Source organism: Vibrio sp. TRT 2004 (assembly GCF_050113735.1).
In the GTDB taxonomy this organism is placed as follows: domain Bacteria; phylum Pseudomonadota; class Gammaproteobacteria; order Enterobacterales; family Vibrionaceae; genus Vibrio.
Map to the genome: position 1 here is coordinate 57,672 of NZ_JBNJOH010000001.1, position 57,671 is coordinate 115,342.

The following is a 57,671-nucleotide window of genomic DNA, read 5'->3' on the forward strand; positions in this document are numbered from 1 at the left end:
CCGCGCCGCGTCTACACCAACGATCATATGGATTACATTGCGGATGCGATTATCGAGTTAAAAGAGCGTGCACATGAGCTAAAAGGGCTTACTTTTGAATATGAGCCGCCCGTTCTGCGTCATTTCACGGCGCGGTTTAAGTCGAAATAATCCGTAAATTCTTGCAAATTTTGCTACTAAATAACTGCCGTACTCGTTGAGTGCGGCAGTTTTATGTATCTCTTTGTTGTTGATAAATAGATTTATAGTCTGAAAATTATCTAATAGATCTATCACTATAATACTTAATGCTAACTGTTGGTTTTTGGGACAATGTCTTCTTTGTGATGCAACAACCTGATAACAAATTGTTAATTTCTGACTTTCACTCGAAAGTCGTAGTTATCGTCATACCTAAATAACGGAAGTTTCTTAAATACTTGTCGGGATGTTCTCTGTTTTGTGGGGAGCAGATTGAACTCTAATTTTAGAGTCGACAAACAAGGAATGAGAGAAATAGGTATGAATCGTATAACTTTGTGTGCCGCGAGTATCGTATTGGCGATGTCGGGCATAGCAGTGGCGGCGCCTGCAGTGCCGATAGTGGATAAAAATGGTTCGAATGATCTTCAGTTTTCGAAAATTCAATTAGCAATGGAAACCACTTCTGGCTATGACCAGATGGTCCAATATAGCGAACTGGTCGACATCGCTATTCAGTTTAACCAGTGGAGTAGCAGTGTTACTGGTGACACGTATAAGATCTACTTTGATGGTCAGCAAGTCGCGACTGGCCCGATTAATGGCGCACAAACCGTTGCTAGCTTCACCTATAGCCAAGCTGGTCGTTACCAGCTTACCGTTGAAGCATGTGACGCTACAGTCTGTAGCACCAGTGACCCCGCAGAGATCGTTATTGCTGATACTGATGGCGCTCATTTAGCGCCGTTGCAGATGAACATTGATGCCAATAACAAGTCTTATAATACCGACCCTAATACCGTCGTCGGTACTTACTTTGTAGAGTGGGGTATTTATGGTCGAGACTTCACCGTAGATAATATTCCAGCGGATAACCTTACTCACATTCTTTACGGATTTATCCCAATTTGTGGCCCGAATGAGTCACTTAAAGCGGTAGGCGGAAATAGTTTCCAAGCGCTTACCACCGCTTGTCAGGGAATGTCTGACTATGAAGTTGTCATTCACGACCCATGGGCTGCTTATCAGAAAAGCTTCACTCAGGCAGGCCATGAGTACAGTACGCCAATCAAGGGCAACTACGGTATGTTAATGGCGCTTAAACAGCGTAATCCAGATCTTAAAATCATACCTTCAATTGGTGGTTGGACACTTTCCGACCCATTTTTCGACTTTACCACCAAAGCCAATCGAGACACTTTTGTCGCCTCCGTAAAACGATTCCTGAAAACATGGAAGTTCTATGATGGCGTTGATATTGACTGGGAATTCCCAGGTGGTGGCGGTGCCGCTGCGGATTTAGGGGACCCAGTTAATGATGGCCCTGCTTACATCGCTTTGATGCAGGAACTGCGCGTTATGCTTGATGATCTGGAAGCGGAGACTGGACGCACTTATGAACTGACGTCTGCGATTGGTGTTGGCTACGATAAGATTGAAGATGTCGATTATGGCAATGCAATTCAATACATGGATTACATCTTTGCCATGACCTATGACTTCTATGGTGGTTGGAACAATGTTCCAGGACATCAGACGGCGCTTTACTGTGGCACATTTATGCGCCCGGGCCAGTGTGATGGTAGCGGTGTTGATGAGAATGGTGAAGCATACAAAGGTCCGGCATACACGGCAGACAATGGTATTCAGGCTCTGTTGGCGCAAGGTGTTCCAGCGAACAAACTTGTGCTGGGTGCGGCGATGTATGGCCGTGGCTGGGACGGTGTGACTCCGGATACCTTGTCCGATCCAACTGACCCAATGACAGGTACAGGTAGTGGTCCTCTAACAGGCACTACTGCTCAAGGTGTCTGGGAAGCGGGTGTGATTGATTACAAAGGCATTAAGTCTTACATGCTGGGTGCGGATAATACAGGCATTAATGGCTTCCAGTATGGTTATGATGATCAAGCACAAGCACCGTGGGTATGGAACCCAAGTACTGGCAAATTAATTACTTTTGATGATTCGCGTTCTGTGATTGCTAAAGGTAACTATGTACGTCAACTTGGTCTTGCTGGTCTTTTCTCTTGGGAACTGGATGCAGATAATGGTGATATCTTAAACGCAATGCATGAGGGTCTGGCTGACGGTAGTGTAACGCCTGATAATCGCAATCCAATTGCTCGCGCCGGAGCGGATGTTACGGTTGTTGGCCCTGCAAGTGTGACACTTGATGGCAGTGCTTCTAGTGATAGTGATGGCAGCATCGTTAGTTACCAGTGGACACAGACGGCGGGTACGTCTGTCAGCCTGAGCGGAGCGGCCTCAGCTTTAGCAAGCTTCGATGTTGTTGAAGTCACTCAAGCGGAAACACTTTCATTCCAATTGAGCGTTACTGACAACGAGGGTGCGGTCGCCACTGATACCGTCAATGTCACTGTTAATCCAGCCGATCAGCCAGTTGAAAACCACGCTCCTGTAGTAGAAGTTTCGGCACCTGCTAATGCAAGTCAGGGTGATGTGGTGCAAATCACCGCCTCAGCAACAGATGCAGATAACGATCCTCTTACTTACAGCTGGCAAATCCCGGCGGGTCTCGAGGCGACGATCAACGGAGCGTCAGTGAGTTTTGTTGCGCCAGAGTATAGTCAGGATACTTCATTGATATTCACTGTGTCGGTTAGTGATGGTCAGGCTACGACGGCGGCATCAAGTACGGTTGTTGTCGCTGCCTCAACGGGCACTGGTGGTCAGTGTGACAACTTGTGGGATGCCACCATTCCTTATCCAAACTCAGGTACTCAGGTAGTATGGGAAGGTTATGTATGGGAAAACAAATGGTATGCAAACATTGGAGAGAACCCATTGAACTCCGGACAATGGGGAGTGTGGAAACAAGTCGGTATCGCTGACTGCTCTGCACAATAACTTAGATCAATAGTTATTTAAATGAAAAGCCATTCGGTTCCGAATGGCTTTTAATGTTGTAAATTTAGCCAAAACAACTAACTAGTTGACGGCTCTCACTTTACCTTGCTTCAGATTGTTAAGAACTTCCGATTTCGGACCGTCTGCAATGATACAGCCTTTTTCCATCACAATGACGCGGTCAACCACATCAAGCATCGACGTCTTGTGGGTAATTAGAATCAAGGTTTCACTCGCCTTAAGTTGGGCTAGTTGCTGCTTAATGTGCATTTCTGAGCGGTTATCCATCGCACTGGTAGGCTCATCCATCAGCAATACTGGAGGACGACCGAGCAGTGAACGGGCAATGGCGACTGCCTGACGTTGACCGCCAGATAGCAACATACCCCCTTCACCGACTTGTCTCTCTAAACCGGCAGGGTCCTGCTGAGTAAACACGGTAACACCAGCACGGTTCGCTGCATCGAGAACATCACGGTCATCGGCGAGTGGACGGCCAAGCGTAATGTTGTCGCGGATACTGCCATAGAACAATTGACTGTCTTGCGGCACGCAGCCAATGTTACGGCGAATATCAATATGGTGCAGCTGATCAATATCGGTGTCATCGATACGCACATGACCTTCGGTCGGCTTGTAAAGCCCCATTATCAATCGCTCTAGCGTGGTCTTACCGGAACCTATTCGACCAATAACGGCGACTTTTTCACCTGGGTTGATGGTCAAACTTAAATCACGGATAGAGGCTATCGGTGAATCTGGATAGTGGAACGTCACCTTATCCAGTTCAATCTTGCCATGCACAATCGGGCGGTGGATGTAGCGTTTGCCTTCTTCCTGCTCATCTGGCATCGACATCACCTGCTCAATGATGGTCATTGACGATTTTGCTTGGTTGTAGCGGGTCGATAGCAGAGACAGTTGAACCATAGGACCAATTGCTCGGCCACTGAGCATGGTCGCCGCGATTAGGCCACCCATTGTAAGGTCTCCTTCTGCGATCAAGTAAACACCCAGTATAATCATCCCGACGTTAGAAGCTTGCTGAACGAAGCCTGCGGTATTTTGAATCCCATCTGTGATTCTGCGGCTCTTAATGTTCCAGTTCGCCATGTGAGCCACTGCTTCTTCCCAGCGGAACTGGAACTGGCTTTGTGCACCAAACAGTTTGACCGTTTCTAGGCCAGACAAGCTCTCAATCAGGTTGGCATACTTCTGCGACGCCAAGCGTGAACCCTCTTCGATGGTGTGTCGAAGCGGACCTTGGATCAGTAGTGAGTAAATAACCAGAATTAATACACCGACGATAGGCACGATCACCAAGTTACCTGCCATCAGCCAGATCAAGATCAGGAACAGAATCGCGAAAGGCAGGTCAATCAAAGAGCCTATAGTCGCCGAAGTAAAGAACTCACGAATCGATTCAAACTCCTGCAAATGTCGGGCGAAGGCACCGACAGAAGCCGGACGAGCTTCCATTCGAATTCCCATTACCTTGCTGAACAGTTTCGAGGAGATCAGTATGTCGGATTTCTTACCGGCTACATCAATAAAGTAGCTGCGCAGTAACTTGAGGGTTAAGTCAAACAAGAAGATGACAAAGATACCGCTGGCCAAAACCCACAGGGTTTCAAACGCTAGGTTAGGCACGACTTTGTCGTAGACCAAACGAGTAAACATTGGCGCGGCGATGGCGAATAAGTTGATCAGAATCGAGGCGATAAGTACATCGCGATAGATCTTTTTCGATTGCCAGATCGTTCCCCAAAACCAGTGCCCTTCACGCGTCTTGAGTACTTCAGGGGAGCGTTCGTCATAGCGGAACTGCTTTTTGACCAGAAAGTAGCGTCCTATGTAGAGCTCTTCCAATTCCTTGAGTGGAATCGAAATGGGTACCAAGCCTGACGCTCCGGTTACGATTTCGGCTTCACTCCTATCGTCATTGATGCTGTTCAATACACAAGCATCGCCACTTTTGAGTATCAACACCACCGGAAGGACTAATTGAGATATGTCGGTCAATGCCGATCGGTTTTCTTTCGCCACTAAGCCTGCGCGTTCAGCGGAACGCGGGAAAAGAAAAGGGGTTAGCTTACCGTCTGAAAGCGGTAAGCCATTGATGAGTGCCTCTGGAGAGTTTGCTAAACCGTAGTATCGACTGACGTAGATAAGCGAGTTTAATAGCGGATCCTGCATGCTATACCTTTATATTGTTATTTATCTACGATAAAGCCTTGGAAGACTTCAATAAAGTGTTCTGATAAGAAATCCAGCTGCGTCTGAGTTTCGACACGCGATGCAATCGTCTTAATGCCCAAGTTATGGGCGGTTCTAGAGATCGAAGTCAGAGTGAACTTCTGTTTCTCATCATCAAGGTGATGCGTGTACAAGTAATCAAGCTTCACATAAGCTGGACGGAATTCATTGATGTAATCCAATGATTGGAAATTACGTCCATAGTTGTCAACACCAAAATCTGCGCCAGCAGCACGGACGGCATTACAGAATAGCGCCGTATGGTGCGGAGAGTTGATAAAGCAGTTTTCTGGAATCTCAAAGTGCAGTAATGACGCGATTGAATTGTGCTTGTTAAGCAGTTGCGTTACCCAACGAATAAAGCTTGGTTGTGAAATGCTGCTCTGTGCAATGTTGATGGCAATCGGCTCTTCAAACTCTCCAGATTCAAGTCTTTTGACAATAGATTCGATAACGTACTCATCGAACAGATGACTGGCGTTAAGCTGTTCAAGAGCGAAAAGGTATTGGTTTGCACTGTATCGCTCGCCATCTTTCTCAATCGCAGAGAACACTTCTCGGTGGTAAGCCTTACCCCAGCTGTCATTAGCGGCCTGGAAGCGGAAACTGAACCAATCGTTGCTGATGGCCTCTTCCACCAAGTTTTTCCACTGCTGTTTACCCATCAGCCCTTCACTGCGTTCGCCTGTGACGTAACCATAGCTCAGCTCTGGATTTGATTTTGCATTGGCCAGAGCGTTGTCGAGCATGGTTAACAATTCAGACGAGCTGGTGGAGGCTTTGTTGTAAACAACACCTAACGCCAAGTTAGACGTAGCCATACCAGTTGGGTCGGCATTAATATCTTGGACATAAGTAACGATACTTTCTGCGATGAGTTTGAGATCGGGTTCTTCGGTATTCGGTAAGATGAAACCAAACTCTTCCGTAGAGATACGCGCGAGTGTCACGTTTGGTGAAGAGAGAGAAACTTTAAGATGATCGGCTAACTCACGAACCATGCCATCACCTGCTTCGTAGCCTTTGTCATCATACAATTCGCGGATAAAACTCGCTTCTAAAATCGCCACACCACCAATACCGCCTTCACCAATCCAAGAGTTAAGTTGGCTCATGTAGTATGCGCGGTTACCCAGTTGTGAAACAGGGTCGATATAGGCGCGTTCACGCAGTTGTTGTGCTTCTTTTGCTTGAGCTTGGAACGACTTTTCAAGTTGTGCCGACATGCTGTTGATACCATCGACAACATAGATGAGATCTTGGGTTGCAGGTCTTGGTAGCGGCTCGCCAAACTGGTTTTTAGCAACCTGTTCCATCTTATTGACGATAAGTTGAAGAGGGCGCAGCGCACGCTTGAGGATGAATGAGATAGAGAACAAGCCAATGAGCATGATGATACAGAATGCAATCACTAGACGCTCAAATGCAAGCCATAGCTGGGTGTAGGCTTCCCCAGGGTGACTCACAATCTCAACTTCGGCAAGTTGCATCCAACCACTGGTCACGACCCGACGATCATGGATCTTCTCAAACAAGTTAAGGTTAGTGAACCACTTAGGCACATTGTTTGGTTTGATCGGATATGAACGGAGTATTTCATCGCCAGTGTCTAGGAAGATCAGGCGCACAATCGAATAGCTACTGCCATCGAAAAGCGCATTGATTACTGATTCAACGGCCACTTGGTCCTTGTCTTCCAAATAGGGCGCTAAAGCCAACCCCACGGTATTGATGGTGTTGTTCACCTCAGAGCGTTGTTGTTGAATGAGGTTACTTCGTGTTGTGTTGAATTCGATGATAAACACCGAAATCAATAACATCAAAATCACCGCAATCATGCCCGCGACAAGTTGTTTATATAACGTCATATTGCCTACTCATCATAGTTAACTATGGGTTTATTAAGTTTGAGCGATTTCTCGCGAGCACGTAGGTCATTCCATAGGCTTAACCTCGATGATTCCCCCGCGAGTTGTCCGTTTTTCGACTTCATTAACCACAAGTTCTTACCGTTAAAACTGTAGATAGGTAACAGATCTCGTCGCGTTGAAGCTGGTTTTATTTCTGGGTTGATATTGTCTAACAGTATGGGCTCTGCACTTGGCTTTGAGTAGTAGGCGAGCACCATATGGAATTGATTCAGTTCGATAGCTTTTACGTACACTAAGCGTAATTTTTTGTCGGAAACGCCAAGCTCTAGCAGGGAGAAATATTTAGCGATGGTAAAGTCTTCACAATCCCCCGCATTACTGCCAAGAAATTCGAGGGGTGTTGCCCAATAATCATTTTGTCCCCACAAGTTAATGTCATTGACAAAATTGAGTTGGTTGAAGAAATTGTTGACCTTAGTCAGTTTCTGACGCTCAGACAGCGATTTGTATTGAGACATCTCTTTGCGCCATGTCTCAACGCGTCTCCCTGCGCGCTCGCCGTAAGTTTTACGCACAGCATCAATCCAACGTTGCTCTTGAGTGTTAAGAGCAAACGAGGTGGTTGATGCCAGCAAAAGTAGTGTGACTACTAATGCTGACTTCAATATGAAGCGAGCTTTCAAGCGTGCATCCCTACGTAATTGACCATACATCTATTCCTTTAGCGCGTTGTTTTGGGCGCTGAGTATCGGCTTGAGCAGATATTCAAGGATGGTGCGTTTACCAGTAATAATGTCTACCGAAGCCGTCATACCAGGTATGATTGGCAAGGTGTTATCTTTGTCAAGACTGGTTTCTTTAGTACGAATACGAACCAGATAAAAGCTGTTGCCCTCTTCATCAGTGGTGGTATCTGCACTGATGTGTTCCAAGGTGCCTTCTAGACCACCGTATTTAGTGAAATCATACGCACTAAACTTAACGATGGTGTGTAACTCTGGACGTAGAAACGCAATATCTTGGGGAGCAATCTTTGCTTCAACCAGCAAGGTATCTTCACTCGGGACAATTTCAACAATATCCATACCTGGTTGAATAACGCCACCGACAGTATTGACGTTGAGTGTTTTTACTGTACCCGTGACAGGTGAGGTCACGACTGTACGGTTTACTCTATCTTCAAGTCCAACCGTTGACTCCGTCATCGACGATAACTTGTCTTGCGCTTGGTTGAGTTTTTCTTGTTGCTCAGAGCGGAACTTCTGCGCAGCGTCGATGCGGCTCAACATCGCTTCTCGAATCGCTGATTTAAGCACCGGCATTTTTAGCTCACTTGAAGTTAACTCACGTTGAGTATCGTTGACTTGGCGTTGAAGCTTGAGTAACTCAATACGCGGTACAACCCCTTCATCCGCGAGAGGCTGGGTAATTTCCAGCTCTTTTTTTGCAAAGCGGTAGCTTTCACGCAGGTTTACAATTCGTGCCTGAATTTCAACCAGATCCTGTTGTTTCTGCTTTACCTGTTGGTCAATCAGTGAGATTTGGTTACGAAGATTATTAAGATCTTGGCGATATTCAGCGCGCTGACGTGCAACCAAGTCTGGTTGCAGTTCACTTAAAGTGGGTGGGAAAGCAAGTTTATTAAAATTCAATTGGACGTTTTTTTGCCAATTATTTTCGTTGAACTCCTCATCGATATCGACACTGGTGATCGAGGCTGAAAGTTGCAGAACGCTTGCGGTTAAGTTGGCAACCTGTTGCTCTCGTTCACGGTAGTCTGAGCGGAATCGAGTATCATCGATAAGCAGTAGCTGCTGACCTTTCTCAACCGTTTGCCCTTCGCGAACCAAGATCTCTTTTACCAGACCTCCTTCAAGGTTTTGTACGACCTGAACCTGGGATGATGGCACAACTTTGCCTTGACCGACGGTCACTTTATCGATCTCTGCCCATGATGCCCATAGAATGGCAAACACGAAAAAGACCACCATTACCCACAGCATGATGCGAGCGCTGCTTGGCGTATTTAGCAATAGAGCGGCTGTTTTATCGTCAACGTAATCCAGCTCGTCAGGAGTAAGCTTGTTGTAACTGCTCTTACTCATTGGTGATCCTTGTAAAATGGTGTTATTTAATTGATTTTATTATTCATTGCCTAAAATGTTAAGGATTTGCTGTCAGTTTTGTTCCTCTAATTGATATATAGCGATGTTTTAATAGCTAGTTTGTATAGAGTGTAGCGTTATCCATCGCGCTAGGCTTGAGTTCTTGTAATTAAGGGCGCACAATCGACAAAAAATTTCGCCAAGGAGAAAAGATGGAACTTGAAGATATTCGCCGTGAGTACACCAAAGGTGGCTTGCGTAGAAAAGACTTGCTAGCGGATCCGATTGCCCAATTCGATTTATGGCTTCAGCAAGCGATCGACGCTAAGCTGACTGACCCAACGGCAATGACGGTCGCAACGGTGGATGCATCAGGGCAACCTTTCCAACGAATTGTGCTACTAAAAGATGTCAATCAAGATGGTTTCGTTTTTTATACCAACCTTGGTAGCCGTAAAGCCCAGCAGATTGAAGCGAACGCAAAAGTTAGCCTGCATTTCCCTTGGCATCCACTTGAGCGTCAAGTGCATATTACGGGTGTGGCTGAAAAGCTATCTGCTGTCGAAAACATGAAGTACTTCTCTTCTCGTCCCAAGGCAAGTCAGTTGGCGGCAATCGCCAGTAAGCAAAGCAGCCGTATTAGTGCTCGTGGCGTGTTAGAAGGTAAGTTTCTAGAGCTCAAACAAAAGTTTGAAAAAGGCGAAATCCCTGTACCGAGTTTCTGGGGCGGATTTCGAATTAAGCCGCAAAGTATCGAATTTTGGCAGGGCGGTGAGCATCGCCTTCACGACCGCTTCTTGTTTTCAAAACAAGCTCAAGAGTGGCATATTGACCGCTTAGCACCATAAAAAAATACGCCGCTTTATGCGGCGTATTCGTTATCTAGGGCAACAGACAGCTGTCTTTTTAATAGCGTCTTAGGTATGTGAGACCCATATCCCTGCTCTAAAGCCATATCGATCAATTGCGCTTTGGAGTGAGCGCCAAACTTTACTCGCAGTCTCGCGACATAGCTTTCTAATGTCTTTATCGAGATGTTCATGATTGTGGCGATGTAGTGGGGTTTCTTACCATAGAGCAGTAAAAACAGCGCTTCTGATTCTCGGTTAGTCAGTTTGAGATCAAAGCGTGTTGTCGTCGGTGTTTCAGCGATAAGATTACTTTCAGGCGGTAAACCTGTCGCGCGACATATCCAGTGACCCACTTCTAGAATTGCGGTATCAGACAGCTCTTGCCCATAAAAAATTGTCCCTTGAATCTTTTCTGAATCATCTAGCCATGGGATTTTGGTAAATAAATGCGCCCGCCAGCTGCCATCTGGGTATGGGTGAATATCGAGAACTCTCAAGGACGTATTGTTTTCAATGACATACCGATCTTGTTTAACAAAATCAGCAGCACAGTGAGATGTGGGACTGGGCATTTGAAAGTCGGTAAGGCCAATACAATCTTGTGACTTCTCGAAACCGATCAGTTTGGCATAAGCAGTGTTAGCATAAACAAAGACAGAGTTGAGGTCTTTGCATCCCCAGAAACCGGGGAGTTGACGGAATAAAGAGACTTGCTGCTCGTTCACTTAAAAAAACTTCTTACTAAACAGAGTGAGTATGATACCAAAGTCACATGTGCTGTACGATAAAAAATGCCAGGCACCGTAGGATGACTGGCAAACACAAGATAAATCTTGTCGACGTGTAGAAGAGGTTCTATGCACTCAGTAAATTACTGAGCATAGACATATCAATTGATACCGAGGAGGATGGATAAATCCAACTCGCTAATGATTGTATCTGAAGAGAATAAGATAAAAAGGGGGGAAATCCCCCCCTAATATAACTAGTTAATGTCTCTAACGACTCGGAAACCTAAGTAGTTAGCGGCAGAGAATGGTGAAAGGTATAGCTGCTTGTCTGCTGCAGCCATATCTGGAGAGAAGTTCCACGCACCGCCTTTAGCAATGCCTCTCGGGCTACTTGTCCACTGCCAAACATTGCCGACCGCATCATAAACGCCTAACTGATTAGGTTTGAAAGCGCTAACGGGCGCAGTGCTTTGGTTTGACCAAGGAGTGCCACTCCAGCCAGTGTTTGCTTCACCTGGTGCAAATTCATTACCCCACCAGTATTTATCTTGGCTGCCAGCACGTGCCGCAATTTCCCACTCTTCTTCTGTTGGTAGACGGTAAGAAGCGCCAGTCTGCTTACGCAACCAATTAGTGTAAGAGACTGCATCGTTTTGGCTCACACACACAACCGGTGAATTAGGCGATTGTTTGAACCCAGGATCTCGCCAACTGCTGTTTGGAATTGGTGTCACTTCGCCTTGAGCTAGCGTGGTACAGGTGTTTTTTAGCTCAGCATCGGTTTGGTAATTGGTTTGTTCAACGAAGGTTGCAAACTGACTGACGGTGACAGGTGTCGCGCCAATACCGAAAGCATGATCAAGCGAAACTTGGTTAGAAGCCTTCTCCCCAGTGTAGTAAATACCTTGGAGAATGGTGACCAATTCTGGTGCGTGACCGCTGCTTGCCAAGCCATCAGCAAATTTAGCCCCAGCGCGTAGCGGGTTGGCTTTTTCAGTCAGTACCGCACGTAAAGACGTATCCGAGTTAACGGAAAGTTGTTGGCTGTATGACTTGTAGCCTTCTTTCTCAATCGTAATGTCGTGGATACCTATTGGTAGCATGATTTCTATAGGAGTACTGCCATAAGAAACGCCATCGATCGTTACGCTGTCGTTGTATTGGTTAGAGCGAATAGCGAGTGTGACCCAAGCGATTTCTTGGTCATCTTGGAACTGCTGATTTCCTGCTGCTCCAGGCGCAAAACAGTATTGATTATCGATTTGCAGAAGCTCACAGGCCACTTTTGCTTTAGGACGAGCCTCAAGCTCTACATCCATTAGTGTTCGATAACGAACACCATCGTAGAAGCCCTGTTCGGTAGTAATGTGTTTGACAACGTGGATGTTAAGAGCGACATCATTGATATTGCGCTTGACCAGTGAACTTTCGCTGGTGTGTTCAACAATCTCACCGCGAAATTGCTTAACTGCTTTCTGCAAAGCTAGCTCTTTAGTTTGCTGATCACATTGCGCCAAAGTTAAAGAGGCTTGGCAGCGGTTAGTGAAACTGACCGAAATTTTCTGTGGCTGTTCCAGTTCAAGCTTGAGCTGTTCGACTCTGGCGCGAAGTTTTTGTTCGTCCAATTCTGCAATAGCAAGCTTAATGGCATCGGCTTCTGCTTTACGAGTCGCGAGATTCGCTCGCTCTTCCTCAAGCTTTTGTTCAGCGTCAAGGCGTGCCTTTTGATTTTGCTTCACTGACGACCAAGCATCTTGATAGGCCTTCTGAGATGCAGCTAGGTCAACATTGGGATCATCAATCATACGTTGATAGTCCATTTCAAGCTTATTCTTGGCACTCGCAAACGACTTATCAAGAGACTCTGCCGTTTGTTGCAGAGACTTTAATTCGGCTTGCTGCTTATTGAACAGAGCTTGCTGCTCGTCTGAGGCTTTTTGTGCAGACTTTAACTCATCGTGTTTGCTAAAAAGCTTATCGTCGATCTGAATAACCGACATCTTCGCTTCCTGTGCGGAAGCGGGAGATACAAGCAAACAAGGAGATAATGCTAATAAAAGGATTGATAAACCTGGACGCATCGTCTTTCTTCTACATCTAATTATTGATTAATTGGGTATTTTAAACGAAAACGCCATCTTGTCTTAAGTTATCCGTTGATAACTTAGGATCAAAATGGCGTTTTAGCTCATCTTTGTGAATCCGGTAGGTTTTTTTAGCCGTTATCCATTTGGACGTAGCTTAACCCAAACCGTGTCATTTGCGTTGACAGTGATCACGCGATTGTATGTCTGAAAACCATTTTTCGACACTGTAACTTGATGTTGGCCACGTGGTAGAACAACTTCTACTGGCGTGCTGCCATAGTTAATGCCATTGATAACTACGGAATCATCATATTGATCTGAACGAACAGTCACATTCACCCAGTTTTTGTCTTTCTTAGCGGTTTTCTCTTCTTCACTGCCTTTTAGACAGTAACGAGTTGAAACGTTAAGTAGTTTACACGCTGCTGAGGCCTCTGGACGCGCCTGCAATTGCGATTGCATTTGAGTGAAGTAGCTATTGTTGCCTTCAAAACCAGAGCGGATGAGCTGGCTCTCTTGAACATGAACATTCAACTGAACGCCTTTGGCATTTTGCTTCGCTAGGTTTGACTCCGTCAAACGATCCATCAGTTTAGCTTTGAACGCTTTGACGGCTTTCTGTTTAGTCAGGTATTGCCCCTGGCTAGCACACTCGCCCAACGTCATGGTCGATGAACAAGTTGTTTTGTAACTTGTTTCGAGTACATCACTTTCGCGTAGCTCAGCAGAAATACGTTTTACACGCGCTTCCACTTTCTGCTCTTGTAAGTAAGAAAGCTCAGAAGTTAGACGGGCCTGCTTCTGTTTTACTTGTGAGAGGCGCATTTCACTTTCAGTTATCGCTTGTTGGTTTTCCAATAGTGCAGACTGGTTATCTTTCACTTCAGTCCACACATCTTGGTAAGCTTTCTGGAATGAAACTAGGTCGATATCTGGATCATCTAAAAGACGGTTATACTGTTTGTCCAGAGCTGACTTAGTGCGATTGCGCTTCGCATTGAGTTCTTCCTCATTGCGTTTCAGCTTAGTTCTATCATTCTGAAGTTGTTGGAGACGATCAGCTTCAGAGTTAAACTCCGCAGCCATCGTGCCCATTTCTGCTTCTTTATTTTCTAACTTAACTTCGATTTCAGAAACAGGGTCACCCTGTACATTTTCTTCTGCGAAAATCGAAGTCGAAACCCAAAGAGGGCTTAGCGCAAGCAAAAGCGCTGGCATGCGACGTATGATCATAAGTCCCTGCAACAATTAACGTTTAATAACCAATAAAAAAATAGTCAAACATAGTGCATATCAATCAAATAGTGCACTTTATATAGAAAAAAAGACAAACTTTTGACAGTCCATTGCAAAGGTGCCTTGAAAAGGTCTATTTCTTCCTTCTATTCACACTAAATAATAGAGCGAATTACCTAAGCTTATCATAAATCGAGATAAACTTAGGTGGTACATCATCCATTTTGGGCTGATTGAAGAAATATGCAAGTAAAGATTCTCGATCAGGAATAACGAAAATCGATAGAAGTGACATAAGCCGTAATTTATGTGCACTTGATCATTCTTCCAGTACGACAAATGACCAGATTTTCAGCAGTTCGCCCCGATCATTTTCTGTTTGTTGACGATGGTAAATGCAACCATTTTTATAATCAAACAATACAATTTTCGAGTTGCGTCACTTCTGGTATATCATGGCTTATCGAACATGTAATTTGACTGTGTGTCTCTATGTCATCATCCAATAAGCCGCTAAGTGATTCATCCACTGCCAAAGAATTGTCACCAAAACCAGCTCAATTGGTTACGTTGCCTTCGTATATGGAATGTCACGCGCACGACTATACTCAGGTGGTGATCGGTTTACGTGGTCAAGCGGAGTTTGAAGTTGGTGGCTACGGCAATATGGTCGGTCCTGGGCAAGGTTGCGTCGTGACATCCGGTTCAGGGCACGCATTCGGTGGTGTCGTCGGTCAATCTGATATTCTGGTACTCAATATGCCGGTTGCTTCGCAATCTGACGCTTTGATGATGCAGCGTCTTAACGAGCTTAACCAGAAAGAGACGTACTTTCAGCTCAACAATCAAATCCAAAAGCTTATCCAGATGTTAGTGGCTGAGATGCATTCTAGCCCAGATGACTTGCTGCTCAGTCGAGCTTGCAGTGATACGGTTGTGGCTTTATTACAGCGCCATATGTCGGCCTTTGAAGCGAGTCGTAAAGAATCGCGCTTCGATCTTGAAGCGATAGATCGCTATATCGAGCAGCACATGAATCAGAGAATCTCAGTGATGCAGCTCGCAGGCAGTGTGTTCTTAGGTGAGAGTCAGTTTCACTCCTTGTTTAAAGAGCAGATGGGGATTACACCTCATCAGTATGTGCTGGGCAAGCGAATCGACATGGCGAAGCAGCTAATAGAGCAGGGCAATCTCACTTTGGGACAGGTAGCCGAGTTCACCGGATTTTCAGGTCAAAGCACCTTTACTCATACTTTTTCCCGCCTCCAAGGTATTTCACCTTCTCAGTACAAGAAACGATTTGGTTAAATAAGCTAATGTAAACGGTATAAAGTTTTACTTAATTGAGTGTGACTCTGTTTTTGTTTTGTTAATATTCAGAGTTTTTAGCAAAAAACTCGGAGTTTTTGACAAGTATTCTTCTCAAGCTCAAAATACACTGCATGCCATTGTAGAAAACCTGAAATGATTTCAGGTGTGAGATTGAGGAAAACGCATGTTTACAGCGAGTAATGTGTTAAACGCTGAGTTTGTCGAGCAGCCGCTTGATAAACTTTGGTCGTTGATCTCGCCACTTTATATGGTGGACGAATCACAATGGCTTAAGCAACTACTGCCATTAGCAACACCCACTGAGTCAGAGAAAGAGCAGATTGCCATCAAAACGACGGATTTGATCAATACGATTCGTGCTGACAAAAAGTCCATTCAGATGATTGACGCTCTGTTACTGGAGTATAGCCTTGATACTCAAGAAGGCATTCTGCTTATGTGTCTTGCTGAGGCTTTGATGCGTATTCCTGACGCTGCGACAGCCGATGCTTTAATCCGTGACAAGCTCACTGTGGCAGATTGGAAATCACACCTGAAAAATTCTGATTCCGTGTTTGTTAATGCGTCTACATGGGGCTTAATGCTCACTGGTAAAGTTGTTGGCCTTTCTGATAGCGAATCTCAAAGTCCGGTAAGCGCGGTTAACCGACTAGTGAACAAGATGTCTGAGCCTGTGATCCGTAAGGCGATGCATCAGGCAATGAAAGTCATGGGACACCAGTTTGTACTTGGCCGTACCATTGCCGAGGCTCAAAAAAACGGTCGTCACATGCGTGATAAGGGCTTCACTTACTCTTATGACATGCTAGGCGAAGCGGCACTTACCACCGCTGACGCAAATAAGTACTTCAAAGATTACTTAATGGCAATCGAAGCGGTAGGCCGTGATGACTATGCTGCAGATGTGAGTCCAGCGCCTTCTGTGTCGATTAAGCTTTCAGCACTTCATCCTCGCTATGAGGTTGCGAATGAACAACGTGTTCTGACAGAACTTTACGATACCTTACAGCAATTGCTGCGTCGAGCGGTTGAGCTTGACGTCGCGATTACCATTGATGCTGAAGAAGCAGACCGCCTAGAGCTGTCCCTCAAATTGTTCGAAAAAGTGTACCGAAGTGAATTGGTCAAGGGCTGGGGTAAGTTTGGTCTAGTGGTTCAGGCTTACTCTAAGCGAGCGCTTCCGGTTTTGGTTTGGCTAAATGGCTTAGCGAAGCAGCAGGGAGATATGATTCCTCTGCGTCTTGTTAAAGGTGCTTACTGGGATAGTGAGATCAAATGGTCACAGCAGGCTGGTTATACTAACTACCCTGTTTATACGCGCAAAGAAGCGACAGATGTGGCTTATTTAGCTTGTGCTCGATTCCTTTTGAGTCAACATGTTCGTGGTAATATTTTCCCGCAATTTGCGAGCCACAATGCTCAGACAGTCACATCGATTGCAGTGATGGCTCAGCATAAAGATTTCGAATTCCAGCGTCTGCATGGCATGGGCGATTCGCTGTACAACCATGCGATGTCAGCCTACCAACAATCCGTGCGCATTTATGCACCGGTTGGTAGCCACAAAGATCTGCTGCCATATCTTGTTCGCCGCTTATTGGAAAATGGTGCAAACAGCTCATTTGTTCATCGCTTGGTCGATGCTCGTTGCCCTGTCGAAACACTGACGCAGCATCCAGTAGATATGCTTAATGCGTTTGATTCTTTCTCCAACACAAGCATTCCTCTTCCAACCAACGTGTTTAACGAGCGCAAGAACTCTTTGGGTATCAACATTGATATCGAGAGCGAAGCGAAGCCGTTTGAACATGAAGTAGAGAGTTTTCTATGTAAGCAGTGGCTAGCGGGTCCGATCATCAATGGCAACATGTTTGCCGAAAGCATGATCAAGGAAAACATCAACACTGAACAAGTCACCGCTCCTTACGACCGTCGTATTCAAGTAGGTCAGGTTGCGTTCGCTACGCTTGAGCATGTTTCGGCAGCGATTGAAGGTGCTGAGCAGGCCTTCCCTGCATGGCAAGCATCACCAAAAGCTCAGCGAGCAGAGAAGCTAGAGGCTCTCGCTGATCTGTTGGAAGAGAATCTCGCAGAGCTTGTCGCGATTTGTCACCAGGAAGCAGGTAAAACGATTCATGACAGTATCGATGAAGTGCGTGAAGCGGTTGATTTCTGTCGTTACTACGCTAAGCAAGTGGACGCGTTAGGTGAACTAACCATTAACGGTTTTGATGGGCAGACTCGTCAAGTGTCTCGTCAAGGTCGTGGTGTTTTCGTTTGTATTAGCCCTTGGAACTTCCCTCTGGCCATTTTCCTTGGCCAAGTGACAGCCGCTTTGGTTGCAGGAAATACAGTCGTGGCGAAACCAGCAGAACAGACCAGCTTAATCGCGGCTCGTGCGGTTGAACTGATGCTCGATGCAGGATTCCCAGCAGGGACGATTCAGCTATTAACAGGCCGTGGCGCTGAAATTGGCTCGGCTCTGACGTCACACCCAGCCATCGCAGGTGTCGCTTTCACTGGTTCAACAGCGACGGCGCAGCGCATTAACCAAACATTAGCAGAACGTGACGCCGCTCCAGTGCCTTTGATTGCTGAGACGGGTGGTCAGAACGCAATGATTGTTGACAGTACAGCATTACCCGAGCAAGTGGTGAGAGATGTGATTCGCTCTGCGTTTGCTTCTGCGGGTCAGCGCTGTAGTGCACTGCGTGTTCTATACGTTCAAGAAGATATTGCCGATCGCATTGTTGCTCTGATCCAGGGGGCGATGGAGGAGTTAAGCGTTGGTAAACCTTATCTTCACTCGACAGATGTTGGTCCGGTTATCGACGTCAATGCGAAGAGCAAGTTGTTAAAGCATATCGAGTTTATGACTGAAACAGAGAAAAAAGTCGCTCAACTGGTGCTTACGGATGAGCATGAAAACGGTGACTTCGTTGCTCCTTCAGCCTTTGAAATCCGTGATATTTCTTGTCTTAAAGAAGAACAGTTTGGCCCGATCTTGCACATCGTTCGATTCAAAGCAAGTGAACTCACTCAGGTGGTTGAGCAGATAAACAATACTGGTTTTGGCCTAACCATGGGTATCCATAGCCGAAATGAAACCACTTACCGCTGGATTGAAAAACATGCTCGTGTTGGTAACTGCTACATCAACCGTGATCAAGTTGGCGCGGTGGTAGGAGTGCAGCCATTTGGTGGTCAAGGCCTATCAGGCACTGGACCAAAAGCGGGTGGTCCACACTATCTTTACCGTTTTACGCAAACACAGTTTTGTTAATCGAGTGAGCAAGGAGAAGTAATTATGGTTCATCAAGTAACTCGTTTTTCTGATGCTTTCTCTGCTTGGGAAAACTGGAATTTAACTAATTTTGATTCTAAAAGTGAGTGCCTACTCGCTTTTAAACAGGCTTTACAACAAGTTCAGCCTGAGTTGGCTTCGGTCGTTTCGTACCATATTGATCAAGCGTCGGCATTGATTGCTGATACCCATAGTCTGGTCGGCCCTACAGGCGAAACCAACGAACTTTACACCGCAGGTCGTGGTGTGGCTCTTGTTATTCAGGATGATGTTCAAGAGCAAGCGAAGCTATCCGTCGTTGCGCAACTAACGGCTGCGCTGATCGCGGGTAATAGTGTCATCTTATGCAGTGATGATGCGGAGCTTTGCCAAGTGTTAGAGGCTGCCTATGTTCAGTCTTCACTTCCAACTCACCTTGTCCAGTTTGCCGCATATGATGCTTATCATCAGTTGCTCGAGTCGGACGTGCGAAGCATTGGTTATGTTGGAAATCCAGAGGTGGAAAGGACGATTAACCGCCAACTGGCTAAACGTTCGGGCGCTATTGTAAGCCTGACGTCTGAAACGGATCTTGTGAGCATTCCTGTTGCCCACGATCCTCATTTGGCGCTCCGTTTTATTACTGAGCGTACAAGAACAATAAATATAACAGCAGTGGGTGGCAATGCGACCTTGTTAGAGCTCGGAAACGAAGCCCACTAAACTTCATTGATTTGCCCTCGTATTGAGGGCATTCAGGGAAGGCGATCTTTCAAAAGAGGACATATCACATGGAAAATAGCTTTGCTATTACAACCACGTTTATTGCGTATCTGGTGTTGATGCTTGCCATTGGTGTTATCGCATACCAGCGTACAAAAAATTCAAGCGACTACTTTCTTGGTGGTCGTTCATTAGGCCCTTGGCCGGCGGCGCTTTCTGCAGGTGCATCCGATATGAGTGGTTGGCTTCTGCTTGGTCTGCCGGGTTATGCGTACGCAGCGGGCATTGAAGCATTTTGGCTAGCGGGCGGTCTACTGGTAGGCACATGGTTGAACTGGTTAATTAATGCTAAACGTCTTCGTACTTACAGTATCACGACTGACGCACTGACTTTACCAGAATTTCTATCTCGTCGTTTTAACGATAAATCTAAACTGATTCAGGTTATTTCTGCTTTCTTTATTCTTTTATTCTTCCTTTTCTACACCAGTTCAGGCTTGGTTGCAGGCGGAAAATTATTTGAAACAGTCTTTGGCCTAGATTACTCCACGGCAGTAATCATTGGCACCGTTTGCGTCGTCTCTTACACGCTATTCGGTGGCTTCCTGGCGGTATCTTGGACCGACTTAGTGCAAGGTCTGCTGATGGCAGCGGCACTGATGATCGTTCCAATTACTGCGTTGGAAGGTGGTTTTGGTCAGCTTGGCAATGATCTTGCCGCGATTAACCCTGAGCTATTAACGCTATGGGATGACTCTAAAGGTGAACCACTTTCTGCGATTGCGATTATCTCTCTGGTGGCTTGGGGCTTAGGTTACTTTGGTCAGCCACATATCCTGGCGCGTTTCAAAGCATCTCGCTCAAATAAAGATCTGACAACGGCTCGTCGTATTGCGGTGATCTGGACTGCGCTATCAATGGCAGGTGCGATTCTAGTAGGTCTCGTTGGCTTAGTTTATGTGACAAACTCTGGTGTAAGCATTGATGATGGCGAGAAGATCTTTATGCTTCTGGTGAACTCTCTGTTCCACCCTGTTATTGCCGGTATCCTACTTGCTGCAATTCTAGCTGCGGTAATGAGTACTGCGGATTCTCAGTTACTGGTTTCCTCTTCAGCGTTGGCAGAAGATTTCTACAAGCAAGTGTTTAAGAAAGACGCAAGCTCAGAAGAGATTGTTATGGTTGGGCGTATTGCCGTCGTTGGCATCTCAGTTGTTGCGCTAGTTTTAGCGATGACACCTGACAGCTCAGTGCTTGGCTTGGTTTCTTACGCATGGGCTGGTTTTGGTGCTGCATTTGGTCCTGCGCTAATCCTTAGCCTTTACTGGGAAAGAATGAATCGTAATGGTGCACTGGCGGGTATTGTAGTTGGCGGTGTGACTATCGTTATTTGGAAGCAGTTATCAGGTGGCTGGTTCGACGTGTATGAAATTGTCCCTGGTATCATTTTCTCGACTCTTGCTATTGTTGGTGTAAGTTTAACGACTGGCGAGCCGGAAGAGGCTGTGAAAGCGCAGCACAACACGTTCAAAAAGCACTTAGCTGAACTGGACTAATTGATATTGGTTCGAATGAAAAGCCCCTAAATTTAGGGGCTTTTTTGTTGTCTATTGACTATTTATTGAACTTGTCTCACGTTTTCTAAACTAATGTTTGAATTTAATGAACTCTAGGTTTCAAAATATGTCAGTTATCAATAACGCTAACACTTAGGACGAACGGAAATGCCTCACATGTACTGTCATTGTTGTGATAAAAAAACGGCACATAAAATTGTCATGAAGCGTTGTGAGACGCAGAATAACTCGGTGGTTAAAAATATGGCGAACTTCTTTGCCACCGTTTTCCAAGGTGACCACTATGTAAAAATGGAAAAGCAGGCCTTTTGCAGAGTTTGCAATAGCCAAACAGAAGTTGTGACCGCACAAGACGCTTTTTCTGACGCAAAAATCGCATAACCTTCACATAATTTATCGCTAACTCAACGATCGCTATCTGTGGCTCGGTGCTTTTGTTTTAGAATACCTTCAGCATCTATAACAACTTAATGAGCCGTTAATGGATTTAGATAGAATTGATCGTGAGATCCTGCGCGCCTTGAATCTGAAAGGCCGACTTCCTATTGTTGAACTCGCCAAGCAAGTTAACTTAACCACCTCTCCTTGTTCTGATCGGGTAAAAAGATTGGAGAAAGAAGGTTATATTACGGGCTACCATGCTGAGCTAAATCCAGAAAAGCTGGGCTTGGATGTACAAGTGTTCATTCATATTCGTTTGGATCAAACCAGTTTTTCAATATTTGAAAAGTTTGCTCAAGCTGTGGCGGATATGCCGGAAATTGAAGAGTGTTATTCGCTATCAGGTGACTTCGATACCATGATTAAGGTGCGTGTAAAGGATATGAAAGCGTACCAGAACTTTATGTCGACCAAATTAGGAACCTTGCCCGGCGTGATACAAACTCGCAGTGAAGTGGTTATTGAAGAGCATAAGACCAGCTTTGGCGTTAATGCAGATCTCATATCGAAACTATAAAAAAAGGAAGCTTACCGCTTCCTTTTTCAATTTTAGGCAATAAAGGATGAAATTATGCCAATAATGCCACCAAAGATCCCGCCCCAAACGACCAACCAGCCTAGGTGTTCTTTGATCATTCTCTGAACGATTTCCTTAACCAGTTTGGGCGTCAGTTCATTGAGGCGCTGATCGATGATGTTCTCAACGTTAGTGCGTATTTCATCCATCATCGCTGGGGCTTCAAACTGTTCTTTTAAGGCATCTTTGATGGTGTCGCTCTGACTCATGTCGACAATCGCTAGTTTCATTTTCTCGACAAAAGGTTGTTTCATAGGTTGGAGCGCATCTGTGCCACCAAACATCGCCAGCATGCCACCGAATTGAGAGTTGGCGATGACGTCAACGAGTGAGTCAAACGTTGGGTTAAAGTCTATCTTTTCAATCACTGGCTCAAGGTTAAGGGACTTGCCGCCAGCCATTTCCTTGCTTAAGAACTTGTCGATGTTTTCTTGGGTAAAAAACTGCTCCATCATCAGTGTCTTGATTGCTGATTTAAATTCTTCAAAACGCGCAGGAATAACACCGGAACCATAGAGACCAGGCACCTTTTCAAATAGCATATGAATGGCAAGCCAGTTGGTGATGGCGCCTGAAAACGCAAATAGTCCAGCGTATAAGGCAATTTGGTTGTCTGCTTGATAGCCACCTGCTAGTAAAGCGAGTGCGATAAGATTGGTTAGTAAGCTCTTGTTCATTGACAAATAAGGTGTTTATTTACGATGGAGAGGAGTATATACCAAGTCAAATATGAGATGTCACACAAATTGATTTGGCGCTCTGATGAAATCGCCAAATCGAATCTAGGATTTTGAGCTTATCGTTCTTCGGCTAATAAAATAGCTTGTTTGATGTTTTCAGGTATAGAAGCTTTGGTGTGGTGCTTAAAGTCAAACATGACGCAAGTGGCTGAACCAACGGTCGTCACTTTACCAGTGCTTTCACTTACGATCTGGTACTCCATTGTGAATCGGTCATCTTGCAAGTCAGTGACACGGGAACCAATTAACAGCGTATCTGGATAAGTGACTGGTGCTTTGTATCGACACTCGGTGTGGCTGAGCACAGGGCCTATATGGTTTTGTTGTAGGTTAACGAGCAGATTGATTTTGTTGAAGTAGTCGAGTCTTGCTGTTTCAAAGTAGCGGAAATAAACCGCGTTGTTGACGTGTTGCAAAGCGTCCATCTCGCCCCAAGCCACCTGAATTTTCGTTACTGTAGCAAATTCGGCCAGTAGTTCTTCCATGTTACATCTCCTTAAACTGAGCTTTTATTCTAGTGGCTAAGTGCGATGCTGTGCAGAAATTGTTATCAGTTTGTGATCCTAGTTGTTCGGTACAAGGCGATGCAACTGAAACGTTCGTCACAATGAAATAGTAAAAGAGTCGGTATCCTTGTTCGTGATGGAGGGGAGTCTGCAATACAGGGCAAAAAGAAAGGACCCGAAGGTCCTTATTGGTCTATTAAGTGCGATAGCCTTTTAGTATTTGAGCCAGAGATACGGAGGCTTTAGTGAGATTGGCTACCCCCATTGAGGATTGTTCTGCCACACTACGAATTGTATTAGATTGCGCTCGAATCTCACTCAGTTCTGAGGCGATGTCATTGGCAACCGCGCTTTGTTCTTCCGCTGATGTTGATATCTGAATGCTCATATCTTTCAGAGCGCGCGCTGATTCGGAGATGGATTGTACGTCATGGCCAATGTCTGCGACGATATCACTGCTGGTTTGGGCTTGGCTCACGGTTTGTTCAGTAATTGAAGCGATAGTGCGCGTTTCTGATTGGAGTTTCTCAATCATGGTCTGGATTTCGACTGTTGCGGCTTGAGTTCGTCCTGCCAACGTGCGTACTTCATCTGCTACTACAGCAAAGCCACGTCCTTGCTCACCAGCGCGAGCTGCTTCGATGGCGGCATTCAATGCTAGTAGATTGGTTTGCTCAGAGATAGCGTTGATGGTGGTGATCACTTCATTAATTTGTGTCGTGTTATCAGTGAGGCTAGAGACGGATTGTGACGCCTGACCAATGTACTCGGACAGCTTAGTGATTTCATTGATAGCGGACTGAACGCGTTGGTAGCTTTGATCAATATGCTCAGAATCGCGCTCAGTTTGTGCTGTTGAGTGCTGAGAAATGTTCGTCACTTCTTTTGCTGAAGCCGTCATCTCTTCCATGGCGGTAGCGACAGAATCTAATGAGGCGTATTGCTGGCTGATTTGGGTTTCGCTCAATTTCATCTCTTGCTCGAATGAAGCTGAAGTTTCACTCAGTGTTGTCGCATTATCTTTCACTGTCACGACTAAGTCGGTCAGGGTATCCATTGCTTTGTCTAGAGCACAGCCGATAGTGCCAAACTCATCACGCCCTGGATGGAAGCCGAGGCGAGAGGTTAAATCACCTTCACCAATGCGTTGTGTTGTGGTGTAGAGAACCCACAGAGCACCACCAAGGAATGTGGCGACCCAGTAGCAGAATAGTGCAAAAGGAAGCGCCCAGATAAAACTGAGGGCAAAACTGGTCATTGCTTCGGATTTTAACTGTTGTAACTCACCAGCACGATTTAATGTTAACTGATAGAACTTGCCATCTTGGGCTTGTGCGGTCGCTGTAACGATGCCGTCACGGAACGTCGCTGCTTGTGAGCGGTTGACTTGAGTCACATTAGACAGTGCGCCAAGTTTCTGTGGATCGGCGACTTTGGCTAGCTCAGCGATGTGCTGTTCAGCGGTGACAACGGCTGACTGCTCGAACATTTCGATAGTATTGGTATATCTTCCGCCAGCCAATGAGGCTACCGCTAGAATAAATAGGGCAAAAATGGCCCACATCTTGTCATTGATCGACATTTTAATGAACAAGCGATCTATCGTTCGAAACTCTACTTCTTTCATACTAGGATTCCTTTTCCGTCTCAGCCGGAAAGCTTACAGTTATATTGTAAAAATCTGATTACAAATTTATCGGCCTAAGGTGAAGAATTATGAGTCATCAGTCGCAATAATTTGTAATTAAAATTCCATTTTATCCAAGTAATGTGACGATGATCGTTATTCAAGGGAGGCTCTAGTTATACCCGTTGTATATCAATCGCTGTCACGATGCAGATGGAAATATTTGGTCTTTTTCTTGCTAAGTTAACAATAGTATTGAGATAAAGAGAATGACAATGGAAATTAAAACAGGCCTATTGGATCATCCTGATGTGCTATTGCTACTTGAGCAGCACCTCGCGGATATGAATGCCACTTCGCCCGCCGAGAGTGTCCATGCGTTGGATGTAACGGCGCTGAAAGCTCCTCAAGTGACTTTTTGGACAGGCTGGAGCAATGGAAAGTTATTAGGATGTGCCGCGTTAAAACACATTGATGATACCCATGGAGAGATCAAGTCAATGCGTACTGCCGAGACTTCGCGTGGCCAAGGTGTCGCTGCATGTTTGCTCAATCATGTATTGGAACATGCCCATCATTCCGGGCTGAACCGTGTCAGCTTAGAAACGGGCTCGATGGCCTTTTTTGCTCCGGCCCGTTCATTGTATGAGAAATTTGGTTTTGAGTACTGTGAGCCATTTGCAGACTATGAGCTCGACCCTAACAGCCAGTTTATGACGCGTAATATCTAATTTAACTTAGCAATAACCCAATAGTGCGAGCGCTATATATTGGTGCGTTGGTGCGCTTTAATAGTGCAACAATACAGGTCCAAATACCACATTGCTCTAACGGCAAGATGCCGCAAAGTGTCCAACATCAATTTGGATGCAATTTTCATCTGGTGAGAATTGCACCAATCTGATGGGTCGTTATTCTTATCCGCAGTTACTACTCTAGAGCCACATATGCCACCTAGTAGGTGTTCTACACGATGAATCTGATTGTTAATATTCAAAAAAGTGTGCGAAAGCATGGCTTTGAGATGGCCACGAGACAAGCTTGGCGTTGTGGGGTAAAAGCCAATTTAGTTAAGCGAGTTATTGGCGTTGCTCGTGGACAAATTGTGTGTGTCGTTGAAGGTGTTCGTCCTGAACTATCGACAGAGATAAATAACGCGCTTCACACTGATGACAAGCAGGGCAGATATGTGTTTGTCGGAGGCATTGTTTGGCTCCCCAATGATTTGCTTGCCCCCGGTTTTCCCGACTTTATGTTTATGCATGTTAGAAATTTGGGTAGCAAGCATAAATACATGACTGATGAAGAGCTGTTCTTAAATTTGGCGTAGGTAAGCGATGGTAGCGTTATTTTTTAAATGTCTGATTGGTGCCACCGCTGTGTTGGTGATTGCACTGCTGTCCAAATCGAAGAACTTTTTTATTGCTGGTTTAGTACCGCTGTTTCCAAGCTTTGCTTTGATCGCGCATTACATTGTCGGCTCAGAGCGGAATATGGAAGATTTACGAGCCACCGCCTTGTTTGGCCTCTACTCACTGCTCCCTTATGCTAGTTATCTGTTAGCCGTCTACTATTTCAGCTATCGCTTTAGTTTGGTTCAAACCCTAAGTATGGCTACCGCCGTTTGGGTTGTGTCAGCGATGATGTTGCTCGTAATTTGGACCAGAGCTTTAGCGGTCAGTTAGAAGAAAGCCTAGAGTTCGACTCTAGGCTTTTTTGTTAGAACGGATACCAGAACAATTCGGTTTCTAGATAGCGCTTAGCTACCGCCAATATGACGATGACCGCAATGGCTAGCAGGCAGAGTTTGTCCGTGTTGCCTAGTGGTCTTGAGCTATACCATGAACGGGTATTGTGGCGTCCAAATCCTCTTAACGTCATCGCGTTGGATATTTCATCTGCTCGGTCCAAGCTTGAGAAAATGAGAGGACCAAGGATCTTAGCCACGTTCTGTAGGCGCTGCATTAGAGGTGTGTTTTTTGATATATCAAGGCCACGGGCCTGTTGAGCGTGCATGATATTGACGAAATCGTTCTTGACCTCAGGAAGGTAGCGCAGTGTCAGACTAACGGCATACGCAATCTTGTACGGCACGCCAATGCGGTTCAAGCTGGCTGCAAACTCTGTCGGGTGAGTAGTAAAGACAAATACCAAGGCAATTGGGAACATGCTGAAGTATTTGAGAGTGACCGTAACCAAATAGAACAGAGTCTCTTGAGTTAGCGAATAGTGGCCAGGCAGATTAAACACAACAGTGCTTGATCCAATGTATTCACTGCCTTGTTGGGGAGCCAACAAAAACATAAATAGTGCGTTGAGTGTTAAGACACTGGCTGTACCAATGAGCAAAGGTTTGTAAACTTTGAAAGGTACTTTTGTGATTTTTAGTAAGTACAGGCCTGCCACAATCAGTAAACCAATCAATCGGATATCGAAAGTGGTCAGTACCACAGTGACCCAAGCCATAAATAAGGCGAACTTGGTAATGCCATTTAGTGCATGCAAAGGCGACTTGGTATCGACATAACTGATACCAAACTTCATTTTAGAAGCTTTCATGCTGCGTGATTCTCTAGTTGGATGAAGTACTGCATAAACGCATTGATATCGGCTACATCTAAACGCTCTGCCAGATCATATAGGCTAGTGGTGGTTAGATTGGCTTTGTCGAGTAGCTCGGGCTGGCTGAAAACTTCAGTCATCGGCGCATCTGCTATCAAGCGGCTGTCAGAAATAACAATTGAGCGGTCAGTGTATTCGAGCACAAGATGCATATCGTGGGATATGATCATGACAGTAATACCCAACTGCGAATTTAGTTTGCGAACAAAGTTCAGCATAGAGGTATAGTTGCGATAATCCTGCCCTGCGGTAGGTTCATCAAGAATCAGCAGCTTAGGCTCTAAAGCAAGGATTGAAGCGATGGTCACACGCTTTTTTTGTCCATAGCTTAGCGCTTCAATTGGCCAGTTTCGGTACTTGCTCAAACCACAGAGTTCAAGGGTATCGAGCACTTTCTTCTCAACCTGTTGTTCTGACAATCCTTTGTTGCGTAAACCAAAGGCAACTTCATCAAAGATCATGTGGTGTGAAATCATATGATTTGGGTTTTGTAACACCACACCAATTTGCTGGCTGCGCTCAAAGATAGAAAGAGTAGCAATGTCTTCTCCCTCTAAACAGATAGAACCTGAATCTGGCTCGATCACACCCATAATTAATTTGGTAAGCGTCGATTTTCCGGAACCGTTTTTGCCGAGTACAGACACAAATTCGCCGTGAGAAATAGTAAAAGAGACGTTTTCTAACGCATTCTTCTCACCATCGTAAGAGTAGGTTAACTCGTTGATGGTAAGTAGAGTATCTTCTGAGCGAGTAAGCGTTTTGGTTGGACTCTGCCAGTTGGCAAAGTGCGGCCTATAGCCAGTGATAGGCATCTCTTTAATAGAGGAGTAAGTGTCCAATTGTTCCAACGGACAATTGGCCGCTTTTAGAGCCGTTAAGTAGAGTGGTTCACGAATTCCATGAGTTTCGAGCAGAGTTGACGCCAGTAATGCGTCGGGTGTCATGTCTGCAACAATTTCTCCTTGTTGCATTAGAATGACTCGATCTACGGGGCGGTGTAGAACATCTTCTAGTCGATGCTCTATGATGATGACTGTCTTACCCGTATCACGATGCAACTGGTCAATGATCTCGATGGTTTTTCGGCTTGTCTTTGGATCCAAAGCGGCAAGTGGTTCATCAAACAGCAAAGTATCAACATCATCTACTAGGATGCCGGCAAGCGATACACGTTGTTTCTGGCCTCCAGATAGATCGTGTGGCGAACGATCAAGCATGTCACCGAGCTCTACCATTTGCGCCGTTGACTTGACGATAGGATACATCTCGATGTTCGAGGCCAGTTGATTCTCTAACGCAAAGGCAATGTCTTCGCCTACACTCAGCCCAACGAATTGGCTATCGGTGTCTTGTAACACCGTACCAATCTGCTCAGTGTATTGGTGAAGATCCAATTGAGTCGCCGCGTTGCCATTTAAAAGCAATTGACCTGAAGTCTCGCCCTTGATGGCGTGCGGGATCAGACCGTTCAGGCATTGTCCAAGTGTTGACTTTCCGCTACCACTTGGCCCGATAATGACGATTTTCTCTCCTTTCTCTATCCTTAGATTGATATGTTTAAGCGTCGGTTTATCCAGTGACTCATATCTAAAAGAGAAGTCAGAAAATTCAATGGTCATTATCGTTTAAGCCTCCGAAAGATTGCGGCTTTGTTTGTTGCGTTTTGCGACCGATTTAAGGATAAAGTAACCCACAACGGCGATCAGAACGGTGTTACCCGCAGCGATGATCGTCAACTGAGTAAAGACCTTGGTGAATGGTTCTGCGTAGAGAACGGTGTCGAGCAAGGCTGAACAGCCGTAGCCAAATACATTGCCAACCAAAGCAAGGAGAACGAAGAGAATAAAATCTTTGTTATCGAAGTGGCCTTGAGAGATACGCTGTTTGGTTAAGATAGGGAAGAAACCGATCACCAAGCCGACAATGCCTGAGCCCAGAACCCAAGTTAGCCATACGCCCCAGCCAGCAAATAAATCGGTCACCCAGTGGCCGATAAATCCAACTAGGAAGCCAACGATAGGGCCAAATAGTACAGAGAAAAGAGCTAATACAGCCATTGCTGGTTTAAGTGTTGTATTGGCGAAAACTGGAATACCAAACATAGGCAGGCCGCCGATACCGTAGAGTGCTGCGCCGATCGCAATGACCACGACTGTTTTTGCTGAAAAGTTCATAGATAACCTTTTGTATTACATCCTTTCATCCGTGCTTTTAGCGATGAACAACGAGCGAATGAATGGCAATGAAATTGTAAAAGAACGCAATGATAGGTGCTTTATTTGATTGAGTTTTATACACCTATGTTCGTCAGGTGCAGATTATACCTTCAGAGTTTGAGCTTGGAAAGCTAACTATCTGGATGGCTAAAAAGTAGCTGGTTCTTTTACTGATTAAAAATGCCGTTCTTAATCCTGCCAATGAAAAAGGCCTCTATGGTGGAGGCCTGTTGATTGGTAGGGTTAATGATCGAGATAGAGGTAGTTTTGCCAGCTCTTCATTCGAATCAGGACTTTACGCATGATAGAAACATGGCTGAACCTATCTGAATAGACGGCCACTTCAACTGCAGTACCTAAAGGAAGTTGGTACTCAGTGAGGTCGTCAGTAATTTTAAGCGTCACAAAGACTCGTCCACTGGTTCTCAATGCTTCAGTACCAAGTAAGCTACCACGAGCTTGGAACTGGCTTTCGCCTATGGCGGGTAGAACCTCTATCACTTCGCCTTTAAACACTTTTCCTGGTAGTGCTCTGAATAGAAACTCAGCTTCAAAACCTGGTTTTAGTCTTTGTAGCGAATTTTGGCGAAACGCGGCGGTATAGATTTTTTCTTCGGTATGGACGAAAGTCATAACCGGTGCCAGCGGTAGCGGTACGGCCATTACACCAGGTCGCAGCGCAAGTTGTGTGGCAAAGCCATCTGTGGGCGCTCTCACGACGGTCTGCTCTAAATCAAACTCGGCTTTGCGAAGGTCAGCTAAAAGGCGAGCGACCGTGGTGTTTTCACCGCCGATCACAGAGTCTAGCGCTAGCTCAGCTTGTTCAACGCCCGCTGCTGCGGACTCAACGGCTGCTTGCGCTGCTTTGTAGGCTTGACGGCGAGTATCAAGTTGCTGCTCGGTAAACGCACCTTTATCGTAACCACGTTGATAGCGCGAGAACTCTCTTTGTGCTTTATCTCGTTCAGCAATCGCTTGTAATTCTGTGGCTTTGGCGGCCTGAAGCTTAGACTCTAAGCCAAGGGCTCCCTGGCTTGCTTCTTTGATTTGAGCTTCTAACTTAGCCACTTCGGCCTGATAAGGGATGGGATCAATTCGAAACAAAATATCGCCTTGTTGCAATGGCTTATTTGCTTCGACAGGGACCTCAATCACTTTACCACGCACGCCAGACACGATCGGTGTTGAAGAGAAAATCTGATTGCCGATCTGAGTAAATGGGTGGTTGAAGTTCATTAATAGAATCAGCGTACCGATCAAAACCACGCCCCCAAGCACTGCTGTTGGGACAGTCCACTTATTCAATGGGATATTGAATACTTTGAAAATGGTAATACATAGCGCGGCATAAGTCAGAATGAGTAGTAAATCCATTATTGCTCCTCCTGCTTATTGTTATCATCAGACTTTTTCTGGCTCTGGGTTGCTTTGAGGGTTGCAATTTCCTGCTCTAACTGAGCAACCTGATCGATGAGGGTGGAAACTCGATGGTGGATATCATGCTGCTCTTCTTCGAGCTTTTGAAATCCCCAGCCCCGCTCTTTTCGCCAAATGGTGGCCCAAATCCACAAAAATGGCCAAATGGCATGAAGAGTAAAGAGGCTAACCCAGCCCGCGTAGTGAATGGCGTCTTGGTGGGGGTGCCCGCGCTCTTTAGCTATTTCATAGGGAATATCGTGAATAACGATAATGCCATAGAAGATAACTAGGGCAACAAAGACCAACAGCCCTAAGGCGAAGTAGTCTAAAAACATAGCTAAGTCCCTGTAGTTGTGTTTCTAAATTTAAATCGTACGGCGGTTGAGAAATAAAGTATAGAAATAAAAACAACAAATTAGCGATTAATTGGTTACAATTTTGTCAAAAGTTAAAAAGCAGCAACGTTATGCGAGGAATGATGGGTTTTCAGGGAGAGATTGCCGCAATTGGCGCTGCAATGGTGTGGGCGCTTGCTACTTGGATTTATAGCCAGTTTAGCCATCGTTTTTCAGCACTGCAGTTGAATATTCTAAAAGGCGTCATTGCTTCGGTTATGATGCTGGTCGTGCTGCCGTTTGACGCACAGTTTGACCAACCGATCTCTAAAGAACACTTGCTGATTTTGGCTCTATCTGGCGTGATTGGAATTGCGGTGGGCGACAGTGCGTATTTTGCCTCATTAAAGCGGATTGGTGCCAACAAAACACTCCTGCTGGAGTCATTGGCTCCGCCGCTCTCCGGTGTACTAGCCATCGTCGCTCTTGGTAGTACACTGTCATCCCAGAGTTGGCTTGGTGTTATGATCACCACTCTTGCGGTGACTTTCGTCATCTTTCAACCCACTGAAAACAGCCGCAATATGTCTTGGTCAGGCGTAGCTTTCGGTTTGTTGGCGAGTGTCTGTCAGGCGACAGGCGTGGTTATTTCTCACTATGCTCTCGTCGCCGGTGATCTTCCACCGCTACTCGGTGCATTGATCCGACTCTCTGTGGGAGTCATTGCGGTGATAGTGGTGATTCAGTTTGTTGAAAAAGCCCCTTTTCGAATGATAAAACACCACGTAAAAGAACTGACATCACAAGCATTTTTGTGGCTGCTGGGGGCGATTTTTGTTGGTACTTTCCTTGCTCTATGGTTGCAACAGGTATCACTCAAATATGCCAATCCAGCAATTGCGCAAACCTTGATTGCGACCAGCCCTTTGTTCATGCTTGTGATTTACTTTTTTAAAGGACAGCGAATCGACGCCAAAAGTGCTGTAGGCACAGTGGTCGCGGTGGGGGGGATTTCTTTGTTCTTTATTCAGTAGTTGACTACTCAGTGCAGACTTGATTGCGCCCATTTGCTTTGGCTCGATAAAGTGCTTTATCTGCTCGGTAAAATGTGCGCTGGGTGTTTTCGCCCTCGCGATGGAGCGTGATGCCAATACTTACGGTTAGTCCGCGTTCGCCAAGAATATTTTGCCAACCAAAATTGAAAATACGCTCACGGTAGTTTTCGGCATGCAATTCAGCCTGCTCGAGTGTAGAACGTTCGAGAATCACCAAGAACTCTTCTCCACCAAAACGCACACATGAAGCGCCACGAAACTTGAAATAGGTTGAAAGTTCGTGGGAGACGTTAACAATAGCTTTGTCTCCAACCAAATGGCTCAGCTCATCATTGATCGACTTAAAGTGATCGATATCGACGACCATCAAAGCAAATGGCACATCATGCAACAGCAAGTCTTTCAGTTTGACATCCAACCAACGGCGGTTGTGTAGAGAGGTCAAAGGATCGGTGAACACGTCTTGTTGAAGCTGAGCTACGGTATGCTTTTGGCTTTCTGTAGTCTCTTTCAGCTCTCGGTTCTCTTGCTCCGACAAGATCAGTTTTAATTGCAACTCAAAACGAGAAAGTCGACGTAGTTGACTGGCGCCTAACTCCCCGATTGGGATCTTCTTCATTAGATCACTCTCAATCCGGTAGGCGCTCTTTTGGTATTCTAGGGCACTTTTGAAATCATCTCTCTGCGCGCTAATTTCCGCCAGCGAGTTACATAGCTGAAGGTTGAGGATCGGAGACGCGTATTGTTTGATTCGTTTTCGGGTTGATTCTAGAACCCAATTTGCAATATGAGGTTTATTTACTTCACACAGGCAGGCAGCAAGTTCTAAACGGATCATGTTAGACAGCCAAGTCGAGTGAATGTTACCTGTCGTGTACTGTACGTTGCCAAGACAACGCATCGCTGAGTCTAGTTGTCTGCTTTGTCGATATAACTTTGCTTGGTAGAGAAGAATTTGGCCAGACAGAACTTTGTCACTGACTAGGATGCTTAACTCTTCACACTCTTTAATCAGATCGCTTGCAGCGGTGGTTCGATTGAGTTCGATATAACAGGCCAACATATAGAGTTTGTAACGCAAACGGAGCGAACGACTACTAATGGCATGGTCGATACTGTCAACTTTTTGATAATAACGCAGTGCGCGGTTGTGATCGCCATAGGCATCGCATAAGTTGCCCATACCTATGACCGCAAGAACATAAGCATCAATGAAGCCGTTATCGACCGCTATCGTCGATGAACTGCTGTATTCACCAAGAGCGCCATGGTAATCCCCATTTTCTACCAGTTTATCTGCAAGTGCGTTACGTACCTCTAAAATGAGCTCAGCGTCTTCAGGCAGAGAGAGATACCTTAACGCTTGTCTAAGTTCATCTATGCTGGCTTGCAACTGCTTCAGCTCAAAACGAAACTCAGCGCTAATGATTAAACACTGTGCTTTTTCTTGCGATGTGGTTGCTACATGTAGTCTGACATGATCCCAAAATATCAATGCCTCTTCACCGGACACGGAAGCTGCATCTAAACCGGAGTCAGATATCTTTTTAAACAATGCTTCCATCATGATCTTCCTGTTGCAGGCTGTCTTCGAGCTGCTCTAATGTGAAAGGGAAAGAGAGGATATCTTGGTATACAACCTTAGGTAAATCTTGGTTGAGCCCACGACGGTGCCATGGGTAAATTTCAATCATTTTTGCAAGGATATGGAAAACGTTAAGCGCTTCTTCACCTTTGTCGGCCAGAAGTAATCCGATGCGTTCACTGCTCAGTCGAGCCAGCAGATCTTGTTTATTACAAATCGAGTGTGTCAGTTCCGCACAGACATCAAGGCAGTTGGAGTCATGGTGTTGGATGGTAATGACGGCATGGTTCGATCGTTTCAGTTCAGTCTTGAATAGAACTAACTGCTCCCACCAATAGGTTTCCGATACCATCTGACTTAACTGTTTGTCTGGGTCAAATTCATGTTGACCACGAATTCGGTTGATCAGCTTGCGGGCGCGTTGTTCGAGCTGTCGTTTAGACGCGCGGGCTTTGTCGTTACTGACTCTTGCTGTTTGCTCGCGGAGCATAGCAATAGAGTGTTTACGATATTTTTGAAACGCTTGAAGGGCAGTTTGGTAGTCGCCCGACTCTTCAGCGACACGAGATTGTTGGAAACAGATTTGCGATAGCAACTCGCCATTGTCGAAGGAAATGGCAGACTGTTCTGCCTGTATGAGTAATTCTGCGGCTTTTTCGGGTCTTTTACGGAGAAGTTCGACTCGCGCTCGGCTAATGAATGAGTGCGCCTTCATCCAAATGAGATCGTGGCGCAGGGCGAGTTCGTGAGCTTTGCTGGTGGCTTGTTCTGCATCCTCGATGCGCTCAAGTCCTAGCAGGGCTAATCCTCTAAAATCCCACACTTCTGCTTGCCATGTTTTATCTTGATGGTCTTTTAACACTTCCATCGCACCATCGAGAACCGAGAGCATTTCTACATAGTTGTTGAGTAAATACAGATCCCAAGCGAGTAAGATTCGTGCCTTACCTTCGAGCCAGCCAATACGGCTGTTATTGGCCACCTTAACGGCTAATTCATGGGTAGATTTGGCAAGTTGGTATTCGTGGGTGATACGCCAGACATTACCAAGGCCAATCAGTGCTTCGAGTTGGATTTCTGTTTCATCAACTAGGGCAGACTGCTCTAGCGCGTTGATCCAAAATTGTTGTGCGGAGTAGTATTTGGCTTCTCCCCAGTAATGCAGGGCGTGAATGTGTAAGATTTCTGGAAGGAGGTCGTCAGTATCAAGTGCATTGAGTTTACTATGGGCGTCTTTTATGTACTTTAAGCCCTTGCGGTACTCCATTGTGCACCAAGCACAACGAGACATGATGATTAGACACTGGATTTCACCTTCAGGGAAAAGGATCTGCGATGAGCGAGCGGCGCATTGCTCAGCAATCGCCCACACTTTATCGGGTTCCGTTTCAATTCGCCCTTTGAGTTGCTCAATTTCGACTTCTAACAGTCGCTGGCTTTTATCCAATGAATCAATCCTTTACTGCATCAGTGTTCACATACTTACTGGTATTATATTAATTGCTAAAGAATGAACACTACTAAAAGTGCTAAAACAGAAACTGTTTACGGGCATTCGTCACATTACTGAGAATTATGAAAGTAGTTCGCGCAAAGTCAAAGGTGATTGAGTTAATTCTAAAGTTTGAGCGGCTGTTCTTCCTGTCTTATCCTGATAGCATAAATTATGCCATGCTCTGAATATATCAAGCATTGGCATCAGTCCACCTGGACGTAACTTGCGCCTAGGTTCATTGATAAAGCTCTCAAACAAAGTTTGAAAACGATGTTGATAAAACTCTGTTTGGCGGATTGAAGCCTTACGAAGCCACTGTTTTGGTTGGTTATTATTCCCAGCTAGGTAACAAATACCTTTAGAGGCTTGTTCGCCAGACACTATTGCCCACCTATCGCGCCACCATCCCATGTGAACAATATCGATTTTGTCGATTGGGTTTTCTTCTCGCCACGTTTTATCTTCCTCAACGTACATAAGGTCGATATTTTGACGCTGTATTCTCGGCAGGCAAACACTCAAGGCCGCAGAACGTAGTACCGGATCTTGTGGCAAATATATGGAAACTTGACGCTCACTGTGACACATATCCATCACGTGCAGAAAATGCGCGTAGGAAGTATAGGGTGGACGAATCAACGCACCCTTCGACGGGTAGTTAAATACCGTAAGATTTCCCATTGGATCTTCAACGTTACCGCGAGCCAAAATGGTTTGATATTGCTGATCAATGCGCTCCCTTAAAAACGGTGAAGGGGTTGGCGCTGGCATATTGGCTTCGGATGAATGTTCACGTGAAACGAATCGTGCCGGAAACTGATACGGATCGTGATCGACACTTCCACTAGGTTCTTCGTCAGCAGAATAATTGACGTGTTGACATAAGATGTAACCACTGTGCGCTTCACCAGTCGCTATCCACAAAACGCCATTATTGCTTTTGGGCTGGAGAGACACGTAATGAGAGGCAAGCTGATAGTCTTGAGCGTGGTTTACCCAACGGGCGTCAAACATGGCCAGTTTTCTACGACAACGACTTGCGATGTGATCGAGGTGATCGTAAAACGTCTTTGGATTGATCTCTAACTTGCGGCATATTTCGCGTACGGAATAGCCCATAAAGAGCAAACCAAGTAGGTTTTCTTGGAAGTGCAGTTTTTTATTGGCACCTGACCATTTATCGACAAACGTCGACTGACATGACTTACAACGGTAACGCTGACGGTCACCGCTATAGCCAAAGGCATGGTATAGATGTTTATGGGTGTGGACAGAAAGTCCGAAGTTTTGACAGTCGTCATTACGACAGGCGGGTAGGCCGTCGCTGTGGAGATGTCTAAGGCGGTGAAGTTCATTTAAAACTTCACGGTTATTAAGTAAGGGGGGGAAAGCACCACACTCCCGACATACCATCGCAGGTCGCTTAGGGTTAGCATGCTGCACAACGTAACGATGCGCTTCACTCAATCCAAAGTTGTCACACGCCAATGTTTTACAAAAGTTGAGCTGTAACCCGTCTGCTTCCTGTGGCAGTTTGCCAGTAGTCACTATCTCCCCCTCGGGATATTCAGGCCACCAAAGACAACTTTGGCGGCAATAAGAATAGAATTAGATGTTGATCGCTGTTTCTAGAGCCACTTTCATCATGTCGTTGAATGACTTCTGACGCTCTTCTGAACTTAGCTTCTCACCACGGATGATGTGGTCAGATACGGTTAGGATAGTTAGTGCTTTCGCCCCTAAGTCTGCAGCAACACCGTAGATACCTGCTGCTTCCATATCAACACCTAGAATGCCTAGCTTTTCCATCTTCTCGAAGATGTCCGCTTCTGGTGTGTAGAATAGGTCTGCAGAGAATACGTTACCTACTTTTACAGGAACTTGTTGAGCACGCGCTTGGTTCACCGCTTCTTCAAGTAGACCGTAGTCAGCAATCGCCGCGAAATCATGGTTGTTGAAACGAATGCGGTTAACTTTAGAGTCAGTAGAAGCACCCATACCGATCACAACGTCCATTAGGTTTACGTCGTCACGTACCGCGCCACAGCTACCTACACGAATTACGTTCTTCACGCCGTACTCAGCGATAAGTTCGTGCACGTAGATACAGCAAGAAGGGATACCCATACCGTGGCCCATAACCGATACTTTTTTACCTTTGTAAGTACCAGTAAAACCAAACATATTACGAACGTCACAAACTTGCTTGACATCTTCTAGGAAAGTTTCAGCGATGTACTTAGCGCGAAGCGGGTCGCCTGGCATAAGTACTGTTTCTGCGAAATCACCAGGTTGAGCGTTAATGTGTGGGGTTGCCATAGTTATTACTCCAAATTTATTAGTCAATCACGGTGTTGATTACTAATTGTGTTGATTTTGAAAAATCTGTTGAGGCAATACTAGCTATATCTGCCAATACTCCATGAGAAGTATGTCACAAAAGAGCGGCTATGTGTGTCAAATGTGCCTATTGATAACCAAATGTGTTGAAACTGGTAAAGCAATCGATTCGGAAAAACGTTTGCTTTATGTGGTGAACCAAATAAGCAATTTTTTCGTACCATTTCCCATGATTGTACAAACACTATTTTTGTACAGTTGAAGAAAATTATGCTAAAACTTGTACAGGATTTTTACTTGTATAGCCACAAAGTTCGTAAGGAGCTCGCTATGGAACAGAAGATTAAGATTGGCATCAGTGCTTGTGTATTGGGCGAACGAGTGCGATTCGACTCCGGCCATAAAGTCAGTAAGTTTGTGACCAAAGAGCTCGCGCCTTATTTTGATTTTGTATCCGTCTGCCCTGAGGTGGGAGCCGGGATGCCAGTACCAAGACCGACGATTCGCTTAATTTCGAATGAAGAGCGAATTGCTTTGGTCGAAACGAAGGATCCAAGCAAGGAACATACTCAACAAATGCTCGACTTTTCCAAAGCAAAAGTAGAGGCGCTAGCGAGTGAGCAGTTATGCGGCTATATCGTCTGTGCTAAATCACCAACTTGTGGCATGGAAAGAGTCAAAGTCTACAAAAATGGTGGGGCTGAAAACATTGGTGTTGGGCTTTATACCAGAGAGTTAATGGAACGAATGCCATGGCTACCGGTAGAAGAAGACGGTCGCCTCAATGATCCTGTGCTCAAAGAGAACTTTGTAACTAGGGTCTACACCTTACAAGATTTCTATCAGTCTATGGGTGATGAACCGACAAGAGGGAAAATCGTCGCATTCCACTCTAGATATAAGTTGGTACTGATGGCACACCATCCTCAGTCCTATAAAAAATTAGGCAGCTTAGTCGCCAATATAAAAGAGTATCGGCTTGATGAGTTTTACTCTCTCTATCGTGAAGGGCTAATGAAAGCGATGTCGTACCGAGCGAGCAGAAAGAATAACACCAATGTTCTTCTCCATATTCAGGGCTACTTTAAACGTCAATTAGGTAAAGCCGAGAAACAAGAGCTGCGTCAGACCATCGATGATTATCGTGTCGGTTTACTCCCTTTGCTTGCCCCCCTAACTCTGCTTAAACATTACTTGTCGGCGCATCCTGATCAGTACCTTTCTCAGCAGGTGTTCTTCCAACCCCATCCTCAGGAGTTACGTTTAAGATATGGATTGTGAACAAAAGCAGTATGCAATTAGAGAAGTGTCTCAACTGACTGGTGTAAAGCCCGTGACATTGCGGGCTTGGCAACGGCGCTACAATTTAATTCAGCCACACCGTACGGAAAAAGGTCACCGAATCTATACTGAGCAGCACATAGCGCTTATTGGGGAGATACAGAGTTGGCTGAGTAAAGGAGTCTCTATCGGTAAGGTCAAACAGGTTTTAGATCTGAATGACGCCGGCGAGGCAAATGAGCTGACCGTTGTCAATCATTTGGATGAGGTACCGTTGTTGTTAGAGGCTTTAGCTAAGCTCAGCAAAAACAAAGCGGACTCCATCATTGCCACAGTGCTGAAAGAGTACCCGATTGATATTGTAGAGCGGCAGTTCATTCAGCCCACTGAAAAAGCGCTTTCCGTGGTTCGGTTCGGTTTACGATCACTCCAAACTGGGATGATGAGAACCTTATTAGTTGCACGGCTTAACGAGATTTTAGAAGCAGAAAACAAAGTATCTAGCTCTAAACGTTGCTTACTTATTTGTTATGAAAGCACCAACGATATCGAGTCTCGCTTGTGGGCATTAACGCTTTCTCAGTCAGGTCTGCATGTCGTTATTGTCGATGGTGTCGATGACTTGTCGGGATTAGTAGAACACCCTGACTTAGATGTTTATGACACATTGGCGATTTTTAGTGGACGTCCAGTTACCGTAGCCCAGCAATCTCATATTGAGAGAATTAAGCTCAGTTTTAGCGGCAACCTGGTGCTATCCGATATGGTAGAAAGCGAGTAAAACGATGAAGTTAGTATGGCTACGTAGAGACCTGCGTGTCGAAGATAACCGCGCCTTGAACTTAGCATTAGCATCAGGCCAACCTGTCGCAGCCATTTATGTTGCAACTCCTAAGACTTGGCAGCGTCACGGCTTGGCACCTATTCAGGCAGACTTGATCTTTCGTCGCTTATGCGAATTGCGCAATGATCTTGATTTACTCAATGTCCCTCTATTCTATGTGCAAGTAGAGACGTTTACACAGGCGGCAGAGAGAGTGGCTGATTTGGCACAAGCTAACTCAGTGAGCGGCGTTTTCTACAATAAGGAGTATGAAGTTGACGAGCGAAATCGCGATTCATATTTAGAACAGCAACTGAGCGATTCAGATATCGAAGTGATAGGGGTCGATGACAAGTGTGCGTTGAGACCGGGCAGTGTGCTCAATAAACAAGGGGACTACTTCAAGGTTTTTACCCCGTTTAAACGCGCATATCTTACCAAATTGTACCAACAGCCTATTAGCGTACTGAAAGCAAAGCCTGTCGACTGCAAAGCTGAGCTTCAATCCATAGATGGCATAGAACGGTTTTCGTCGGCTTGTGCGCTAGATTACCCTCGCGTGTGCAGTGCAAGTTACTCTGTCGAAACCAATGCTATCATTGGTCAACTTCGACGTTTTGTTTTTGAACGTTGTGATCAGTATGATCAGCAAAGGGATATTCCATCGATCAACGGCACCAGTATGCTATCTCCCTATTTAGCTATAGGGGCCTTATCGATACGTCAGTGCATGGCCCGTCTCCATGATAGTCAGACATTACCACTTACCGCAGGAAGAGAAGTTTGGCTAACTGAATTAGTCTGGCGCGACTTTTATCAGCACTTGATCTACTTTGAAGATAAGTTGAGTAAAGGCAAGAGCTTTGTTGAATGGGGAGATTCACTTACTTGGCGAGATTCAGCCAGCGCAGTGATAGCTTGGCAAACAGGACACACAGGCTATCCCATTGTTGATGCAGCAATGAGGCAGCTAAACCAGACTGGCTGGATGCATAATCGATTAAGAATGATTGTGGCCAGTTTTTTAGTCAAAGACCTGCATCTAGATTGGCGTGTCGGCGAACGATACTTTATCTCGCATCTCATCGACGGTGACTATGCGGCCAATAATGGTGGCTGGCAGTGGTGCGCTTCTACCGGTTGTGACGGCCAACCCTATTTCAGGATCTTTAACCCCATTTCTCAGGGAGAGAAATTCGACCCTCAAGGTGACTTTGTTTACCAATGGATTCCTGAGCTAGCCAAAGTACCTCGCCAGTTTATCCATCAACCCTGGAAGTGGAGTAAAGCAAAGGAATTGTCATATCCGTCACCAATAGTTGATCATAAGACCGAAAGAGAGATAACCTTAACCCTTTATAAAGATGCTAAGGACAATGTGAATGGTACGTAAGTTTATCGCGTTCTTTTGTTGTATAAGTTCGCCTTTATTTGCGGCTACTTACGACTTGCCTGCCAAAGAAAGCAGTATAGTAGGCAGAACTCAATATCATAAGGTGCAAGAAGGTGACACATTGGCGAATATCGCCAAGCAATACGATGTTGGTTTTCTCTCTCTTATGGCTGCAAATAAGGGGGTAGATCCCTTTCTTCCCACTGTAGACTACGTATTGACTATTCCGACCCAAATCATTTTGCCTAATGTTGAACGTCAGGGAATCGTGATCAACTTAGCTGAGTTACGACTCTACTATTTTGAACCTGAGATCAATAAGGTACATATTTTCCCTGTCGGCATTGGACGTATAGGGCGTGATACTCCAGAAATGGAGACTAAAATCAGCCAGAAACGTCCAAATCCTACGTGGACTCCACCAGCATCGATTCGAAAAGAGTATCTTGCCAAAGGCATCGAGCTACCAGCGGTTGTACCGGCCGGTCCTGAAAACCCACTAGGAGAATACGCGTTACGCTTGGCGTACGGCGCTGGAGACTATCTAATTCATGGGACCAACAAAGATTTTGGTATCGGACTTAGAGTCAGTTCAGGTTGTATTCGCATGGATCCGAAAGATATCGAGTGGTTGTTTTCACAGGTTCAGTTAGGGGAGAAGGTACGTGTGATCAATGAACCTATCAAGGTGGCATTAGAGCCAGATCGAAGTGTCTTTCTCGAAGCTCATGAGCCTTTGACTCGTAGTGATGGCATCAAGAAACCTTTAATCATGCCGCAAGAACTGACATGGTGGTTGGAAGAATTTGACCAGTCGGATGTTAAGGCTCGAGCCGCAATCCTTGCTCAAAACGGTGTTCCCGTCGAAATCGTCGCACCAAGCTTTATCAACTAAAGAACAAAAAAGAAAGGGTCTGCATGCAGACCCTTTCTTTTAAAAGACGTAATTACTTAGTGTAAGACTGAGCAATGTTGTCGATACGCTCATTTGCACGAGCTGCTTCTTCTTGAGCTGCCATAGCCGCATCACCAGACTTACGAACTTCTGATTGAAGAGCTTGAACGTCTTGGCTTAGCTGGCTTACTTGATTGCTCAGTTCATCCATTTTCGCAGTAGTAGCTTCGTCTGGACCAGACGCACAACCAGCTAGTAGAAGCACAGAAGATGCTGCAGCTGCGATCAACATTTTGTTCATAAGTGAACTCCTTGCATGTATAAGTATCAATAAAATGTCCTATACCTTTTTGTGTATAGTAACGTCAATTAGTGTAGCCCTAATCTTACGCTTCCAAAAGTCAGAAAAAGTCAAAAAAACCCAAGATTTTAGGTAATTATCGAATTAGTTGACCCACGTCTCATTGGTGAGAGCAATGAATGTAAGGCAATAAAAGTGATACTTTTATCGCATTAGTGACATTCGATATTATTTTATGTGATCTCTATCCTCCTTGAGCGAATCCAGTTATCATAGCCTGTTTTTATTAATTCCCGTGTTGTAAGGCTCCATCATAAGCTTCGCCTGCGACACTTAATGATCAAATGGAGAATACTTTGCAATTTAAAGATTTAGGTTTAGACAATCGCTTACTCAAGAACTTAAAGCATTTTGACTTTAAGAAGGCGACAGAAATACAGCAACAAGCGATCCCGGTCGCGATTGCAGGTAAAGATCTGTTGGCTTCTTCGAAAACGGGTTCTGGTAAGACGTTGGCTTTTGTTTTGCCTATGTTGCACAAGTCATTAAAAAACAAAGCATTCTCTGCAAAAGATCCTCGCGCATTGATTCTTGCACCAACGCGTGAGTTGGCAAAACAGGTTTACGGCGAACTACGTTCTATGCTGGGTGGCCTGACGTACGACGCGACTCTGATTGTTGGTGGTGAGAACTTTAATGATCAGGTGAAAGCACTACGCCGCTACCCTAAGTTCATTGTTGCGACGCCAGGGCGTTTAGCCGACCACTTAGAACATCGTTCACTGTTCTTAGATGGACTTGAAACACTTGTTCTTGATGAAGCAGACCGCATGCTTGACTTGGGCTTTGCTCCTGAACTGCGCCGTATTCACCTTGCTGCTAAGCATCGCCGTCGTCAAACTCTCATGTTCTCTGCCACACTTGATCATGCTGAAGTGAATGACATCGCTTTCGAAATGCTTGATGCGCCAAAACGTATTGCGATTGGTGCAGGTAGCGCAGAGCACACAGATATCACTCAGAAGTTTTACTTGTGTGATCACTTAGATCATAAAGAAGCGATTTTAGAACGTATCTTAGAGCAAGAGAACTACAAGCAGCTGATTATCTTTACGGCGACCCGTGCCGATACGGAAAGACTGACCGCCAAGCTGAATGAGAAAAAGCTGAAAGCGATTGCGCTTAGCGGTGGCTTAACTCAGACTCAGCGCAATACGATTATGAGTCAGTTTGAACGTGCTGTGTTTAAGATTCTTGTCACAACCGATATTGCTTCTCGCGGTTTGGATATTGCTAGCGTTACGCACGTGGTTAACTTTGATATGCCGAAACATACTGAAGAATATGTTCACCGAGTCGGTCGTACTGGTCGAGCAGGTAATAAAGGTGACGCAGTTTCTTTGGTTGGGCCAAAAGACTGGGATAGCTTTAAGCGTGTAGAGGCGTTTTTACAGCAAGATTTAGCATTCTCTGAGCTTGAAGGGCTGAAAGGTAAATTTAAAGGCTTACGTCCTAATAAACCCGATTATCGTGGTAAAGGTAAGTCTGCGAAGAAAGCGGCACCACAAGCTAAGAAAGCAGCCAAGAAACCCGTTAAACGCGATAAGAGTTTCCATCAGAATGTTGCTGTGGGTGATACGGTATTCATTCCGAAAAAGAAAGTCGCACCGAAAACAGACGACGAATAAGCCGTCAGATAACAAGATAATGTCACGAAAAAGGGTTGCTGTAATGGCAACCCTTTTTGATTGTTCACCACCCATTCTTTGGCGGGGATTATCACTGCGCTAGGGCAGTGTACTCGTTAGACTTTAAAGAAACCAAGTTGTTGCTTTTGGTTTTCTGCAAGGGTTGAGAGTTCTTGGCTCGCCGCCGCAGACTGAGTAATACCTGTCACGTTTTGGCTTACTAATTCATAGATGTTGCCAAGATTTGTATTGATGTCAGCAGTGACTTGACCTTGCTCTTCGGAGGCGACAGCCACTTGTGCGTTTAACGTGGTGAGTTCAGAGATAGACGCACTAATGTTGTGCAATGCACTACGAACTTGCTCAGCTTGTTGTTGATTCTGTGCAAGCAGATCCAAGCTTGAACTCATGCTGTCGTTTGCAGTACCTGATTGTGTTTGCAGCTCTTCAATGATGGTCTGAATCTCTTTCGTCGATTCTTGAGTACGTGCGGCTAGCATACGAACTTCGTCAGCGACTACGGCAAATCCACGCCCACTCTCGCCCGCACGCGCGGCTTCGATTGCGGCGTTAAGAGCCAGCAAGTTGGTTTGCTCAGAAATGCTTTCAATCACTTCAATGACTTTGCCAATTTGCTCAGACTGTTCTTTAAGATTAGTGACTACGTTTGCAGCTTGGGCCAGTTGGTCAGCCATCTTGATGCTTGCACGAGTGTTTTGCTCAAAAATCTCTAGACTTTCGCGAGCAAGTTTATTTGCACTGCTTGAGGCTGCATCTGCTAGGTTAGCATTTTGTGTTACTTCCGAAGCGGTGGTTTCCATTTGGTTGATAGCCGAAGCGACTTGCTCAACTTCATTCTTTTCTTGATCTGAGTTCACGCTTGATTGAGTCATTACCGCTGCGAGTTCCGTTGACGCAGAAGCCACATCGACACTGATTCTAACCAGTGAGTCTACCGTTGTTTTCAGTTGAACAACGGTCGCGTTAAAGTCGCGCGACAGTGCAGTAATTTCATTGTTGCCTTCTTCAGCTACAGTGATACGTAAATTGCCTTCAGCGAGCTCTTTCATTGCTTTCTGAAGTTGCTTAATTGGTGTCACGATGACGCCAGCAAGTAGCCAACTGATTGCACACGCGGCCAATAGAACAATAGCCAATCCTACCACCGAATTGAACATGACGCCTGAGTGAATTTCTTCATTCTGTTCCACTTCAGCGAGAGCAATCTGGTTTAGTTTTTTCGATAGACTGTCGATAGCGTCTACCATCTGTTTACCTTTATCACGGTAAATGCCAGAAGCTTGATTGTACTGGTTATCAAAATCACTTGAGGTCACAGATTGACCGTGTTTTTTGTTGAGTAACGGAATCATCGTTTCTATCGAATAGCTAACGTAATCCTCGATAGCGAGTTCCATTTGCTCGATCTCACGCTGGAGACCGTCTATATCACGCAAATTATCGAGTAGGCGCAGATTCTCTGTCTGTTTCGTACGAAGCGTGACTTGTAATTGCGCAACATCTTCCGCGCGGAACAGGCTGTAGATAGCCTTAATGCGCATTCCGTAGGTATTATCAATAATCTTAGTCAGCTCATCTTTGTGCTGAATAACATCATGGGTAGAAACGGTCACTTGGTTAAAGGCATTCTTCAGGGTAGAAGTGCTGTAGCTGATGCCTGCAATAAGGAGCAGTATTGTAAATACTACAGGCACAACAACTTGCAGCTTGATAGATAAGCCACTTAATAACTGGCGCATGAATAGTCCTCTTCTGATAAAAGATATTATTATATTTATTTGATAATCATTCTAATTTGCATTATCGATAATGCAATCAATAATTCGCGCTATTGTAAAACACTGCACGGTGCAGGGTCACTAAGGAATTAGATTATTTAACATAGTCTTACAGGGTGTTGCTTGGTTTGTGTGAGAGGGTACTTATGTTTGGTTAACCTAGGGTTACAATTTTATTTTGAGTATTGAAAGATTTTTACCTTTGTCATAGAGGCTTCAACTAAGTGAAACACAACTGTCATATTTGAGTCCTAAAGTGGGCAGCGTTCAAGTTAAACACAACGGCAATAACGCCACTTAAGGATAATGTGATGAAAAAGACAGTAATCGGTGCAATCGCACTTCTAGGCGCAATGGCAGTGACTTCAGTTTCTGCTAAGGAAACGATCTCTGCTGTAGGTTCTAGCAGCGTAACTCCACTGATGGAAGTTTTCTCTGAAACATACATGAAAACAAACCCAAACATCTTTATTGAAGTACAAGGACCTGGTTCTTCTGCGGGTGTTAAAGCGGCCAAAAATGGCAGCGCGGATTTAGGCATGTCTTCGCGTAACCTAAAAGATTCTGAAAAAGAGCCTGCTCTTAAAGAACTAACAATCGCGCTAGACGGCATCGCAGTTGTCGTTAACCCAAAGAATGGTTTAGAAATGTTAACTGGCGAACAAGTAACGGCTATTTATAAAGGCGAAATCACTAACTGGAAAGATGTTGGTGGTGCAGATAAGCCAATCGTCGCGATCACTCGTGATACAGCGTCTGGCACACGTGGTGCTTTCGAAGACATCATGCAACTTAAGAAGAAAGTTTCTGGCAAGAGTGTTTCTGCAATCTCTCAGCGTGCACAAGTGGCAAATGGTAACGGTGCACTAAAAACAATGGTTGCTTCAAACCCTTACGCGATTGGTTATATTTCTTTGGGCACAGTAGATAACACAGTCAATGCACTCTCAATCGATGGTGTACCGGCAAATGTGGACAATGTTAAGAACGGATCTTATAAAGTTGCACGCCCATTCCTAGTTCTTTACAAAGAAGGTAAACCATCAGCAGAAACTCAAAAGTTCCTAGATTGGATGGTGACGCCTGAAGCACAAAATCTAGTAGGCAAAAAAGGCTACATCTCAGTTAACTAATCTCAGTTGGCCCCCTTAACTTTGCTCAGCCCACTTCTTCGGGCTGAGCGTTTTCAATCCATTTCGACTCTGCTTTGCAGCTCGAACTGCGAGATTTTCATATGACCATCGCAAATAGTGAAAAGCTTATGAATACTGAATTGACTCAATTGAATAAGCCAGGTCTGCGCGCTAAAAAGCGTGTGGATTGGAAAGAACGAATTTTCCACGGACTATTTCTTACCAGTGCGGTTATCGGTATTGTCTCTCTAGCGGTTATCGCTTACTTCATCGTTAAAGAAAGTATCCCAGCGTTCCAAGAAGCGGGTGTTTCTGGCATCGTGCTTGGACAAGATTGGTTACCACCTGCACTGTATGGTGTGGCAACCATGATTGTCGCCTCTGTGGTTTCTACCTTAGGTGCGGTTGTGGTAGGGGTTCCTATCGGTGTTTTAACGGCAATCTATATTGCTGAAATCGCACCAAAGCGTGTGGCGGATATTATTCGCCCTGCGGTAGAGCTACTCGCGGGCATCCCTTCTGTGGTTTATGGTTTCTTTGGTTTGGTCATCATCGTTCCGCTGATTCAAGAAATCTTTGATGTGCCTGCGGGTAACACGATTTTGGCGGGTATTATCGTACTTGGTGTGATGATTCTTCCTACAGTTATCACCGTATCTGAAACGTCCATTCGTGCGGTTCCACGTACCTACAAAGAAGGCTCATTAGCACTTGGTGCCTCGAAAATATTTACTATTTTCAAACTGCTAGTTCCAGCTGCGCGTAGCGGTATTATGACAGGTGTGATATTAGGTATCGGCCGAGCGTTAGGTGAAACAATGGCGATCATTATGGTGATGGGTAACGCCCCTGCGATGCCAGAAGGTATCCTCGATTCAGCACGTACACTGACTGCTAATATTGCAATCGAAATGTCTTACGCAAGTGGTGTTCACGCCAACGCTCTATACGCTACAGGTGTTGTTCTACTGGTATTTATTATGTCTCTTAATGCCGTTCTGCTGTACCTGAACCGTGAGAAGGCGAGGTAATAATCATGTCTGCTATTAAATCATCACCTAATCAGTCAAAGGTCTCGCAAATGGACACTGCAAAGCTGAAAAAGGCGCGTCAGACAAAAGATAATATCTTGAATGCTTTTGTTTGGGCTTCTGCCGCACTTACCGTTGGATTCCTGTTTTGGATTATTTGGTACATTCTGTCGAACGGGCTAAAGCACGTAGATTGGGCATTCATTACCGATAGCTACACCGCAACGGGTGAGGAGAAAGGTATTTTTCCTATGATTGTGTCGACCATATATATGGTTATCGCATCGATCGCTGTAGCTGCACCACTTGGCATTATGACGGCAATCTACCTAACTGAGTATGCCAAAGTCGGAAGTCGTCTAGTCAAAGTAATTCGTTTCTGTACCGAGTCATTAGCAGGTATTCCATCGATCATCTTTGGTCTATTTGGTATGACATTCTTTGTGGCGATCCTTGGCTTGGGTTTCTCGATTCTATCGGGTGCTTTGACTCTAAGTATTCTTATTCTTCCGGTGATTATCCGTACGACGGAAGAAGCACTCATGGCAGTGCCTCAAACTTATCGTGAAGGTTCTTATGCATTGGGATCTTCGAAAATTTACACTATTTGGCGTCTTATCTTACCAAGTGCGACACCAGGTATCTTAACTTCGGTCATTCTGAGTATTGGTCGTGTAATTGGTGAATCTGCGCCTGTTTTCTTAACCGCAGGTATGGTTGCGCGAATCCCTGATTCTTTACTGGATTCGGGACGCACGCTGACGGTTCACCTTTATAAGCTAACTACCGAGCTGTTCACTATTGATGAGTGGAATCAGGCATACGGTACAGCGACAGTGCTGATTGTTGTGGTCTTACTGATCAATACGGCAACGAAATTTATTGCGAGCTACTTTAATAAAGCGACGTACTAACCCTTTCAGCACAAGTTAAACACGAATTACAGAATTTAAGAGATTAAGAAAATGAACAAATTTAATATTGAAAACCTAGATCTTTTTTATGGTGAAAACCAAGCCCTGAAATCGATTAACTTACCTGTACCAGAACGTCAGGTAACGGCGCTGATTGGCCCTTCTGGCTGTGGTAAGTCAACATTATTACGCTGCCTTAACCGTATGAACGATCTGATTGAAGGGGTTAAGATTACCGGTCGTCTAGAGATGGATGGCGACGATATCTACGGTAATATCGATGTTGCAGACCTACGTATAAAAGTAGGAATGGTGTTCCAAAAGCCAAACCCATTCCCAATGAGCATCTACGAAAATGTCGCTTATGGCTTACGTGCTCAGGGGATTAAAGACAAAAAGCATATTGATGAAGTGGTCGAACGTTCATTGCGCGGCGCGGCGTTGTGGGATGAAGTGAAAGATCGTCTTAAGTCCCATGCGTTTGGCTTGTCTGGTGGTCAGCAGCAACGTCTTTGTATCGCACGTACCATTGCGATGGAACCTGATGTTATTCTGATGGATGAACCTACTTCAGCCTTAGACCCAATCGCGACGCACAAAATAGAAGAGTTGATGGAAGAGCTGAAAAAGAACTACACCATTGTCATCGTGACTCACTCAATGCAACAAGCGCGTCGAATCTCAGATCGCACGGCCTTCTTCCTCATGGGTGAACTTGTAGAACACAATGATACGCAGATTATTTTCAGTGAGCCAAAAGACGACCGCACAAGAGGTTATGTCAATGGTGACTTCGGCTAACCAGTTACTGGCACAAAAATTATAACTATAAGCGATGGAACTTTGCCCCTCATTTGAGGGGCTTTTTTATGTCTTTAAGAAAGAAATGGCTGTTTCACATGTGTCTCACCTGTCTCACTACACTGTCTCATGTGAGACTGATATATCTAACTTTTTATCATAAGGTGTTGATTTTTAGTTGTTTATTTTTTGGCATGAGCGTTGCTCTACCTAATGTGAATCCGAATTGGCTTCAGGTTAGGGATAATGCAAAAAGTAATTCTGATAATAACAAGTTTATTTAGCCTTCAACTCTCAGCACAAGAGTTAGTCACTTTAGGTCCGTCTACGTTTCAAGGGGCGGAAGGGGCTATTACCGTCAATATCGCTGCTGGTGAGCACAATGTTCAAAGCAGTAACTTTGTCTACTCAGCTCAGGGTGACTATGAGTTAACTATCATCTCTTCAACACAAAGTTCAAAGATCGCTTCTTCTGCTTCGGCGTCTATTGAATCAGCTGCATTCGATAGTGCTGGTGGCTATATCAGTGCCAACCTAGCGGCTGGTAACAGTAATCAACAGCACAACATCATCATTTTCGCCCCTAGTTCTGAAGTGAGCTGGGAAGTGGCTGATCTCAGCTCTCAGTCAGCAGCGATCTCTGATAGAGGATATTCAGTGAAAGGTGATGACCTTTCAGTCGACATCGCTCCACTTGCTCTAAACGGAGCTAGCGGAGTTATTCAAATGAGCCAAATCGCCGGTAGTGGCAATACCGTGCGCAATACATTCCAAATGCCAACAACCATAAATTAATCTCAATGAAATGAGGAAAAAACACCATGGAAAAACAATGGAATAAGGTACCGTTAGCGGTAATCATCGGAACGATCCTATCTGCGCCTGCCTATGCAGATGGGCTTGAAGTAGAGGCCAATAATTTACAGGTCTCTGCGGACAACTGGGTGGATGTAACATTTAATGCTCCAGGTGTTTCCGATACGGGAATCACAAATAACGCCTCATTAAGCAGTGGTGCATTTGATGATGCAACAGGGGTTGTGCATTCAAACGTTGCTGCGGGATTTTATAACCAAGGTAGCAACCAAGCCTCTATGGGTACACGTGCTGAAGGTAATTTAGATGAGGCTGCTTCAGTTAGAGCTGGTTCTGCGCAAGCGAGCAGTGGTGAAAACCTGTCGATGAAAAAAGACTTTGGTGGCGATAATGACAACAGTGCAACTTTAGACGGTGCATTTAAGGGTGCCAAAGGCGTTATCGGCACAAACGTTGCCGCGGGTGTATCAAACTTGCAGACCAATAATGTTGCTATGGGTAATGCCGAAGATGCTAGCGAACTAACATTGACAGCAGCCTCTGAACAATACCTTGGACTTGCCCGCACTGATGGTGGTGAGGTTGAAGGAAACACGGTGAACTCACTGGGTGCGGACAATGTCGCAAAAGTTCAGGGTGACGCGTTTAAAGGTGCTAATGGCATTGGTGGGGCTAACGTTACTTCAGGAATGGCTAACCAACAAGCGAACTCTGTCGCTTTAGCCAACTTTGTTACTGTTGGTTCAGGTGATCCGTCTGAAGGAAATCCAGCTGCAAATATTGGTGAGACATTAGGTGTTGATGGACTACCTGCTAACACTAACAACAAGCAACCTTTAGATAACCAGACTGAAGTGACAAGCGTTACTCTGACATCGAAAGGTAAACAGACTCTGGATGGAAATAGTGTAACTGTTGATGGCGACCCGCATCAATTCCAAAACAACACTTCACTGATCGATAATGTGTTTAACGCTGTGAAAGGCATTTTCGGTCTTAACGTGGCTTCCGGCGATCTTAATGCACAAAGTAACAATGTATCGCTAGGTGTGACGGCGCTACCTGATCCAGATACTGGTAGTACAGTTAACGTCAATGCCCTTGCCGAGCAAAGTGTACAAAACAACTCTGTAAGCTATACCAATAACGATGGTAACAACAATAACCCATCAACCAATGATGCCACGATTTCAAAGAGTTTTGTTGGTGCGAATGGTATCGTTGGTGCTAACGCTGCCGCGGGACAAAATAATGCTCAAACCAACAACGTTGCGGTAGCGGTGACTGAGCCTAATGGTAACGGGCCTGTTGATGCTGTCAGTGTGGTTGCATCGTCAACTCAATCTGTCACATCTAATACATTAACTCAGACGCAAGACGCTAGCCTTGGTCAGGTGACCAACAATGCCACTATTAATAAAGGTTCTTTCTCTGGTTCACAAGGCATAGTAGGCGCTAACGCTGCAGCTGGTCAGTTCAATGCCCAGTCTAACCAGGTGAGTGTTGCCTCCGTTGCTGGTTGGATAGACTCACAGTCTGGAACTAGTGGAGTTGTTAAGGCTAATTCTGAACAAACAGTTTCAGGCAACGCCATGGCGACAGAGGGAGAGGAGAACTACGAAGTAACTTCAAACGCGACATTAACTGGTAATGCACTAGATAATATTACCGGTATTACTGGCGCGAATATCGCAGCAGGTCAAGGCAATGCTCAAACCAACAATGTTGCAATGAGCAGTGCATACGGTGATGTCGACTCTTCTGAAGTAGTGGCGGAGAGTACACAAAACGTCACTCAGTCAAACATTTCACCGGACAGTGAATCGGACTTAACGTCAAGCGCAACTATTAGTTCTAACTTCTCGAGTGACATTTCAGGCATCATGGGTGTCAATGTGGCGTCAGGTCAGTCGAATGTGCAATCTAATAACGTCGCCTTGGCTTCGTATAACGACCAGAATGAATCTACAGCAGATGCACTTCAAGTTGAAGCAACCAGTCAGCAAGCCGTGACTTCAAATGATGTCTTTGCAAGTGGTAATGGCTATATCGATAACAATGCATCGATTGATGGTTCGTTTAAGGGTGGAGTCAGTGGTGTGGTTGGCGTGAACGTCACGTCGGGCCAAGCTAATGCAGCAAGTAACAACGTTGCACTTGGTTTATATGCAAGCAATCAGCAAGATGACTCTCAGGGCGATTTAATCAAAGCCAAAGCTAGCTCAGAACAATCGGTTGTTGGGAATACTAATAACATCGATCAAGGTAGCGAAGCTCCTATCAGCAATACAGCGTCAATTAAGAACTCATTCACTAATGGAGCGTCTGGCGTGGTTGGCGTGAATAACGCGGCTGGTCAAGGTAACGCTCAGGCTAATAACGTAGCGATTGCCTTAGATGAATCATCGGATGACGGTGCTGGCGCTGGTTCAGTTATTGCCGCATCAAATCAGGATGTCATCAGTAATAATACCATTTCGGATATCCAAGAAGGCATTGCCGTTTCGAACCAAGCAACGCTAGCAGGCTCATTCACAGATGTGTCGGGTGTTGTTGGAGTTAACCTGTCTTCAGGCCAAACTAACGCGCAAGCTAACAATGTGGCGATTAGTAATGGCTCTGGCGGTGGTGAAACTAACCCATTCTCTAAACAGGACGGTATTGACACGACATCAAGCTTTAGTGGTGTGCTAGCGGCAAGCATTCAAGAGATTGATGGTAGTGATGTGACGTTAGGAGCGAGTGATACGGTTTCGGAAAATGTTGCAACACTTACAGGTTCGTTTGCTAAAGCAAGTGGTGTAATTGGTGCTAACGTTACTGCTGGGCAGGCTAACGCGCAATCGAACAATGTGGCGATTGCGGCTGACGGTCAATCCGGTGCGCAAGATGGCACATTAGCAGCGGCGGCAGTTAGTCTGCAAGAGTTCGATGAAGTGGATGTATCGCTAGGAAGTGGTTTCGAAAATAGCGCGACACTAACCGAATCGTTCAATAATGGTACTAAAGGCATTGTTGGCGCGAACGTGTCTTCTGGTCAGGCAAACGCTCAAACCAACAACGTAGCACTTTCTTCAAATGATGGTCAGCCGTCAGTAGCGGTTGCGGGTAGTGCTCAGGTTATTGGCGCGCAGCTAAATGGTGCAGGTACTGGTAATACGGGTACCAACAATCCAATGACTGTGACTAATGAGCTGTTTGCAAGTGAAGCGACTCTGTCGAACTCATTTAAAGACGCGAAAGGTATCCTAGGTGTCAATATAGCTTCAGGCCAGTTAAATGCTCAGGCAAACAATGTTGCGGCTTCAGTAACTGGTACCGATGCTGGTGCTCCTACTGGTGCAGTCAACGTCCAGGCTGCGGTTATTAATGAAGTGAACTACAACGCCACAGGTGCTTATACAGCAGTACTTGGTAGCAATGCATTCAACGGTGCGACGGGTGTGATTGGTACCAACATGGCGGTCGGTGTTGCGAATGGTCAAAGCAATAACGTTGCAATGCAAATCGCTGATGGCAATACCTCTGGTCCGGCTGTAGCAGCTAACATTCAAGGTTCGTTTGCCAATGGAGCAGCAACCAGAACAACAACTGGAGCGGTTGATGTTGATGGTATGGCTGAATTCGCAGGTCTTGCTGTTGAGAGTGTACAGCTAAGTAAGTTTGCAGTGTCTGATAATGGTACTGGTAGTAACAGTGACCTGGTCAGCGTAGGCAATACAGCGACAATCACAAACAGCTATAAAGGTGCTAAAGGTGTTATCGGCGTTAACGTAGCATCAGGCTTAGGCAACTTGCAAAGCAACAATGTTACGCTTGTCGCTTCACGCGGCAACTAACGACATGGTGTAAATATCGAAATGCCCTCTTCGGAGGGCATCCTTTTAAGCTTAAGGATAAGTATGAAATTTTGTCTTTTGACTGTTGGATTATGTCTGTCGACCCTGACTCAAGCGGCCACGGTTTACCTTGATGGTTTGGTACCTGGGGTAGGTTCGATGCAGAAGGAAGTGGTCAGCATCAAAGAGAGAAAGTTTCTAAATATCGTACGACAACAAACCGACTTTTCTTGTGGTGCCGCCTCACTAGCTACCTTGCTTCGTTATGGATACAACATCGATACCGATGAACAAAAGGTAATGAACGGAATGTTTCAGGTATCGGATGCGACAGCGGCGAGAAAGCTTGGTTTTTCAATGTTGGACATCAAAAACTATGTCGAACAAGGATTGGGCATGAGGGTTCAAGGTTACAATATTCCGGCGGATAAGCTTAGTGCCTTGCCTATTCCAACCATCGTCTTGCTAGACATTAAAGGATACCGTCATTTTGTCGTGCTAAAGAGAGTGGATAAGAGTGGCAATGTCTATATTGCAGACCCTGCACTCGGCAACCTGACTATGTCTGTTGAACAGTTTACTCAGGGTTGGCAAGGAGTCGTTCTGGCCGTGGTTGGTCAGGGGTATGATCAAAGCTCACCTTTAGCCATGCCTTCTCCACCGCTCACGGTACGTTCCCTGGAGGATCAGTTTGCTCCGGTAACGGCCTTTAACTTAATGGATTTTGGCTTCAATGCATCGGAGTTGTTCTAAAAGGGAAATACAATGAAGATCAAATGTTTGGCAGCTTGTCTGTTTACCTGCTTTCAGGCTAATGCGGCGGTTGACTGGCAATCAATGCAAGCAACCTTGGTAGATGAGCAGCAACTATCGACGATGCGGGGTAAGTATCGAGTCGCGCGTTCTGGAGAGGATCTCTATTTTGGGGTACGAATGATCACCCATTGGAGTGATTCGAATTCATCAGGTTCAGCTGGCATGGATGTTGTCGTAAATGGCAACAATGTTAGTGTTACTCCATTAGATGGCAGTGATTTACAAAACAGCATTAATGACAACGGAATCCATGGCAATGGTTCGGGAATGGTTCAATTGGTTCAAATTGCAGGGAATGGCAACTCGGCAAGCAATGACTCTGAGCTGAAGTTGGTGGATAGTGGCGGGTTAACCTCAACGTCGTTATCGGGTTCCTCGCAAGTTGAATACTATCAAGTCTCTGGTGGTGAGAACCGTGTCGGATATAAAGTGACCATCGGAGAAAGCATAGCAATCCAAGAAATTCGTAGCTTGAAATCGGCACATGGAGCCTATCAAGGTATAAAACTCAAAGGTGACGATTTGGTGGTTCAGAACCAAATGTTAATGGAGGTGAAGATTCCCGACTCGTGGAAGCAAAGTCGAGACTTGATGGTATCTCATTCATTATTAAAGGGATTATAAGCAAACCGCATATGCTTCTAATTGATATCTCACTTTTGAAACAGTAAATAATCATAAATTAACTTAACATCAAGCGAGTTCATATCCGGGAGGTGAATATGAAAAGGAGCTCGCTTACGATAAGTTGCCTGATCGCAACTAGCAGCCCTGTCATGCATCTGCATGCCAATGATCAAGTGGACGCTTTATCTCAGCAACTGGCTGAACAAAAAGCGGCGAATGAAGCATTAAAAGCTCAGTTGCAGCAACAGCAGCAAGTGATGCAGCAGGTTATTCAGGCAGTTAATAACCATCAACAAGTGCTTATCAATCATCAGGGAAATATTGATAGCCTAGTCAAAAAGAACCAGCGCGTTTCTGCGGAAATGAAATCTCAACTTAATGGTGATAAGCAACAAAACGTCCTATCACGTCCTGAGAAAGTTGCTATCGATGCAACAGCTGGCTCTTCCCAGGTAGCCCGCCCAGAGACTCAGACTGCCAACACTCAAACTCCGAAAGCTAAGCCGACTAATGCCACTAAGCCTCAAGAGTCGAGCCAGAAAAGCCGCAGTGCAGAAGATGTATACCAAGAAGCGGGTAATGTCTTTACACGTAAGTTCACTCTGGAAACCGCTTTTCGTTACAGCTATTTTGATCGAAAGGATCTTGCATTAAGTGGCTTTCTGGCGCTGGATTCGATTTTTCTTGGCGACATCAACTTAGATAGAGTTCGTTCTAACACCTTCAACTTAGACTTTTCTGGACGTTACACTATCGATGATCGCTGGCAGGCTGAACTCAGTGTTCCGACGGTTTACCGCTGGTCAGATTATGAAACTGTGGGTCAGAATAACTCTAGCGACGGTTTAGAATCAGGCAAGGTATCGAGTTCGGGCATTGGGGATATCAGTGCAGGTATATACTACCGTGTTCTAAAAGAGACCACAGACTCGCCTGATTTAGTATGGAACTTTCGGGTGACCGCACCAACCGGTAAAGATCCATATGGTATCGCGACCTCATCATCCCAGTCTGGCAACCTTAACGTTCCCGATGACCTGCCAACGGGTAATGGAGTGTGGGGGTTAGGTACCGGGATCTCGATTGTTAAAACCTACGACCCTGCCATCGTATTCTTAAACCTTAATTATACTCACCAGTTAGAAGAACAGTTTGACGACATCAGCAGTGCAGCAGGTAATCAGTCTGGCAGCGTTAAGCTTGGTGATAGCTGGGATTATGGTCTGGGCGTGGCTTTTGCTATAAGCGAACGGATGAGCCTCGCAATTAACTTTAGTCAATCTATGAGCAATACCTCTAAACAAAGACTTGATGGAGGAGATTGGGTAGAAGTTATCGGCAGCGATGGCAATAGTGCCACTTTGGGTATTGGTTCAACCATGGCTTTGACCAAGAACTTGAGTATGGTGACACAAGTAAGTTCTGGTTTAAGTGATGATGCTGCTGATTA

General features: G+C 45.3%; 49 protein-coding genes (3 of these 49 running past the window's edge). 28 read left to right on the top strand and 21 right to left on the bottom strand.

Annotated features, from left to right (window positions below):
• Positions 1 to 150 carry the final stretch of a tryptophanase gene (locus tag ACQEXR_RS00270; RefSeq protein WP_427019574.1) on the top strand. Its footprint begins 1,248 nt before the window's first position, so the window shows 150 of its 1,398 coding nt (coding positions 1,249–1,398); the start codon falls outside the window, past its left edge; its stop codon occupies positions 148 to 150.
• Positions 151 to 501: 351 nt separating this feature from the next.
• Positions 502 to 3,051: a glycosyl hydrolase family 18 protein gene (locus ACQEXR_RS00275; RefSeq protein WP_427019575.1), complete on the top strand. Its 2,550-nt coding sequence runs from the start codon at positions 502 to 504 to the stop codon at positions 3,049 to 3,051.
• An 81-nt stretch (positions 3,052 to 3,132) separates the two neighbouring features.
• Here ACQEXR_RS00275 and ACQEXR_RS00280 read toward each other — a convergent pair whose 3' ends face one another.
• Genes ACQEXR_RS00280 through ACQEXR_RS00295 form a run of 4 tightly spaced genes read right to left on the bottom strand, consistent with a single transcriptional unit; the run spans position 3,133 to position 9,283 of the window.
• Entirely contained in the window at positions 3,133 to 5,247 is a 2,115-nt protein-coding gene (locus ACQEXR_RS00280) for a type I secretion system permease/ATPase (RefSeq protein ID WP_426950828.1), read from the bottom strand.
• A 17-nt stretch (positions 5,248 to 5,264) separates the two neighbouring features.
• Entirely contained in the window at positions 5,265 to 7,175 is a 1,911-nt protein-coding gene (locus tag ACQEXR_RS00285; protein WP_138970872.1) for a bifunctional diguanylate cyclase/phosphodiesterase, read from the bottom strand.
• A 5-nt stretch (positions 7,176 to 7,180) separates the two neighbouring features.
• Complete coding sequence (locus tag ACQEXR_RS00290) at positions 7,181 to 7,891, bottom strand: transglutaminase-like cysteine peptidase (RefSeq protein ID WP_426950829.1); 711 nt, start codon at positions 7,889 to 7,891, stop codon at positions 7,181 to 7,183.
• On the bottom strand, positions 7,892 to 9,283 hold the full coding sequence (locus ACQEXR_RS00295; RefSeq protein WP_138970873.1) for an HlyD family type I secretion periplasmic adaptor subunit: 1,392 nt from the start codon (positions 9,281 to 9,283) through the stop codon (positions 7,892 to 7,894).
• Positions 9,284 to 9,495: 212 nt separating this feature from the next.
• On the opposite strand from ACQEXR_RS00295, the gene pdxH reads away from it, so the two are divergent.
• Positions 9,496 to 10,131, top strand: a complete 636-nt coding sequence (gene pdxH / locus ACQEXR_RS00300) for a pyridoxamine 5'-phosphate oxidase (protein WP_426950831.1) — start codon at positions 9,496 to 9,498, stop codon at positions 10,129 to 10,131.
• A 14-nt stretch (positions 10,132 to 10,145) separates the two neighbouring features.
• Here pdxH and ACQEXR_RS00305 read toward each other — a convergent pair whose 3' ends face one another.
• The 3 genes from ACQEXR_RS00305 to ACQEXR_RS00315 all read right to left on the bottom strand — a co-directional run bounded on the left by ACQEXR_RS00305 (position 10,146) and on the right by ACQEXR_RS00315 (position 14,185).
• Complete coding sequence (locus ACQEXR_RS00305; RefSeq protein ID WP_331427771.1) at positions 10,146 to 10,859, bottom strand: helix-turn-helix transcriptional regulator; 714 nt, start codon at positions 10,857 to 10,859, stop codon at positions 10,146 to 10,148.
• 260 nt (positions 10,860 to 11,119) lie between these two features.
• The gene (locus ACQEXR_RS00310) at positions 11,120 to 12,946 is read right to left on the bottom strand and encodes an SUMF1/EgtB/PvdO family nonheme iron enzyme (protein ID WP_426950833.1); all 1,827 of its coding nucleotides are present in this window, start codon (positions 12,944 to 12,946) and stop codon (positions 11,120 to 11,122) included.
• Between the two features lie 141 nt (positions 12,947 to 13,087).
• Positions 13,088 to 14,185, bottom strand: coding sequence for a PEGA domain-containing protein (locus tag ACQEXR_RS00315; protein ID WP_269375134.1), 1,098 nt, complete (start codon positions 14,183 to 14,185; stop codon positions 13,088 to 13,090).
• Positions 14,186 to 14,680: 495 nt separating this feature from the next.
• Between ACQEXR_RS00315 and ACQEXR_RS00320 the strand changes: the two genes are divergently transcribed.
• From ACQEXR_RS00320 to ACQEXR_RS00345, 6 genes are all read left to right on the top strand, one after another.
• A complete protein-coding gene (locus ACQEXR_RS00320; protein WP_138970878.1) occupies positions 14,681 to 15,496 on the top strand; it encodes an AraC family transcriptional regulator in 816 nt (271 codons plus the stop codon).
• 187 nt (positions 15,497 to 15,683) lie between these two features.
• On the top strand, positions 15,684 to 18,803 hold the full coding sequence (gene putA / locus ACQEXR_RS00325; RefSeq protein WP_426950835.1) for a bifunctional proline dehydrogenase/L-glutamate gamma-semialdehyde dehydrogenase PutA: 3,120 nt from the start codon (positions 15,684 to 15,686) through the stop codon (positions 18,801 to 18,803).
• A gap of 24 nt (positions 18,804 to 18,827) precedes the next feature.
• A complete protein-coding gene (locus ACQEXR_RS00330; protein ID WP_426950837.1) occupies positions 18,828 to 19,526 on the top strand; it encodes a 1-pyrroline-5-carboxylate dehydrogenase in 699 nt (232 codons plus the stop codon).
• A 68-nt stretch (positions 19,527 to 19,594) separates the two neighbouring features.
• Positions 19,595 to 21,082 (top strand): sodium/proline symporter PutP, encoded by a 1,488-nt coding sequence (gene putP, locus ACQEXR_RS00335; protein WP_426950839.1) that lies wholly within the window; start codon positions 19,595 to 19,597, stop codon positions 21,080 to 21,082.
• A 168-nt stretch (positions 21,083 to 21,250) separates the two neighbouring features.
• Entirely contained in the window at positions 21,251 to 21,484 is a 234-nt protein-coding gene (locus ACQEXR_RS00340) for a hypothetical protein (RefSeq protein WP_138970882.1), read from the top strand.
• Positions 21,485 to 21,584: 100 nt separating this feature from the next.
• On the top strand, positions 21,585 to 22,061 hold the full coding sequence (locus ACQEXR_RS00345) for an Lrp/AsnC family transcriptional regulator (protein ID WP_004744557.1): 477 nt from the start codon (positions 21,585 to 21,587) through the stop codon (positions 22,059 to 22,061).
• A 32-nt stretch (positions 22,062 to 22,093) separates the two neighbouring features.
• Here ACQEXR_RS00345 and ACQEXR_RS00350 read toward each other — a convergent pair whose 3' ends face one another.
• The 3 genes from ACQEXR_RS00350 to ACQEXR_RS00360 all read right to left on the bottom strand — a co-directional run bounded on the left by ACQEXR_RS00350 (position 22,094) and on the right by ACQEXR_RS00360 (position 24,994).
• On the bottom strand, positions 22,094 to 22,798 hold the full coding sequence (locus ACQEXR_RS00350) for a DUF445 domain-containing protein (protein ID WP_138970883.1): 705 nt from the start codon (positions 22,796 to 22,798) through the stop codon (positions 22,094 to 22,096).
• A 119-nt stretch (positions 22,799 to 22,917) separates the two neighbouring features.
• Positions 22,918 to 23,346, bottom strand: a complete 429-nt coding sequence (locus ACQEXR_RS00355) for an acyl-CoA thioesterase (RefSeq protein ID WP_426950840.1) — start codon at positions 23,344 to 23,346, stop codon at positions 22,918 to 22,920.
• 217 nt (positions 23,347 to 23,563) lie between these two features.
• A complete protein-coding gene (locus tag ACQEXR_RS00360) occupies positions 23,564 to 24,994 on the bottom strand; it encodes a methyl-accepting chemotaxis protein (RefSeq protein WP_426950841.1) in 1,431 nt (476 codons plus the stop codon).
• 275 nt (positions 24,995 to 25,269) lie between these two features.
• Between ACQEXR_RS00360 and ACQEXR_RS00365 the strand changes: the two genes are divergently transcribed.
• From ACQEXR_RS00365 to ACQEXR_RS00375, 3 genes are all read left to right on the top strand, one after another.
• The gene (locus ACQEXR_RS00365; protein ID WP_426950843.1) at positions 25,270 to 25,725 is read left to right on the top strand and encodes a GNAT family N-acetyltransferase; all 456 of its coding nucleotides are present in this window, start codon (positions 25,270 to 25,272) and stop codon (positions 25,723 to 25,725) included.
• 242 nt (positions 25,726 to 25,967) lie between these two features.
• Positions 25,968 to 26,324 carry an acyl-CoA synthetase gene (locus tag ACQEXR_RS00370; protein WP_426950844.1) on the top strand — a complete coding sequence of 119 codons (357 nt, stop codon included), beginning with the start codon at positions 25,968 to 25,970 and terminating at the stop codon, positions 26,322 to 26,324.
• A 7-nt stretch (positions 26,325 to 26,331) separates the two neighbouring features.
• On the top strand, positions 26,332 to 26,679 hold the full coding sequence (locus ACQEXR_RS00375; RefSeq protein WP_426950845.1) for a GlpM family protein: 348 nt from the start codon (positions 26,332 to 26,334) through the stop codon (positions 26,677 to 26,679).
• Between the two features lie 34 nt (positions 26,680 to 26,713).
• On the opposite strand, the gene ACQEXR_RS00380 is transcribed toward ACQEXR_RS00375, so the two are convergent.
• The 5 genes from ACQEXR_RS00380 to ACQEXR_RS00400 all read right to left on the bottom strand — a co-directional run bounded on the left by ACQEXR_RS00380 (position 26,714) and on the right by ACQEXR_RS00400 (position 31,589).
• Positions 26,714 to 27,553 (bottom strand): energy-coupling factor transporter transmembrane component T family protein, encoded by an 840-nt coding sequence (locus ACQEXR_RS00380; RefSeq protein ID WP_426950846.1) that lies wholly within the window; start codon positions 27,551 to 27,553, stop codon positions 26,714 to 26,716.
• Complete coding sequence (locus ACQEXR_RS00385; RefSeq protein ID WP_426950848.1) at positions 27,550 to 29,238, bottom strand: ABC transporter ATP-binding protein; 1,689 nt, start codon at positions 29,236 to 29,238, stop codon at positions 27,550 to 27,552. The genes ACQEXR_RS00380 and ACQEXR_RS00385 overlap by 4 nt, the downstream gene beginning before the upstream one ends.
• A gap of 6 nt (positions 29,239 to 29,244) precedes the next feature.
• A complete protein-coding gene (locus tag ACQEXR_RS00390; protein ID WP_331418143.1) occupies positions 29,245 to 29,793 on the bottom strand; it encodes an ECF-type riboflavin transporter substrate-binding protein in 549 nt (182 codons plus the stop codon).
• A 285-nt stretch (positions 29,794 to 30,078) separates the two neighbouring features.
• A complete protein-coding gene (locus ACQEXR_RS00395) occupies positions 30,079 to 31,209 on the bottom strand; it encodes an HlyD family secretion protein (RefSeq protein WP_426950849.1) in 1,131 nt (376 codons plus the stop codon).
• Complete coding sequence (locus ACQEXR_RS00400) at positions 31,209 to 31,589, bottom strand: DUF3302 domain-containing protein (RefSeq protein WP_426950850.1); 381 nt, start codon at positions 31,587 to 31,589, stop codon at positions 31,209 to 31,211. The genes ACQEXR_RS00395 and ACQEXR_RS00400 overlap by 1 nt, the downstream gene beginning before the upstream one ends.
• 143 nt (positions 31,590 to 31,732) lie before the next feature.
• Here ACQEXR_RS00400 and ACQEXR_RS00405 point away from each other — a divergent pair, with 143 nt between their 5' ends.
• Positions 31,733 to 32,623 carry a DMT family transporter gene (locus tag ACQEXR_RS00405; protein ID WP_427019603.1) on the top strand — a complete coding sequence of 297 codons (891 nt, stop codon included), beginning with the start codon at positions 31,733 to 31,735 and terminating at the stop codon, positions 32,621 to 32,623.
• Positions 32,624 to 32,627: 4 nt separating this feature from the next.
• On the opposite strand, the gene ACQEXR_RS00410 is transcribed toward ACQEXR_RS00405, so the two are convergent.
• The 4 genes from ACQEXR_RS00410 to deoD form a co-directional block, all read right to left on the bottom strand.
• Positions 32,628 to 34,208 (bottom strand): diguanylate cyclase domain-containing protein, encoded by a 1,581-nt coding sequence (locus ACQEXR_RS00410; RefSeq protein ID WP_426950927.1) that lies wholly within the window; start codon positions 34,206 to 34,208, stop codon positions 32,628 to 32,630.
• Positions 34,192 to 35,676 (bottom strand): tetratricopeptide repeat protein, encoded by a 1,485-nt coding sequence (locus tag ACQEXR_RS00415; protein ID WP_426950852.1) that lies wholly within the window; start codon positions 35,674 to 35,676, stop codon positions 34,192 to 34,194. The genes ACQEXR_RS00410 and ACQEXR_RS00415 overlap by 17 nt, the downstream gene beginning before the upstream one ends.
• A gap of 126 nt (positions 35,677 to 35,802) precedes the next feature.
• Positions 35,803 to 37,272 (bottom strand): transposase, encoded by a 1,470-nt coding sequence (locus ACQEXR_RS00420; protein ID WP_426950854.1) that lies wholly within the window; start codon positions 37,270 to 37,272, stop codon positions 35,803 to 35,805.
• A gap of 60 nt (positions 37,273 to 37,332) precedes the next feature.
• Positions 37,333 to 38,043, bottom strand: a complete 711-nt coding sequence (gene deoD / locus ACQEXR_RS00425; protein ID WP_005394915.1) for a purine-nucleoside phosphorylase — start codon at positions 38,041 to 38,043, stop codon at positions 37,333 to 37,335.
• A gap of 351 nt (positions 38,044 to 38,394) precedes the next feature.
• Here deoD and ACQEXR_RS00430 point away from each other — a divergent pair, with 351 nt between their 5' ends.
• The 4 genes from ACQEXR_RS00430 to ACQEXR_RS00445 are packed head-to-tail and all read left to right on the top strand — an operon-like array spanning position 38,395 to position 42,456.
• Entirely contained in the window at positions 38,395 to 39,345 is a 951-nt protein-coding gene (locus ACQEXR_RS00430; RefSeq protein WP_426950855.1) for a YbgA family protein, read from the top strand.
• Positions 39,335 to 40,126 (top strand): MerR family transcriptional regulator, encoded by a 792-nt coding sequence (locus tag ACQEXR_RS00435; RefSeq protein ID WP_426950857.1) that lies wholly within the window; start codon positions 39,335 to 39,337, stop codon positions 40,124 to 40,126. Before ACQEXR_RS00430 ends, ACQEXR_RS00435 begins: the two co-directional genes overlap by 11 nt.
• 4 nt (positions 40,127 to 40,130) lie before the next feature.
• Entirely contained in the window at positions 40,131 to 41,561 is a 1,431-nt protein-coding gene (gene phrB, locus ACQEXR_RS00440) for a deoxyribodipyrimidine photo-lyase (RefSeq protein WP_426950858.1), read from the top strand.
• On the top strand, positions 41,551 to 42,456 hold the full coding sequence (locus ACQEXR_RS00445) for a L,D-transpeptidase family protein (protein ID WP_426950859.1): 906 nt from the start codon (positions 41,551 to 41,553) through the stop codon (positions 42,454 to 42,456). The genes phrB and ACQEXR_RS00445 overlap by 11 nt, the downstream gene beginning before the upstream one ends.
• Positions 42,457 to 42,508: 52 nt before the next feature.
• On the opposite strand, the gene ACQEXR_RS00450 is transcribed toward ACQEXR_RS00445, so the two are convergent.
• Positions 42,509 to 42,757, bottom strand: a complete 249-nt coding sequence (locus ACQEXR_RS00450) for an Lpp/OprI family alanine-zipper lipoprotein (RefSeq protein WP_006880552.1) — start codon at positions 42,755 to 42,757, stop codon at positions 42,509 to 42,511.
• Positions 42,758 to 43,101: 344 nt separating this feature from the next.
• On the opposite strand from ACQEXR_RS00450, the gene ACQEXR_RS00455 reads away from it, so the two are divergent.
• Complete coding sequence (locus ACQEXR_RS00455; protein WP_138970586.1) at positions 43,102 to 44,445, top strand: DEAD/DEAH box helicase; 1,344 nt, start codon at positions 43,102 to 43,104, stop codon at positions 44,443 to 44,445.
• 116 nt (positions 44,446 to 44,561) lie between these two features.
• On the opposite strand, the gene ACQEXR_RS00460 is transcribed toward ACQEXR_RS00455, so the two are convergent.
• Complete coding sequence (locus tag ACQEXR_RS00460) at positions 44,562 to 46,205, bottom strand: methyl-accepting chemotaxis protein (RefSeq protein WP_426950860.1); 1,644 nt, start codon at positions 46,203 to 46,205, stop codon at positions 44,562 to 44,564.
• Between the two features lie 350 nt (positions 46,206 to 46,555).
• On the opposite strand from ACQEXR_RS00460, the gene ACQEXR_RS00465 reads away from it, so the two are divergent.
• On the top strand, positions 46,556 to 47,377 hold the full coding sequence (locus ACQEXR_RS00465) for a phosphate ABC transporter substrate-binding protein (protein ID WP_331418153.1): 822 nt from the start codon (positions 46,556 to 46,558) through the stop codon (positions 47,375 to 47,377).
• Positions 47,378 to 47,478: 101 nt separating this feature from the next.
• The gene (gene pstC / locus ACQEXR_RS00470; RefSeq protein ID WP_426950862.1) at positions 47,479 to 48,408 is read left to right on the top strand and encodes a phosphate ABC transporter permease subunit PstC; all 930 of its coding nucleotides are present in this window, start codon (positions 47,479 to 47,481) and stop codon (positions 48,406 to 48,408) included.
• A 50-nt stretch (positions 48,409 to 48,458) separates the two neighbouring features.
• Entirely contained in the window at positions 48,459 to 49,322 is an 864-nt protein-coding gene (gene pstA, locus ACQEXR_RS00475) for a phosphate ABC transporter permease PstA (protein ID WP_138970602.1), read from the top strand.
• 51 nt (positions 49,323 to 49,373) lie between these two features.
• On the top strand, positions 49,374 to 50,123 hold the full coding sequence (gene pstB, locus ACQEXR_RS00480; RefSeq protein ID WP_138970583.1) for a phosphate ABC transporter ATP-binding protein PstB: 750 nt from the start codon (positions 49,374 to 49,376) through the stop codon (positions 50,121 to 50,123).
• A gap of 246 nt (positions 50,124 to 50,369) precedes the next feature.
• On the top strand, positions 50,370 to 50,918 hold the full coding sequence (locus ACQEXR_RS00485) for a hypothetical protein (protein ID WP_427019576.1): 549 nt from the start codon (positions 50,370 to 50,372) through the stop codon (positions 50,916 to 50,918).
• Positions 50,919 to 50,944: 26 nt separating this feature from the next.
• Positions 50,945 to 54,778 (top strand): beta strand repeat-containing protein, encoded by a 3,834-nt coding sequence (locus tag ACQEXR_RS00490; protein ID WP_427019577.1) that lies wholly within the window; start codon positions 50,945 to 50,947, stop codon positions 54,776 to 54,778.
• 63 nt (positions 54,779 to 54,841) lie between these two features.
• Positions 54,842 to 55,531: a C39 family peptidase gene (locus ACQEXR_RS00495; RefSeq protein ID WP_138970580.1), complete on the top strand. Its 690-nt coding sequence runs from the start codon at positions 54,842 to 54,844 to the stop codon at positions 55,529 to 55,531.
• Positions 55,532 to 55,543: 12 nt separating this feature from the next.
• Positions 55,544 to 56,218, top strand: a complete 675-nt coding sequence (locus ACQEXR_RS00500) for a hypothetical protein (protein WP_138970579.1) — start codon at positions 55,544 to 55,546, stop codon at positions 56,216 to 56,218.
• A 98-nt stretch (positions 56,219 to 56,316) separates the two neighbouring features.
• On the top strand, positions 56,317 to 57,671 hold the 5' portion of the coding sequence (locus ACQEXR_RS00505; protein WP_426950868.1) for a transporter. The gene runs 34 nt beyond the window's last position; only the first 1,355 of its 1,389 coding nucleotides appear in the window; its start codon is at positions 56,317 to 56,319; the stop codon falls past the right edge of the window.
• A protein-coding gene (locus tag ACQEXR_RS00510) for a sigma 54-interacting transcriptional regulator (protein WP_426950870.1) crosses the window boundary here: on the top strand, positions 57,656 to 57,671 show its beginning. Its footprint extends 1,415 nt past the window's final position; the window shows 16 of its 1,431 coding nt (coding positions 1–16); it begins with the start codon at positions 57,656 to 57,658; its stop codon lies off the right edge, out of view. The genes ACQEXR_RS00505 and ACQEXR_RS00510 overlap by 50 nt, the downstream gene beginning before the upstream one ends.

Excerpts from the sequence above, each read along its gene's own strand:
- ACQEXR_RS00275 (WP_427019575.1), top strand. The coding sequence starts at position 502 with ATGAATCGTATAACTTTGTGTGCCGCGAGTATCGTATTGGCGATGTCG.
- ACQEXR_RS00280 (WP_426950828.1), bottom strand. The coding sequence starts at position 5,247 with ATGCAGGATCCGCTATTAAACTCGCTTATCTACGTCAGTCGATACTAC.
- ACQEXR_RS00285 (WP_138970872.1), bottom strand. The coding sequence starts at position 7,175 with ATGACGTTATATAAACAACTTGTCGCGGGCATGATTGCGGTGATTTTG.
- ACQEXR_RS00290 (WP_426950829.1), bottom strand. The coding sequence starts at position 7,891 with ATGTATGGTCAATTACGTAGGGATGCACGCTTGAAAGCTCGCTTCATA.
- ACQEXR_RS00295 (WP_138970873.1), bottom strand. The coding sequence starts at position 9,283 with ATGAGTAAGAGCAGTTACAACAAGCTTACTCCTGACGAGCTGGATTAC.
- pdxH (WP_426950831.1), top strand. The coding sequence starts at position 9,496 with ATGGAACTTGAAGATATTCGCCGTGAGTACACCAAAGGTGGCTTGCGT.
- ACQEXR_RS00310 (WP_426950833.1), bottom strand. The coding sequence starts at position 12,946 with ATGCGTCCAGGTTTATCAATCCTTTTATTAGCATTATCTCCTTGTTTG.
- ACQEXR_RS00315 (WP_269375134.1), bottom strand. The coding sequence starts at position 14,185 with ATGATCATACGTCGCATGCCAGCGCTTTTGCTTGCGCTAAGCCCTCTT.
- ACQEXR_RS00320 (WP_138970878.1), top strand. The coding sequence starts at position 14,681 with ATGTCATCATCCAATAAGCCGCTAAGTGATTCATCCACTGCCAAAGAA.
- putA (WP_426950835.1), top strand. The coding sequence starts at position 15,684 with ATGTTTACAGCGAGTAATGTGTTAAACGCTGAGTTTGTCGAGCAGCCG.
- ACQEXR_RS00330 (WP_426950837.1), top strand. The coding sequence starts at position 18,828 with ATGGTTCATCAAGTAACTCGTTTTTCTGATGCTTTCTCTGCTTGGGAA.
- putP (WP_426950839.1), top strand. The coding sequence starts at position 19,595 with ATGGAAAATAGCTTTGCTATTACAACCACGTTTATTGCGTATCTGGTG.
- ACQEXR_RS00340 (WP_138970882.1), top strand. The coding sequence starts at position 21,251 with ATGCCTCACATGTACTGTCATTGTTGTGATAAAAAAACGGCACATAAA.
- ACQEXR_RS00345 (WP_004744557.1), top strand. The coding sequence starts at position 21,585 with ATGGATTTAGATAGAATTGATCGTGAGATCCTGCGCGCCTTGAATCTG.
- ACQEXR_RS00350 (WP_138970883.1), bottom strand. The coding sequence starts at position 22,798 with ATGAACAAGAGCTTACTAACCAATCTTATCGCACTCGCTTTACTAGCA.
- ACQEXR_RS00355 (WP_426950840.1), bottom strand. The coding sequence starts at position 23,346 with ATGGAAGAACTACTGGCCGAATTTGCTACAGTAACGAAAATTCAGGTG.
- ACQEXR_RS00360 (WP_426950841.1), bottom strand. The coding sequence starts at position 24,994 with ATGAAAGAAGTAGAGTTTCGAACGATAGATCGCTTGTTCATTAAAATG.
- ACQEXR_RS00365 (WP_426950843.1), top strand. The coding sequence starts at position 25,270 with ATGGAAATTAAAACAGGCCTATTGGATCATCCTGATGTGCTATTGCTA.
- ACQEXR_RS00370 (WP_426950844.1), top strand. The coding sequence starts at position 25,968 with ATGAATCTGATTGTTAATATTCAAAAAAGTGTGCGAAAGCATGGCTTT.
- ACQEXR_RS00375 (WP_426950845.1), top strand. The coding sequence starts at position 26,332 with ATGGTAGCGTTATTTTTTAAATGTCTGATTGGTGCCACCGCTGTGTTG.
- ACQEXR_RS00380 (WP_426950846.1), bottom strand. The coding sequence starts at position 27,553 with ATGAAAGCTTCTAAAATGAAGTTTGGTATCAGTTATGTCGATACCAAG.
- ACQEXR_RS00385 (WP_426950848.1), bottom strand. The coding sequence starts at position 29,238 with ATGACCATTGAATTTTCTGACTTCTCTTTTAGATATGAGTCACTGGAT.
- ACQEXR_RS00390 (WP_331418143.1), bottom strand. The coding sequence starts at position 29,793 with ATGAACTTTTCAGCAAAAACAGTCGTGGTCATTGCGATCGGCGCAGCA.
- ACQEXR_RS00395 (WP_426950849.1), bottom strand. The coding sequence starts at position 31,209 with ATGGATTTACTACTCATTCTGACTTATGCCGCGCTATGTATTACCATT.
- ACQEXR_RS00400 (WP_426950850.1), bottom strand. The coding sequence starts at position 31,589 with ATGTTTTTAGACTACTTCGCCTTAGGGCTGTTGGTCTTTGTTGCCCTA.
- ACQEXR_RS00405 (WP_427019603.1), top strand. The coding sequence starts at position 31,733 with ATGGGTTTTCAGGGAGAGATTGCCGCAATTGGCGCTGCAATGGTGTGG.
- ACQEXR_RS00410 (WP_426950927.1), bottom strand. The coding sequence starts at position 34,208 with ATGGAAGCATTGTTTAAAAAGATATCTGACTCCGGTTTAGATGCAGCT.
- deoD (WP_005394915.1), bottom strand. The coding sequence starts at position 38,043 with ATGGCAACCCCACACATTAACGCTCAACCTGGTGATTTCGCAGAAACA.
- ACQEXR_RS00430 (WP_426950855.1), top strand. The coding sequence starts at position 38,395 with ATGGAACAGAAGATTAAGATTGGCATCAGTGCTTGTGTATTGGGCGAA.
- ACQEXR_RS00435 (WP_426950857.1), top strand. The coding sequence starts at position 39,335 with ATGGATTGTGAACAAAAGCAGTATGCAATTAGAGAAGTGTCTCAACTG.
- phrB (WP_426950858.1), top strand. The coding sequence starts at position 40,131 with ATGAAGTTAGTATGGCTACGTAGAGACCTGCGTGTCGAAGATAACCGC.
- ACQEXR_RS00445 (WP_426950859.1), top strand. The coding sequence starts at position 41,551 with ATGGTACGTAAGTTTATCGCGTTCTTTTGTTGTATAAGTTCGCCTTTA.
- ACQEXR_RS00450 (WP_006880552.1), bottom strand. The coding sequence starts at position 42,757 with ATGAACAAAATGTTGATCGCAGCTGCAGCATCTTCTGTGCTTCTACTA.
- ACQEXR_RS00455 (WP_138970586.1), top strand. The coding sequence starts at position 43,102 with ATGGAGAATACTTTGCAATTTAAAGATTTAGGTTTAGACAATCGCTTA.
- ACQEXR_RS00460 (WP_426950860.1), bottom strand. The coding sequence starts at position 46,205 with ATGCGCCAGTTATTAAGTGGCTTATCTATCAAGCTGCAAGTTGTTGTG.
- ACQEXR_RS00465 (WP_331418153.1), top strand. The coding sequence starts at position 46,556 with ATGAAAAAGACAGTAATCGGTGCAATCGCACTTCTAGGCGCAATGGCA.
- pstC (WP_426950862.1), top strand. The coding sequence starts at position 47,479 with ATGACCATCGCAAATAGTGAAAAGCTTATGAATACTGAATTGACTCAA.
- pstA (WP_138970602.1), top strand. The coding sequence starts at position 48,459 with ATGGACACTGCAAAGCTGAAAAAGGCGCGTCAGACAAAAGATAATATC.
- pstB (WP_138970583.1), top strand. The coding sequence starts at position 49,374 with ATGAACAAATTTAATATTGAAAACCTAGATCTTTTTTATGGTGAAAAC.
- ACQEXR_RS00485 (WP_427019576.1), top strand. The coding sequence starts at position 50,370 with ATGCAAAAAGTAATTCTGATAATAACAAGTTTATTTAGCCTTCAACTC.
- ACQEXR_RS00490 (WP_427019577.1), top strand. The coding sequence starts at position 50,945 with ATGGAAAAACAATGGAATAAGGTACCGTTAGCGGTAATCATCGGAACG.
- ACQEXR_RS00495 (WP_138970580.1), top strand. The coding sequence starts at position 54,842 with ATGAAATTTTGTCTTTTGACTGTTGGATTATGTCTGTCGACCCTGACT.
- ACQEXR_RS00500 (WP_138970579.1), top strand. The coding sequence starts at position 55,544 with ATGAAGATCAAATGTTTGGCAGCTTGTCTGTTTACCTGCTTTCAGGCT.